This window comes from Intestinirhabdus alba, from assembly GCF_009711095.1.
Lineage (GTDB): Bacteria > Pseudomonadota > Gammaproteobacteria > Enterobacterales > Enterobacteriaceae > Intestinirhabdus > Intestinirhabdus alba.
The window spans coordinates 1-56,354 of record NZ_WMJZ01000008.1 but is presented as its reverse complement, the minus strand read 5'-3'; the positions used below and the strand labels follow the sequence as shown (position 1 = coordinate 56,354).

Here is a 56,354-nt window from a genome sequence, read left to right as displayed (position 1 = left end):
GGAGATGCGACGAATGCTGTCAACCTGAACCCCGCTGCCGGGGCTCATTCCCGCGCCCATCGGGCCGATGGCGCTCTGGACGATCCCCTGGCGGCTGTAGCCCTCGGTGTAGATATTGGCCACGTTCATTGAGGTAACGTTCATCCCGAACTGGGCCGCCTGCAGTCCGCTGTAGGCGATATTAATCATACTCATGGCTTACTCCTGCCCGCCCATTACTGGAATCACAGGCGTGTTAAGTTCTTGCGGTTGCTTATGTAAAGCGGCCGTTTCGGCCCCGTTCTTAAGCGGGGCGGCACCCTGCGGCGAAAGCTGATTAACAATCATCCAGGCGATGCCGGTGCTGCGCTGGGACGCCAGCTCGGAGGCCAGCCGATCGTCATAAAAGTCGCGCATCATCCGCTGCTGCTTGCTGTTGAAGGGGTTGTCCTCCCCCAGCACGTCGGCGGCTTTACGCATCTGCGTCAGCATCGAGCGCAGCATCATCGCCTCAAACTGCTCGGCGGCCTGTTCAAGGTTTTGCGGCTTGACCTGCCCGGAGAGATCGCCGGGCAGAATGGTGGTTTGTCGGTTAACGGCGTTCAACATAGGATCTCCTTAAATCACCACCAGCTCGGCGTCCAGCGCGCCGGCCTCGTGCAGCGCCTGCAGGATGGCCATCGTGTCGTCCGGGGCCGCGCCAAGGCTGTTAATGGTGTTGACGATGCTGCGCAGGCTGGTGCCCGCCGCGATGGTCACCATCTGGCCGCGGCCGCGGTTGACATTAACATCGCTCTCCGGGGTGACCGCCGTCCGGCCCCGGCTGAAGGCCCCCGGCTGGCTGACGTTCGCCGATTCGCGAATGGTGACGGTCAGATTGCCATGGGAGACTGCCGCCGCGTGTACCACCACGCCGTCGCCAATCACCACCGTGCCGGTGCGGGCGTTGAACACCACCCGGGGCGGCTGTCGGCCGGCGTTAATCTGTACGTCCTCCAGGGTGGACATAAAAGCCACCCGGTCCCCCGCCCCCATCGGCGCGCGCACCGCGACGTTGGTGGCGCTTTGCGCGGTGGCCGTACCGCTGCCAAAGGCGGCGTTCAGCGCCACCGCGACGCTGTTGGCGGTTTTAAAGCTGGGCCGCTTCAGGTTGAGCATTACCACCGGCTCCTGCTGGAAGTCGCTGGGCACTTCGCGCTCCACCGAGCCGCCGTTCGGCACCCGGCCGACGGTGGCGGTATTGACGGTGACGCTGGAGCCGCTGTTGCCCTCGGCCTTCACCCCGCCGACCACCACGTTCCCCTGCGCCAGGGCGTACACTTCGCCGTCCGCGCCGCGCAGCTGGGTCAGCAGCAGCGTGCCGCCGCGCAGGCTCTTCGCGTCGCCAATGGACGAGACGGTGACGTCAATGTTCTGCCCGCGGGCGTAGCCCGGCGGCAGGGTGGCGCTCACCGCCACCGCCGCCACGTTCTTGACCTTCGGGTCAATCTTCGCCGGCAGCTGGACGCCGAACTGCCGCAGCATGTTGGTAATGGACTGGTTGGTGAACTTGACCTGGTTTTTATCGCCGGTGCCGTCAAGCCCCACCACCAGGCTGTAGCCCACCAGCTGGTTGCCGCGCACGCCCTGAATATCGACCACATCGCCAAGGCGCTGGGCCGCCGCGCTCATGCTGGCGATCAGCAGGAAAAAAAGTGCCAGTTTACGCATCACGGTCTCCATCAGATCGGGAACAGCGGATGGTTAAAGAAGCGGGTCAGCCAGCCGGCCGCATTCGCATCGCTGAGAGCACCGCGCCCGGCGTAGGAGATGCGGGCGTTGGCGATGCGCTGGGAAGAGATGGAGTTGTCGCGCTCAATGTCCTCCGCCCGCACCAGCCCCGTCACCCGCATATATTCGTCCCCCTGGTTGAGGGTCAGCCATTTCTCGCCGCGGATCGCCAGCACGCCGTTGGGCAACACCTTGTAAACCGCAACGGAGATGGCCCCGCGCAGGCTGTTCTGCTGCTGCGAGGTGGCGTTGCCGTTGAAGTTGCGGCTGCCGTCGATGGAGCCGGAGAGCTTGTCGATGGTGTGGCCAAAGGCTTGCGGAACGCCCAGCGAGACATCGTTTTTCTTACCAAAGTTGGTGCGCGCCTGCTTGCTGGCCTGGGTCGATTCATCCAGCTTGACGGTCAGGATATCGCCCACACGGTAGGCCCGACGGTCCTGGGTTAATGACCAGTTGTAGTTGCCGTTATAAAGCCCGCCGCCGCGCACGTTGCTTTCCGGCAGCACCACCACCTCCGGCGGCGCAAAGGCCGCATCGTCTTTCTTTACCAGCAGCGTCGGGCTTTCGCAGCCCGACAAAAACAGCGCCAGCAGACTGATAACTAACTGCTTTTTCATTTCTCGTTCACTTTAAAGCCGCGCTTTACATCGACTGGGTGACAAACTTCAGCATGTCATCGGCGGCAGAGACCATTTTGGCGTTCATCTCGTAGGCGCGCTGAACGGTGATCATATCCACCATCTCTTCAACCACCTGGACGTTGGAACCTTCGAGGGAGCCTTGCTCCAGCTGGCCGAACGCCTCTTCGCCGGGCACCCCCTCCACCGCTTCGCCGCTGGCCGCCGTTTCGCGGTACAGGTTGCCCCCCAGCGCCTCCAGGCCGGCCGGATTGACGAAATTCACCAGCGTCAGCTGCCCCAGCTCCACCGGATCGGCCTCGCCCGCCACCGTGGCGGTGATGGTGCCGTCCTTGCCAATCTTCAGATCCTTCACGTTGTCCGGCAGTTCAATCTGCGGAACCAGCGGCAGGCCCTGGGCGTTGGTCAGCACGCCGTCCGGGGTCCTCTGGAAGTTGCCGGCGCGGGTATAGGCGATGTCGCCGTCGGCGGTCTCCACCTGGAAGAAGCCCTGGCCGGTAATCGCCACGTCAAAAGATTGCCCGGTGTTCTGGATGTTGCCGACGGTGAACTCTTTCTGGGTGCCCACCACCTTCACCCCGGTGCCGTACTGGATGCCGGTCGGGGCGATGTTGTTCTGGTCGAGCTGGCCGCCCGGCGCGCGCTGATTCTGATAGAACAGATCGGCGAACATCGCGCGGTCGCGCTTAAACCCGGTGGTGTTAACGTTGGCCAGGTTGTTGGAGATGGCGGTCATTTTGGCGTCCTGCGCCGCCAGGCCGGTTTTACTGATCCATAATGCGGGATTCATGGTTATTCCTTCTTATTACTGTCAGGTGCCGCGAATCAGGCGGTTGCCTGCGTTAGCGAGATCTTCGGCGGCCTTCATCATCTTGATCTGCGCCTCAAACTGGCGGTTCAGGGCGATACTGGACACCATTTCAGAGATGGCCGAGACGTTGGCGGACTCCAGATGGCCGGAGGCCACCAGCACCTCTTCGTCGCGCGGGTTTATCGCCGCGTTGCTCACCAGAAAGCCGTTCTCATTTTTACGCAGCTCTCCCGGCGGCACGTTCACCAGCTTGATGCGGTCAACGTCGATGGGCGCGGCGATGTCGCCGTCGTCCGGGACGATGGTGATCACCCCGTCCTCACTGATGCTGACGGAGGAGAACGGCGGCAGGACGATCGGACCGTTGTCGCCGGAGACCGGCAGGCCGTCGATGGATAAGTCGCCCTCCGGCCCCACTTCGATCTGCCCGTTGCGGGTGTAAACCTCGCGGTTGCCCTGCACCAACGCAATCAGCCCGTCGCCCTTTACGGCGATATCGAGGTTACGCCCCGTCTCACGCACCGCCCCGGGGGTCATATCGACCCCGCCCTGGGTGGGCTGGGCCATAAAGCGCGAGGCGTACCCTTCGCCGCTAACCTGCTGCGAGAGGGCGTTATCCAGATCGCTGCGAAAGCCCTGGGTATTGACGTTCGCCAGGTTGTTGGCGTGGATCTGCTGCTGCGACAAACTGCGCGATGCGCCGCTCACGGCGGTAAATATCAACCGATCCATTACACCGCCTGGAAGAGCGCGCTCATCATGTTGTCGTTAGTGCTGATGACCTTGGTGTTGGCCTGGTAGTTGCGCTGGGCGGTCATCAGGCCAACCAGCTCGGAGGTCAGATCGACGTTGGAAGACTCCAGCGCGCCGGACTTCACGGAGCCAAGCAGGCCGGAGCCGGGGGTGCCGGTCAGCGGCGCGCCGGAGCTGGCGGTCTGCGCCCAGGTGGTGCCGTCCTGAGAGGCCAGGCCGTTGGGGTTGGCGAAGCTCGCCAGCACCAGCTGCCCCTGCAGCATCCGCTCGCCGTTAGAGAAGGTGGCGTAAACGCTGCCGTCTTCATCAATAGCCTGCCCGGTGCGCTCGCCGGAGGCGTAGCCGCTGCTTTTGTTTTTGCTGACGGAGAAGTCAGAGCCGTACTGGCTGGTGCCGTTGTAGCTCAGATCGATCGTCAGATCCGCCGCGCCGGAGACCGGCATCTGCAGCTCAGTCGCGCCGGTGGGGCTTTTCAGCACCCCCTGCTCGGTAAACTCGATGGTCTGGCTGCTGCCGGGGATCTCCGCGTCGTCCAGGTAGTAGTGCACTTCCCAGCTGTTTTCATCGGTTTTGACAAAATACTGGTTCAGCGAGTGCTCGCGGCCCAGCGAGTCATAGATCTGGGTGGTGTAGGAGTTGTTATAAGAGGTGCTGTCCTTCGGAGTAAAAGGGCTGGTTTCCGGCTTTTTGGCGCGGGCGTCCAGGTTGGCGGTAAAGTCGAGGCTGTCGCTCGCCTTCGCCGGAATCGATCCGCTGCTGATGGTCAGGTTGCCGATGGTGCCCACCTGCAGCTCGCCGTTGGCGTTCACCGGATAGCCCTGCAGATACATCCCCAGGTTGTTGACCAGGTTGCCGCTGCTGTCGGTATCAAAATAGCCCGCGCGCGTATAGGCGGTGGTGCCCGCGCTGTCGCGGACGACGAAAAAGCCGTTAGCGCCGTTAATGGCCAGGTCTAAGGCCCGGTCGGCGGAAGTAATACTTCCCCTTTTGCTAATGCTCTGGGTAATGCCGGAAACGCCGACGCCCAGCGGCTGGCTTTCGGCATACAGGGCGGAAAACTCCGCGCGGCCGGATTTAAACCCTACGGTGCCGGAGTTGGCAATGTTGTTGGAAATCGCGTTCAACTGCTCGGTAATCGCATTCAGACCTGAGGTCGCAATACTAAAACTCATGTTAAATTCCTGTTAACTTAAATGCTTAACCCGGCTTATGCGCGCTTCTGCGAGCCGCTGCCAAACTGGGTAATAGTGGTATAAGCCATTTCACCGATCCCGGTGATATTCAGTTGGGTGGGGCTGCCGTCGAGCGGAATACGCACGTTGTTGACGACGCCGCCCACCTCGATGGGGATATTCTCTTCCCCGGTGTCGGTGACCACGCTAAGGGTGTATTTGCCTTCGCTGAGGCCCAGCTCCTCCGGATCGATGGTAAAGTCCACCTGCCCGGCCTCCTGCTTGCCAAGCTCGATCTTGTGTTCAACGCCGGCCGCATCCTTGACGATGACCGTCGTGACGCCGGAGGCGTGCTCCTGGGTCAGCCGCCCGGTAATCGCCGTTTCCCCGTCGGAGTTGATGGTGCTGGTTTGCACCATCACGTTCTGCCCGACCAGGTTGCCGGTGGACAGCGTCTGCAGGTTGTCCATCAGCACGGAGTTGTTGGCCATCAGCTGCGACATGGTCTCCATCGACTGCACCTGCGTCAGCTGCGCCAGCTGGCTGACGTACTCGGTGCCGTCGGTGGGGTTCAGCGGGTCCTGGTTCTGGATCTGCGCCACCAGCAGCTGCATGAACAGGGTATTCATCCCGGCGGCGCTGTCGGTGTTAGCGGCTATGCTGCCGTCAGACGCCGCGCTCTGGCTTCTGCTGGACGTACCGTCTACATTCATTCTTATACCTCTCCAAGCCGCAGCAGGCTTTGCTGCATACTTTTCACGCTGTTCAGGACGTCGACGTTGGTTTCAAAACCGCGCGACGCCGACATCATGTCCGCCATCTCCTCCACCACGTTTACGTCCGGGTAGTAGACGTAGCCCTCGGCGTTGGCCAGCGGGCTGTGCGGCTCATAGCGCTGGATGGCGCTGCCGGTTTCCACGACGTCCATCACCTGGACCCGGGCACCGGTCAGCGCCCGGCGGTTCATGAGTTCGTCATTTTGATAAACCGCGGCAAACACCGGACGGCGCGCCTTATAGACGCCCTCTTCGGTGGCCGCGGCGGTTTCCGCATTGGCGAGGTTACTGGCGATGGTATTCAGACGAACGGTCTGCGCCGTCATTGCCGACCCCGAAACGCGATAAATATCGGTAAAAGCCATATTCCGTTATCACCTGCGTAGGATTACTTACCTTCAATGGCCTTTTTCAGGCCCGTGAACTTCATGTTTAAAAATGCCAGGCTCATCTGAAAATCCTGGGTATTTTTCGCAAACTCAGCCTGCTCAACGTTCAGCGCGACGGTGTTGCCGTCGGAGGAGGGCTGATAAGGCACGCGGTACATCACCTGCGGTGCCGACGGCTGCGAAAAACTCCGCGATGAACGTTGCATCTCAGCGGCAAAATCAATATCTTTAGCCTGGAAATTGGGGGTATCGACGTTTGCCAGATTGGCCGACAGCAGCTCTGCTCGGGAAAGTCGAAGCGCTACGGCCTGCGGATGAACGCCCAATGCTTTATCAAAAGTAATACTCACAATTCATACCTCGTGATGCTAAACCTGCAACGATCTGCCCTCTTGTAAAGCAATATTCGTGCCAAGGTTTTAAGTCCATGATTTATAATATTTTCACTCCTTCATTCGCGCGCCGGGTGAAGCAGAACTTCCGCCCCGGAAGGTCGTTTTTCCTGCTGCTGCTTTTTACGGCGCTGCCGCTGTTCGCCGCGACGGGGAAAGGCCAGAGCGCCCGTAAGCAGGTCACCGCCGCCGTTCAGGAGCACGCCGCCCAGGCCATTCGCCAGCAGGCAAAGCGCCTCCGGTGGGTAGACTATCAGGCGAAAATGAACCTGTTCGTACCGTCGGACGTCTCCCGCTACGCCCCCTGCCCAACGCCGCTGAGCGTGTCGCTGCCCGGCGGCGAACGCCTCGATCTCAACCGCCTGCGCTTCGACGTCCGCTGCGAAGGACCGCAGGGCTGGGACGTGGCGGTGGTGGTCAAACCGGATATTTATCTGCCGGTGACCATCGCCAAAAACACGCTGGATCGCGGCCAGGTCATTACCGCCAGCGACGTGTCGCTTAAAAAGCTCAACGTCAGCAGCCTGCGCGGCAACTTCCTGACCAACCCGGACGAGGCCATCGGCCTGACCGTGAAGCGCCGCATTCGCGAGCTGCAGCCCATCGCCCTGAGCCAGCTGGAGTCCCCGGTGCTGGTGGAGCGCGGCCAGCGCGTGCTGATGATCGCCGAACAGGGCGGCGTCGAGGCCCGCACCACCGGCGAGGCCATGAAAAAGGGGCGCAAGGGGGAGATCGTGAAGGTTAAAAACGAGAGCAGCGAACGGGTGGTCAGCGCGGTGGTCGCGGAGCCAGGCGTGGTGAGGATGATCTACGCTGGCGGCCGCTAAGGGTCGGGTGAACCAGGCCCTTAGCGCCGGGGCTAAAAATATTCGCCGGCGGCTTAAGTTTATCCGGCGGCGCGCCGCTTTTTAGCTGTGAGGGCAACGGAAGTCCTCCTTCCGCAGGGCAGGATTCATCCGCAACCATAACGAGATAAAGAGAACGAAGCGATGAAAGTAACAGCGACCCCATTTAACCTGGCCGCCGCGATCGGCAAGAGCAGCGCAGCGGAACAGACCCGCGCCGTCGCCCGGGAAGGCAGCAAAGTAGAGCGCAGCGCCGCCGTCGATCCGGTGCTCGGCGATGCGCAAACGCAGCTGTCCGCGCTGCCGGAAGTGGATATGGCGCGGGTAGCCGAAATGAAAGAGGCCATCAGCAGCGGAAAAATCGCGGTTAACCTCGACTCGCTGACCAACGCGATGCAGAAGTATTTCCAGAGGTAATAATGACTCACGCCGCCCAGCGCGTTAAGACCCTGATTCAGGATATGGCCGAAGATCGCCGCCACTACCTGGCCCTCAATGAGCTACTGCTCCGCCAGCGCGAGTACATTATCGCCCGCCGCACCGCGGAGCTTACCGCGCTCAACGAGCAGATCATGGGGTGTTACCAGACGCTGTCGCAGCACAGCCAGCGCCGCTATCGCCTGCTCAACCAGCTGGGCATCAGCGCCAGCGCCGAAGGAATACAAAGGCTCATCGCCCGCCTGCCCGCCAGCCACCAAAAGACCGTTGCCGCGCTCTGGCAAAGCCTGCAGCAGCAGGCCGAACGGTGCCACGCCGCCAATGAGCGCAACGCCGTGCTGATGAATATGCAGCAGGAGATCCTGACCAACCTGCTGAACGCCAGCGAACCGGAAAACTGGCTCTATCAGCAGGGGTAGGAACCGGTCGCTATTTTCCCTGTCGCCCGCCAGGTTTGAACTGTAGTGACGATACCCCGCGCCCTGACGACAGATTTCTGGCCCGACGCCGCGCCCGCCCGAACCGCGATTTCTCCGGGGCGGAAGCGCGCGCTCAGGGCCGCTTTTTTATCCGGAGAAGAGACATGACAGATATCGACTGGCGCATCTTCGATAAGGTTATCTGCATCCAGAGGCCCGAGCGCCGGGGCGACAGAAGCCGTAGCGAAGAGACACTGCAGCGCCTTGGGGTTCCCGCGCAAAACATTTACCGGCTTGACGCCGTACACCATCTGCTTGCGCACATTGGCGAGGCCCAAACCCATCTGGCCGCCCTCGAAACGGCTATCGCCCAGGGCTGGGGCACGGTGCTGATCCTGGATGAGGGGATGGTGTTCAACAGCGAACCGGGCGCGACAGAACGCCTGGGCCACTTTATCGAAGTGCTGAAAAGCATCAGCTGGGGCGGCGCGCTGCTGAGCGCGCAGTATCGCTCGGTCGCCCAGCTCAGCGCCGCTGACGCGATCGTCAGGCCGCTGGATGCCCGCCGCCCCTGCGCCTACGCCGTACACGCCGACTACCTGGCCATGCTCCATCAGTGCTTCAAAAACGCCGTGGACAATCTGCGTAAAGGGGGAGACGGCGACGAATACGCCATAGATATGGCCTGGCTGCCGCTGATGCAGCAACACACCTGGCTCGGCCTCTATCCCGTGGCCGGCCACCCGGCGGCGGGAGAGCCTCACGACTTCTATCCGGATCTGGCGGAGATAGCGCTATGAGAATCCCGAAAACGATCCACATCGTCTGGATTGGCGACGAGACCAAAACGCCCCATCAAATGATTGACACCTGGAAGCAGCAGAACCCCTCCTGGAAGGTAGTGGTGTGGGGTAACGCCGAGCTGCAAAAAACCGCGTGGATTAACCAGCGGCATATTGACGCGATGATAAGCGCGGGCAGGATGTGCGGGGCGGCGGACATTATGCGCTATGAGATCCTGTTTCATCACGGCGGCTTCGCGGTTGACGCGGACAGCGTCTGTATCCGCCCCCTTGAGGAGTGGCTTTTCGACAGCCAGGTGTGCGCCAGTATGGAAAGCGAGATCGCGCGTCCCGGACTTATCGCCAACTGTTATGTGGCGTCGGAGCCGCGGTCGGCGCTGATGGCCGAGCTGATTCTGGGGCTGACGAAAAAAGAGAGCGTGCTCGACGATCTGCCCTGGATCGTCACCGGTCCCAAATACCTGACCGAAACCGTACACAGGCTGAAATACGCCAACCTCACCTGCTGGCCAAGCCATTACTTTTTACCGACGCATTTTACCGGCCAGAATTACCTCGGCCGCGGCCACCGCTTTGCGTATCAAATGTGGGGAACCACCCGCAATATCAACGATAAGCTTGCGGACATCGCGCTGTAGCGAGGCGAATCGGGTGTTACCGCTCCGCCCCCTTGCGTTAAGCAAAGCCGCCTTTACCGGGCGGCGTTCTCCACAGACCTGACCCTCGTTCCGCACCCTGAGGACGCGGTTTGACTGAAGGGCGTCCGTCCGGCGTCAGGCTACAGCAGCGACAGGCCACACAGCAGGCTGTGATCGGGCGTATGCTCCGCCCTGCCGACAAACGGATTCTGCTGCTGCCAGCCCGCCAGGGCGGAGAGCAGCAGCACCACGTCGTCCGCCGTCAGCGCGCCCTGCTCGCTGCGGATCGCGCACAGCATGTTGATACGGAAGAAGCGCTCGGCCAGGGCCAGCAGCGCCTCGCCGTAGTTGGCGCAGCGGATGCCGGGGAAGACGTCGTTGTAAAGCTGATAGATCAGCGCATTGCGCAGGATATGCGGCTGTTCAGCAAACAGGGGAAGGTTGGCCGCGATGGCCTCCAGCTCCGTCAGCCGCTCCGCCAGCCGCGTCGGCTGCACAATCGCCAGCTCGCTCAGCTTCAGCGCGATGCCCATTTTTTCCGCCAGCGGCAGGTTCAGATTCAGGCGCATCTGCCCCATCGCTTTCAGCGCGGCAAGGCGGTTCTCCACCACCGGCGGCAGCAGCGTAAACTGCTCCGCCAGAACCCCCTGCTCCGCCAGCGTCGCCAGCTGTTCGCCCATCGCGGCGATGAGCGCCGGATCGCACTCGCCGCCGTCCTGATACTGCTGCGCCTTGCTGAGCAGCACGCCGATGGCGTACAGGCTGAGCTGCGGGGTCAGCGCCGGGTGGATCGCCAGGTTAATACAGTGCTGGCTCAGGGTTTCGCTCCATTCAGACAGCATCTCTTCGCTCTGGGCCTCTCCCTCGGTGGTGTGCAGGATAAAGGCCTGGGGATTCAGCAGCATCTCCCTGGCCGCCGTTTCGCAGCGCATATCCAGGCTTTCGCGCTGCTGGTTTTTCATCTTCACGCTGATGCGCGGCCAGCCCTGCTCGCCGTTCTGACAGGCCGGGCACTGGCACGGCGCGGCAAGCGCAGCAAAACGTACGACAAATTCAGGTTGGTAGTGTTCTATCAGTTCCATTTTTACTCTCTTCAGACGTTTTCTGGCCGATGTTTGCGGAAGAACCAGTGCGTGCAGTCAATGATTTCACCGCTTTCCGGGTCCGGGTGGTGTTGCAGGAAGGCAAAGCTGGGGCTGAAGCCCAGCCACAGATGGCCTCTATTCATCAGTGCCGCCCAGCAGCGGTCGAGGCTGACCTGGCATTCGATGGCCTGACGGTAGGCGTCCAGCAGGAGGTCGTAGTAGCCGGCGTTAACCGCGTAGGCGCAGCCGCAGCCCGCGTTAAAGATCCGCGCCACCCCCTTCAGCGAGCGGGTCAAGGTAAAATTCTCATAGCGCCCGCCGAGCAGCAGCATCTGCCACTCCAGCCGATCCAGGCCCCCCAGCAGCTTGTTAATGTCGTTAACCGTGTTCTCTTTTTTCACAAAACGCACGTCGGCATCCAGCAGCAGCACGTTTTTCCAGCCCGCGCCGATCGCCTGCTCCAGCACCCTGGCGTGGGTTTCCAGCTCGGCCCGCGCCGCCGACTCGCCGGAAACTTTCGCCACCGGCCAGAGCTGGTCGGCAGCGATGCCAAAGTCCAGCAGCGCCTGGCGGCGGTCGGCCAGCCCCGCCTCGTCCGCCGGATCGTAGAGCAGCGCCACCTTGCCAAAGGCCTGCCAGTTCACCTGTACGTTCAACGGCGCGCGGCAAAGCCGCCGGTAGTGCGCCAGCAGGTTGGCATCCTTAACAAAATCCTCCAGCGTCAGATCCACCGGCGTACTGCTGCCCATCACAAAATCTTTGTCGTAAGTGTTGCTGCTGTGGGAAATGCACAGGATGGCGCGCCGCGGATCGATCTGCTGCACCGGGGTGGTGAAGCCGTTAAGGAACGCCGTCTCCTCCCCCTGCGTCGCCGCGTCGTCATAGCGGTGCTTTTTCAGCAGATTGCGGTGATAGCCAAAGGTGCCGTTCAGGGCGTGCCGCGGCCCGAAGGGGTGGGTGATATAGATCTTATCCAGATGGCTGTACCAGATATAAATCTGGTCGCTGCCGGAAAACAGCGCCCTGTTGTCCTGCATCTGCGCCACCTGCCAGGAGATTTTATCCGGCGGATAGTAGTCATCATCGTCGAAACAGAGGATATACTCCCCCTGCGCCATGGCGTTGAGCATATTGCGTTTTTTGCCGAGGGCCAGCCGGGTTTCGCTGTGGACGTAGCGCACGTTGGGCTGCGCCGGGTCCGTCATCATGGCGATCAGATCGGCGCTGCTGCTGGCGGAGTCGTCCAGAATAATCAGCTCGCGCCTGTCGGCCGGGTAGTCCTGATACTGCCAGATATAGAGCAGATAGGGCAGAAACTCCCGGCGGTTCCAGGTGGGGCAGATCACGCTGACAAACGGCACGGGCCGGGGCCGTGCTCCCTGCTGACGCTGGAGCAGCGTCTCCATCAGAGAGCCTTTGGAGGAGGTTGTTTTCTTCTTCATAGCCTTTATCGTTGACGGGCCTGACGTTGTTGCCGCAGCCAGCACTGGGCGGAAACGGCATCGGTGAGCTTCTGTTCCCGGCGGCTAAGGTCCGCCTGCCGGTCGGCGCGTCTGGCGTCGAGCACCAGCTCAAGGCTTTTTTCCCGCTTTGCCTCGGCCAGCAGGTTCCCCTGCAGCTTCTGCGCCTCCAGGTTGGCCAGCGCCTGCTCCTGCTTCTGCCAGTCGATGATGCGCTGGATGTTATGTTTATATTTCGACTGGTTGATCATCATCGCCGCGCTGCTGCCGCTCTGGGAGCCCAGGCCTGCGGCAAGGGCCGACAGCGCGTCGATATTCTTTTCAAAGCGCTGGCACCGCTGGTTTTGCGAGGCCAGCTGGCTGCTCAGATCGTCTACCGCGCGGGCGCGCAGCAGGTGCAGTTGCTCAAGGGTGGAGATTAATTTGCTCATCGTGCGTTACCCTGCCTGCGCCAGCACGCACAAATCGCCGATGGTTGGCTCCAGCGGCGCGGCGTCCTGGACTTCCTGTTGTAAGAACTGGTTGATGGCCGGCGAGAGGCGCACCGCTTTATCCGCCAGCGGATCGGCACCGGCGACGTAGCCTCCCAGCGGGATCAGCGGCTTAATGCTCTGGTATTCGGCGTAGAGCTGCTTCAGGGCGCGGGCGGCCAGCTGATGCTCGCGGCCGGTCACCTGGCTCATACAGCGGCTGATGGACTGGCCGATATCAATGGCCGGGTAGTGCCCGGCTTCGGCCAGCTGGCGCGAGAGCACGATATGGCCGTCGAGCACCGCGCGGGCGCAGTCGACGATCGGGTCCTGCTGATCGTCCCCTTCCGCCAGCACCGTATAAATGGCGGTCATCGATCCTTCGCTTTCGCTGTTGCCGGCGCTCTCCACCAGCCGCGGGATCATGCCAAAGGCCGAGGGCGGGTAGCCCTTGGTGGCCGGCGGCTCGCCCAGAGACAGCGCGATCTCGCGCTGCGCCATGGCATAGCGCGTCAGGGAGTCCACCAGCAGCAGCACGTCTTTGCCCTTGTCACGATAGTAGCTGGCGATGGAGTGGCACAGCTCGGTGGCTTTAATGCGCATCAGCGGCGACTCATCGGCCGGCGCGGCGACGATAACCGACTTGGCCAGCCCTTCGGCCTGCAGGGCATTATCAATAAACTCTTTTACTTCCCGGCCGCGCTCGCCAATCAGCCCCACCACCACCACTTCCGCCTGGGTGTAGCGGGTGATCATGCCGAGCAGCACGCTTTTGCCGACGCCGCTGCCCGCCATCAGCCCGACGCGCTGCCCCTTGCCGATGGTCAGCAGGCCGTTGATGGCGCGGACGCCAACGTCCAGCGGCGCGTGAACCGGCCGCCGCTTCAGCGGATGTACCTGCGGCAGCTGCGGCGACAGCAGGGTCTCGCCCCCGAGCTTGCCCTTATCGTCAAGGGGTTCGCCGAGGCCGTTCACCACCCGCCCCAGCCAGCGATCGCCGATGGCGATGCCTTCGGCTTTGCCGGCGGGAAATACCCGCGCCCCGGCAATCAGCCCGGAGGGGTGCTTAAAGGGCATCAGCCAGGTGACGTCGCGATCGAAGCCGACCACCTGCGCGTCCATCAGCGCCCCGTCGGCGTTCTCGATATGGCACATCTGCCCCACCGCCAGCCGACAGCCGACGCACTCCAGCAGAATGCCGTTGACCCTGACCAGACGTCCGGCGACCCGCGCCAGATCGATCTGCTCAATGGAGCGCAGCGCCTCCTCAAAATCAAGGCTGCTCATGGGTCGCTTCCGGCAGCAGGCTGTTTTTCAGTACCTCCACGCACTGGTCGAGGCGGTGCTGACAGCCGACGTCCATTTCGGCGGTGTCGGTAACCACCCGGCACTCTCCCGGCTCCAGGGCGGGATCGGCCACCAGCCCCCACTCGCGCGCTTTCTCCGGCTCCGCCTCGCTGATGCGCATAAACTCTTCGCCGTTAAGGTGCACCCGCACCTGCTCCGGCGGGTGCGGCAGGCTGGTCAGCGCCTCTTCGACCAGCGCCAGCAGCTGCGTCGGATGCAGCGCCAGCTCGCAGCGGATCACCTGGCGGGTCACTTTTTCCACCAGCTGCAGCAGCTCCTCGCGGCGGCGCTGCTCGTAGCTCTCCAGGTAGCGCTGCACCTCTGCGGTCAGACGCTCAAACGGGGCGGCGGCGTCGAGAAACTGCTGGCGGGCCTGCTGTTTGCCCTCGGCCAGCCCTTTGCGCACGCCCTCATCAAACCCGAGCCGGACGCCCTCCTGATAGCCCTCTTCCCGGCCGTCCTCCATGCCCTGGGCGAACCCGCGGTTCATCCCCTCCTGAAAGCCCTCTTTGACCTGCAGCTGGTAGTCGGCAGGCTCCAGGGCGGCGGGCGCGGCCTCGCCGTCGGCCTGCGCGCCGCCGGCCTGCCGGTTGCGCAACGGCGGGAAGCGGTACAGGCGCGGCCTGACCACCGCCTGACGACTGCTGGTCAGCGCCTCCAGCGGGACGCTGCGTTTTTTGAACATGCTTTACTCCACCGTCTGCTCGGCAAACAGCTGCACCTGGATCTCGCCCTCTTCGGCCAGCTGGCGCACCACCTGCATAATCTCTTTCCGCACCTGCTCAATGCGCCGGAGCGGCACCGGTCCCAGGCGGTTGGTGGTACTTTGCAGCAGCGTGACCTGACGCTTGGGCATCACGTTAAAGATGGCCTGGCGCAGCACCGGCTCCGTCCCCTTCAGGGCCACCGCCCACTCTTCGATCGGGATCTCCTCCATCAGGCGCTGCAGCGTCGCCGGGGTCTGGCGGCTGAGAATGAAGAATTCGTACATCTCATCCTTCAGATCCTCAACCACCTTCGCATCGCGCTCGCGCAGCTGATCCAGCAGCTGCTGCTGGTTGCCGGGAATGCGGTTGACGATGTTGGCCGCGTGCTTCAGGCCGACCACCTTCGAGCCGTGTTCAGAGAGCACCGCCACGCCGCGATCGATCAGCCGGTCCAGCTCGTCGATCACGTCGCGGTTGATATCGTCCAACCGCGCCACGCGATAGATAATTTCATCCTGCCGCTCCTGGGGCAGAACGCTGAGCACGCTGGCGGCGATATCCGGCGGCAGGAAGGCGAGAAACACCGCCTGCAGCTGAAGGTGTTCCTGCTCGATCAGCGCCGCCAGCTGCGGGGTATCCACCCACTGCAGGCGCGCCATGCGGTAGCGGATCTCCTCACCGTAGATCCCGTTGATCACGCTGCGGGCGATCTCGCTGCCCAGCGCCTTTTCCAGGATGCTGCGCAGGTAGGTGCGCGAGGCCCCGTTGATCCCGCTCTGCTCGCGGTAATCGGAGAAAAAATTATTCATCGCCTGGCGCGCCTGATGCACCTTCACATCGTGAAGCCGCGCCATCGTCTCACTCAACAACACCACCTCTTCGCGGTTCAGCTTCTGCATCACCTGCGCGGCGGCCTCCTCGCCAACGCTCATCAACAGGATCGCCGCCTGTTCCAGACGGCTGCGCCCGGAGGAGGATTGTTGTTGATCATTCCTGTTTGCTGTTGCTTCGGTCATTGCTGTTGATCCATTGTTTCAGTACCTCTGCCACACGTTCGGTTTCGCTTTTGGCCAGCAGCTGGAGAAACTCGACTTTGGTCTCCAGGCCGGAGCTTTGCGGCGGCAGCAGCTCTTCATTATTGTTGAACGCCGCTTTCGACAGCCCGACAAACTCTTCATCGCTCACCTTCTGGTCGTTGTCCGGTTCCTCCAGCGCTTTCTTCGCGGTTTCGCCGTCGGGGGTGACCGGCTCCCGGCGACTAAAGCGCTGCGCCAGCGGACGCAGGCCGAACAGCAGCGCCAGCAGGGCCAGCAGCCCGATGCCGCCGTTCTGTCCCCAGTACTGGATGGCGGGGTCCTGCCACCACTTCAGCTCCGGTATCACCTCGCTTTCCGGGGCGGTGAAGGTCAGCACGTCCAGGGTCAGGGCGTCGCCGCGGTTTTTCTCAATGCCCGCCGCGCTCTCCACCAGCCGGGTGATGGTGGCCAGCTGTTCCGGCGTAACCTTTTCCAGCGCCGGAGCGGCCTGGTTGAGCACCACCGCCACGCTCATTTTTTCCAGCTTATAGCCCGGATGGCGGATATGGCGGATATCGCGATCGAACGCATATTTGCGCTGCTGCTGGCTGCGGCTGGAGAGCGAGCGCGGGTTGGTGTCGTTGGCGGCGTTTGCCGCGGGCGGGTTGCCCGCCGCCTGGTCCGCCGCGGCCTGCGGGGCCTGGTTGACCGGGCGGTTGCTCAGGGAGCCGGGAATGCCGAACGCCATCTCGTTGGTGGTGTTCTCTTCGCTCAACTGCTCGTCGCTGACCCGCGGCTCTTTGCCCAGCCGCTCCTGAGTCTCCTCCACGCGGCTGAGATCCACGGTCGGGGCGACGCTGATACGAAAGTTGCCCGCCCCGACCAGCGAGGTCAGCAGGGTGGCGATATTCTGCCGGGTGTCTTCGCGAATGCGCTGCATGACCTCTTCGCCCATGCGCTTGCCCGCCGTGCCGCCGTCAGGGCCGGTGACGCCTTCCGACAGCAGGTTGCCGCTCTGATCGACCACCCGCACCGACTCAGGCTGCATCCCCGGCACGCTTCCCGCCACCAGCTGTACGATGGAGGCCACCTGCTGCTCGTCCAGCTTTTTGCCGTAGCGCAGCTGCACCATCACCGACGCGCTGCTGGAGGGTTTGTTGGTCAGCACAAAGGAGCTGGACTCATTTAGCCCCAGGTGCACGCGCGCGTTTTCCACCGGGTCCAGCGCCATAATGCTTTTCGCCAGCTCCCCTTCCATGCTGCGCTTATAGCGGACATTCTGGATAAACTGGCTGCTGCCCAGCAGCTCGTCTTTATCCATCAGCTCGTAGCCGTCCGGCGTGAGGGCGCTGATACCTTTCGCCGCCAGCGCCATTCGCGCCCTGGGCAGCGTGGTTTCGCTCACCAGAATCTGCCCGTTCTCCGGGTTAATGCGGTAGGCGATATTTTCCGCCCCCAGCACCTCGACCACCTGGGCGACCGGCAGATGCTCCCGGGAGCCGTAGAGCGCGACATAGCCCTGGTTGCGATACCACAGCGACAGAACGATCGCCGCCGCCAGCGCGACGCCGCCCGCGATAACCAGGATTTTAGGCTTGTTCAGGGCAGACGGTACTGACAGGGAGGGGAAACGACTTTTAATCTTAGTTAGCACAGAAAAAACCTTAGAGCGGAATATTCATGACTTCGTCCAGCGCCGTGGTGAGCTTGTTGCGCACCTGCATCATGGCCGAAAAAGCCACGCTGGCCTTTTGGCTTTCGATCATCGCACCGGTTAAATCGTCGCTCAGGCCCATATCGATGGCCTGCTGCCGGGCGCTGGCGCTGTGCTGAACGGCGTCGACGTGATTAATGGCCTCGTTCAGCACGCCGGAAAAGGAAACCGGTTCGCTGATGCCGAACAGATCGTTGGCGGGCGCGATGGTGGGGGCGGCCTCAACCGATCCGGCCGAAGCCAGCGCGGCGGTCTGCTGCATTCTTCCCAGCAGCTCGTGGCGCGTAACGTTAATGCCTGCGGCGGTAATTTTATCCATTCTTCACTTCCTCATGGCCTCAGGAATAACATTCAATATCAATGCCTTCGTCGCGCATGGAGGCGAGACGATAGCGCAGGGCGCGCGGCGTGATGCCGAGGAACGCCGCTGTTTTGGACTTATTCCCTTTATGGCGCTTAAGCAGCTCCATGATGTACTGGTACTCCGCCAGGCGGCCGTGCAGCTTGACGTCGCGGATCGAGCGGCTGTCCGCCGCCTGCTCGCGGTAGGCGGGCATCATGTCGATAACCTGTGCCTCCGGCTGGGCCGCGCGCTGGCCAAGGCCAAAGTCGGCGGCGTCAATCACTTCGCCGTTGCATAAAATCATCCCGCGCTGGATCACGTTCTCCAGCTCCCGGACGTTGCCCGGCCAGTCGTATCTGAGCAGCGCCGCGCGCGCGTCGTCGCTCAGGCGCAGCTCGCCCTTGTGAAAGGCGCGGTATTTAGCGATAAAGCGCTGGGCCAGCGGCAGGATATCCTGTCGACGCTCGCGCAGCGGCGTGATATGAATAGGCACCACCGAAATACGGTAGTAGAGATCCTGACGAAAACGCCCTTCGGCAATTTCCTGCTGCAGGTCTTTATTGGTTGAGGCGATCAGGCGAATATCCAGCGGAATACGCTTATGGCTGCCGAGGCGCTCAACTTCCTGCTCCTGTAATACCCGCAGTAGTTTCGCCTGCAGCGCCAGCGGCATATCGCCAATTTCATCCAGCAGCAGCGTTCCGCCGTTGGCCTGTTCAAATTTACCCGCCACGCCCGCTACCGCGCCGGTAAAGGCACCTTTTTCATAGCCGAATAAAATAGCTTCCAGCATACTTTCCGGAATAGCGGCGCAGTTAACCCCAACGTAGGGCGCATCGCTGCCGCTGGCATTCTCATGAATGTATTTAGCAATACATTCTTTACCTGTTCCCGTTTCGCCTGTAATCAGTACCGATACATTATACTTAGCAACGCGACGCGCCAGCGACATGACGCTAACGCTGGCTGGAGAAACGGCGACAAAGCCGTTCTCATTACGATCTTCGCATTCAATGATAATACTCATTTAGGTATACCAACAGAAAAAGACAAATTAAGAAATATGCTTTTCAATAATTATCAAGAGCACCCTTAAGAAAGTACGCAAATCCTTTTTGTTAATAAATACCCGGCAGATGTTAATAAAAACGGGGAGTTTTTTTAACTTTTGACTAAGGTAAATTCCCTGAAGTTCGGGCAGTATACGCAGGGATTAAGAATTGTCTTGTTTTTAATGGGTATTAAAATATTAATCCATATAAATCAATGAATTAACAAACACAGGAATAAGAAAAATCCTGGATAAATAATGGATTAATAACCCATCAATACTTGCAATAGCATACTTAAGATTGTCTAATCTACCCCCTGATGGAACCGGTGGGAAGTTCGCCAGTGAAACCTCTCCCATGACAGGTAAGAGCGACACAACGTTTTTAAAACTCAAATACCTCCAGGGATTTTTTTACGGTTCAATCTGCACACCACCAGAAAGTGGCGTTATTTTTCACCTGATCTTTTGGTAACCCGGAATAATCATGAACCCTGCATCACAGCGAGCAAGAATTCATCAGCGAAAGGATTTATCTTCTCTGGTAAAGCTCGACACCCGTAAACTCGGTCGTCCGTGGCACAAGTTACCAAAGTTGATGAATGACAGTTTTGACATTCTTGATGCGCGTCTGAGCATTTATTTTCTGAAAAAACTTCGCGTTAACGCCGCGCTGAAGTCGATGACCTTCGCCATCGACCAACAATATAAGAATGCGCAGGTGTTTTCGACGCCCTATGGTAATGTCGCGTTTGTTATCGACCGTATTTTATTACTCAACATCCTCCATGATTTTTACGGCTTAAGTAAAGACAGCAACCACGTTGCGCCGGATGAATCTCTGCGCGTGACCAAAACAGAAGAGCGTCTGAAGAGTAAACTGGGGCAGGAGCTGACCCAGCTGGTGATTTGCAAAGAAACCTTTGGCGAGAACCTGGAAATTAAGGTCGACTACTCTGCGGTAATTAGCCACTGGTCCTGGTGCATTACCTTTACCCTCGCCGGGTACGACCACGGCTCCTTTACGATTCTGCTTGACCATCATCACGTCGATCGGATGCTGGCGATTCTCCGCTCGCCGGACGGCTCCGGCAACCGCGTCGCCAAAAGCGCGCAGCTAAGCCCTGTGCAGATAGAACGACTGTTTGAAAGTCTGCCGCTAAAGCTGACCGGGCGTCTGGCCAGCCTGAACCTGACCGTCGCCCAGATCGCCGACATTAAGCCTGGCGATATTATCCCTATCGGAATTAACGAACCTTTACCGGTATTTATCGGCAAAGAACAGATTTTTGAGGCTGCTATCGTCGAAGATCGTAGCAAACTGTTTTTGTGCGATATCCATGATAAGACAACCGAGAAGCAATATGAGTGATTTGCAACACGAGCTGAGCCAGACCCTTGACCTTGACGACCTGAACCTGAGCGACATGCCGCAGGAGGAGACCGTTGAAGGCAATATTCGCCTCGATTTACAGCCGGAAACCGCGAACGCCGCGCTGACCGACCTGCGCAAAATGGCGCTGTTCAGCCGCATTCCGGTGACCCTGACCCTTGAGGTCGCCTCGGTGAATATCTCTCTGGCCGAACTGATGTCGGTCAACGGCGATTCGGTGATTGAACTGGACAAGATGGCGGGCGAGCCGCTGGATATTAAGGTCAACGGCATTCAGTTCGGCAAAGCGGAAGTGGTGGTGCTTAACGATAAGTACGGCCTGCGCATCATTGAGTTCAACGCCAAAGAGCTGGGTGAGCTGACGCGATGAAGCGCGGGTTTAATCGGGGCGGCATCGCCCTGCTGCTGCTGGGGCTGGCCCTTGCGTCGCCGGCGCTGGCCGCAGGCGGCGACGTCACGCTGTTCAGCACCGCCGCCAACGGCGCGGGCCAGGACTACAACGTTAAGATTGAAATCCTGATCCTGATGACCCTGCTCGGCCTGCTGCCGATCATGGTGCTGATGATGACCTGCTTCACCCGCTTTATTATCGTGCTGGCTATTCTGCGCCAGGCCCTGGGCCTGCAGCAAAGCCCGCCCAATAAAATCCTCACCGGGATCGCCCTGGCGCTGACGCTGCTGGTGATGCGCCCGGTGTGGACCACCATCTACGCCGACGCCGTCGAGCCGTTTCAGCGGGATGAGATCACCCTGAAGCAGGCGCTGGCGAAGGCGGAAGTGCCGCTGAAAAAATATATGCTGGCCCAGACCAACAATAAGGCGATGGCGCAGATGATGAGCATCGCCGGCATCAAAGGCGACGCGCGCGAGCAGGATCTGACCATTATCACCCCGGCCTATCTGTTGAGCGAGCTGAAAACCGCCTTCCAGATCGGCTTTATGATCTACATTCCCTTCCTGGTCATTGACCTGATCGTCGCCAGTATCCTGATGGCGATGGGGATGATGATGCTGTCGCCGCTGATCGTCTCGCTGCCCTTTAAGCTGATGCTGTTCGTGCTGTGCGACGGCTGGACGCTGATCGTCGGTACGCTCACCTCCAGCGTTCAGGGCCTGTAGCGATGATGAACATGGACACCGCGGGCGACATTATGGCGACCGGCATCCATCTGGTGCTGCTGATCTCCGCCGTTGCCATCGTTCCCAGCCTGATCGTCGGGCTGTGCGTCAGTATTTTTCAGGCCACCACCCAGATTAACGAACAGACGCTGAGCTTTCTGCCGCGCCTGGTGGTCACCCTCGGCGTGCTGATCTTCGCCGGCAAGTGGATGTTGACGCAGCTGGTGGATTTTACCATCCAGATCTTTCACCAGGCGGCGGCGCTGGTAGGGTAAACCACGATGGGAATCGACGTTCAGACGCTGTTCACGCCGCTGCTGGCCCTGATGCTGCCCTTCTTTCGCATCCTCGCCTTTTTGCACTTTGCGCCGGTGCTCGACAACCGGGCCTTTTCCCGGCGCATCAAGGTGGCCGTCGCGCTGGCCCTGGCGGTGATCATTACCCCGATGCTGCCCAACGACGTGACGCCGGAAGGGCTACTTTCCATGCGCACCATTCTGCTGATCGGCGAGCAGCTGCTGTGGGGATTTCTCTTCGGCATGGCGCTGCAGCTGGTGTTCGTGACCCTGCAAACCGCCGGGCACATCCTGTCGATGAACATGGGGCTGGGGATGGCGATGATGAACGATCCGGTTAACGGCAGCTCCACGACGGTGATCGCGCAGATTATCTATGTGTTCTGCGCCCTGCTGTTCTTCATTATGGACGGCCACCTGCTGCTGGTCACCATTCTCTATAAGGGCTTCAGCTACTGGCCCATCGGCCAGGCGATCAACCATCCGACGCTGCTGCTGATCGTGCAGGGGCTGGGCTGGATCATGGCTTCCGCCACGCTTATCGCCCTGCCCACCACCTTTGTGATGCTGATCGTGCAGGGCGGCTTCGGGCTGCTGAACCGCGTATCGCCAACGCTGAACCTGTTTTCGCTGGGCTTTCCCATCAGTATGCTGTTTGGCCTGCTCTGTATCTCGATGATGATGACCAATATTCCGGATCACTATCTCAACCTGACCAATGACGTGCTGGCGAAACTTGACGCCATAAGGGTGCGCTGATGTCCTCCAGCGGCGATAAAAGCGAAAAACCCACCCCCGGCAAACTGCGCAAGGCGCAGGAAAAAGGCGACATCCCGCGCTCGAAGGATCTGACCATGGCGGCGGGGCTGGTGGCCTCCTTTTTCACCCTCGGCACCTTCCTGCCCTATTATCAGCAGCTGATCCGCGAGTCGTTTGCCGCGGTCGGCGAGTTTGCCGGCCGCCCCGACGATCCCACCGCCCTGAGCCAGTTTATGCTGCTGAATCTCTGGGTGCTGCTGCGCTTTATCGCCACCCTGGTGCCGGTACCGCTGTGCTGCGTTGTCGCCAGCCTGGTGCCGGGCGGCTGGATTTTCGCGCCGGTTAAGCTGAAGCCGGATTTTAAAAAACTCAGCCCCATCAGCGGCGTCAAGCGGATGTTCTCCGCCAGCCACTATACGGAGGTGGGCAAGATGCTGCTCAAGTGCGGCATTATTCTCGCCGCGCTGTATATGCTGGTACAGGATGCGATGCACGACCTGCTGCACCTGCAGCAGATGCATCTGCGCCAGGCCATCGTCCAGGGGTTCGCCATTTTTCGCCACGTCTTCATCTACTTTATCAGCGTGATCGTGATTTTCGCCCTGCTGGACGTGCCCCTGAGCAAGTTCCTGTTTACCAAAAAGATGCGCATGACCAAACAGGAGGTCAAAGAGGAGCATAAGAACAACGATGGCAACCCGCAGATTAAGGGGCGCATCCGCCAGCTGCAGCGGCAGATGGCTATGGGGCAGATCGCCCGCACCGTGCCGACGGCGGACGTGATCATCACTAACCCGACCCACTACGCCGTGGCGCTGAAATACGATCCCCAGCGCGCCGAAGCGCCTTATATCGTGGCCAAAGGGGTCGACGACGTGGCGCTCTGGATCCGCGAAGTGGGTGCCAGACACAGCGTTGAAGTGGTGGAGTTTCCGCCCCTGGCGCGGGCGGTCTACTACACCACCCGCGTCAATCAGCAGATCCCGGCAAAGCTTTTTCGCGCTATCGCCCACGTGCTGACCTACGTCGTGCAGCTCAAATCCTGGCGCGAAGGCAATGTCCAACACCAACCCCGCCTGAACAGGCAGATCAACATTCCTCAAGAGGTACTGAAGGCCAATGGCGAACAGTAAATTACGCAACGCGCTGGCCGTGCTCCGACAGGGGCAGATCGGCGTGCCTATTCTGCTTCTCTGCGTGCTGGCAATGGTTATTCTGCCGCTGTCGCCGCTGATGCTGGATATTCTGTTTACCTTTAACATCGTGCTGGCGGTCATCGTACTGCTGGTCTCGGTCAATATGCAGCGTCCGCTGGACTTTGCCATTTTCCCGACCCTGCTGTTGATCACCACGCTGATGCGTCTGACGCTGAACGTCGCCTCCACCCGCGTGGTGCTGCTGAACGGCCATGAGGGCGAAGGCGCGGCGGGTAAGGTTATTGAAGCCTTTGGCCAGGTGGTGATTGGCGGCGACTTCGTCGTCGGCTTCGTGGTGTTTGTGATCCTGATGATCATTAACTTCGTGGTGGTCACCAAGGGGGCGGAGCGTATTTCGGAGGTCTCCGCGCGCTTTACCCTGGACGCCCTGCCGGGTAAGCAGATGGCCATCGACGCGGACCTGAACGCCGGGCTGATTAACCAGCAGCAGGCGCGCAGGCGTCGTCAGGAGGTGTCAAAGGAGGCGGACTTCTACGGCGCGATGGACGGGGCCTCGAAGTTTGTCCGCGGCGACGCCATCGCCGGGATCATGGTGCTGATCATCAACGTGATCGGCGGTATCTGTATCGGTATCTTTAAGTACGATCTCGACGCCGGCCACGCCTTCCGCCAGTACGTGCTGCTGACCATCGGCGACGGCCTGGTCGCCCAGATCCCTTCGCTGCTGCTGGCCACCGCCGCGGCGATCATCGTCACCCGCGTCAGCGAAGGCAACGACGTCAGCGATGAGATTAAGACCCAGCTGCTCTCCCGGCCGAAGGTGCTCTATACCGCCGCCTTCGTGATGTTTATTCTCGCCGTCGTGCCGGGAATGCCGCACATCGCCTTTCTCAGCTTCACCGCCCTGCTGCTGTTCGCGGCCTGGCGTCAGAGCAAGGCGGTGCAGCCGGCCAAGGACGAGACGGATATGGAGGCCCTCAGCGAGGCCCTGACCCCGGAAGCGACGCCCGCCATCTCCTGGGACAGCATTCCGCTGGTGGAGCCTATCGGCCTGAACCTCGGCTATAAGCTGGTCACCCTGGTGGATGAGGCGAAGGGCAGCCCGCTGTCGCAGCGTATTCGCGGCGTCCGGCAGGTGATCTCCGAGCTGTGCGGGGTGCTGCTACCGGAGATCCGCATCCGGGAGAACTTCCGCCTGAAGCCGGCGCAATACGCGATTCATATCAACGGGATCCGTACCGCGCTCGGCGAGGTGCAGGCCGATAAGCTGATGGCGATCCCCGGCACCGAGCTGTACGGCGAAATCAACGGCATTCTGGATACGGACCCCGCCTACGGCATGGCCATCGTCTGGATCGATCCGGAGCAGAAGGCGAAGGCGCTGAATCTCGGCTATCAGGTGGTGGACTGCGCCAGCGTGGTGGCGACCCACGTCAATAAGGTCGCCCGCGCCTGCCTGCCGGAGCTGTTCAATTACGACGATATCACCCATCTGCACGCCCGGCTGGCGCAGCAGGCTCCAAAGCTGGCGGAGGATCTCAACGCCGCCTTTAGCTATACCCTGCTGCTGCGCGTGTACCGCCAGCTGCTGCTGGAGCAGGTTTCGCTGAAGGATATCGTGACCATCGCCTCGACCCTGCTGGAGAGCGTCGCGGTGACGAAAGATCCCATCCTGCTGGCCTCCGACGTGCGCTATGCCCTGCGCCGCGCCATCGTCCACGCCATCAACGGCGATCGTAAACAGCTGGCGGCTTACACCATCGACAGCCAGCTGGAGAATATGCTGCTGGGGGCGCTCAACCAGGCGCAGCAGGCCGGAAAGGTGGCGCTGGACAGCTTCCCCGTCGACCCGAATATTTTGACCCAGCTGCAGACCACCATGCCGGTGATCTACGAGCAGATGAAGGCGAAGGGGCTGCCGCCGCTGCTGCTGGTCACCCCGCAGCTGCGTCCGGTGATTGCCCGCTATGGCCGACTGTTCGCCAGCGGGCTGCATATTCTCTCTTATAACGAAGTGCCGGACGACGCGGACCTGAACATTGTCGGGACGCTGGCCTGATGAGGGAAAGGCGCGGCGGGTTATTTATCCAGATAAGAGAGCTTCCAGCTGGCAAGCGTTCGCGGCATTTTCCTGACGTCGTTGCCGCGCGTGCTGAAGTAGTACAAATGCGGCTTTCCGGCGACGTCGGTCTCTACCCTCGCCGCCCAGATATCGCTGGGGGTATACATAATAATCGCCGTGTGGCGGTTGGCAGCGCCGCGCACCCACATCGAGACCACCGTCGCGCCGATATTGTCGAGGTCGTCCCGATAGATGTAAACATTAGCGGTATCGACAAACTTCTGGTAGTCCCCCCCTACCAGCGCGCGAAAACGCGCGTCCATGCCGGGATCGGCGAAGATCCCCAGCGAGTGCAGCGTCGGCTTCGGGCGGGGATCGTGTTCAGAACGGACGTAGCGCCCGTCGATAAACGCCCCGGTGGGCATGGAGAGGCGACACCCCCAGTCGGCGTTGCTGTAAACCTGAATCGCCCCGTCTTTACGCGGGATGAATAACAGCTTGCAGTTGCTGGTATCGACAATGCGTTCGACCAGCGCCATGCCGTACAGCTTGCGCGCCTCGGCGGTAAATTCATCTCTGTTCAGCCCCGACCAGATACGCATATCCGTGGTCACCGACCACTCCGCGCTGCGGCTAAACTGGATGGTTCCGCCGCTGAGGTTGGCCACGCTGGTGTTCCACCACAGCCCCTCCCAGTCAAAGTCGGGCGCGACGTCGGAAATGGCGCTGATGCCCTGGTAATAGGCCAGCTCGATACAGCTGTCGGAGGTACAGCGCCGCAGGGATTGTTCCCATTCGTGATATTTTTTGGCGAGCTGGGGGGTGGGATTGTCGGTCAGCATGGCGTGATAGATCACCGTCATGGTGCTGTCCAGCCAGTGGAGATTGTCATTATTGCAGATGGTATTCTCTAAAGGCATAGAGGCGCGCTGGCAGTTAACCGCCCAGGCGCTGGTAGCGAACAGTGATACAAGTAGTATCAGACAGTTAATCAGGCGACCCATCATGATGAATAATCATTAACCAATACAGGGGCTTATTTTGTCTAAATTCTGATTTTTTTGCAATGGAACATAAGAATTTACTTATTTTATAAACAGTGGCACACGGCGACCGGAGCGTAAACGAGGTTGTCCTGACGGACGTTCAAAACCCGATGCGGCCGCAGGAGCGGGACAGCCGCCTGAAGTCGACGCGCCGGAGAGAGATTTTCCCGGAGGGGATTAGCCCGGCGGGAGCGGCCTGAGGCTTATCCCGGCCCCGACATGGCCACCTTACGCCAGCGGATAAAATTTTATTTAAGTTATTCTCTCGCGGTGTCGCTTTAGCCGTCAGGAACCCTGTCCCTACCATGCCGGCCCGCAAGACCGACTATTTCAGAGAAAAAAGATGACCGATACCGCCAACACCCATGCCCTGCAATCCGACCTCGAAATTGTACGCAATCTTACCTGGGCCAACGCCCAGTCCCTAAGCGAAGCTCACGATCTGTTGCTTGAACAGGCCGCCATTAGCCGACGCAAAGCGTCCGCCAATCCGCTGGCCCGCTACGGCCAGAAGGCGTTCTCACAAAACGACGAGGATGGCATTACCCTTGAGATCCTCCGTCGCCTGGGCCTGACGCAGGGCACTTACGCAGAGTATGGCGTGGGCAACGGGCTGGAAAATAACACCCTTATCTTAGCCAGCCTGGGCTGGAAAGGGTTCTGGGTCGGCGGCGAAAGCTTAGCGTTTGACGTGAGTCAGGCCCGGAGACTGCGCTACCTTCGCGACTGGATCACCCTCGAAAACCTCTATCATCTGACGCTTCAGGGCCTGCAGTACCTTCAGGTCGCCACCCCGGACGTTGTCTCGCTCGACCTCGACGGCAATGACTACCACTTCGTTGAGGCGCTGCTGCGGGAGTCCGTGCTGCCCTCGCTCTTTATCGTGGAGTACAACGCGAAATTTATTCCTCCGACCCGCTTTGTCATGCCCTATAACGCCACGCATCAGTGGGACGGCAGCGATTATTACGGGGCCTCGTTAACCGCCTTTGTCGAGCTTTTCAAGGAATTCGGCTACCGGCTGGTGTGCTGCAACGCCCAGACCGGCTCCAACGCCTTCTTTGTTAAAGAGGAGGCCGCCGGGCTGTTCGCGGACGTGCCGCAGAACATTATGGATATCTACGTTGAACCCCGTTTTTATCTATACAGAAAGTATGGCCACCCGGTTTCCCCACAGACGGTAGCGGCGCTGGTGCAGTAACCCGCACCGCTATTCTGCAAGCGCCGACGGCCCGTCGGCGCATTTCTGACGTTTTGTTGGCCTGGCCGGCTGAAATTATTCAGTACGCTAAAATGCAATTATACCCGTCATACTTCAAGTTGCATGTGCGTTGGCTTTATTCGGCCCTGGGGCCTCACCCTGAAGGGCCGCCGCCAGCGGCGTTCAAATCGGCTAAGCCGATTTGTCCTCGCTCACCCCAGTCACTTACTCCAGTAAGCTCCTGGGGATTAATGAGAGACATCCCTGTCTCTCACCAGAGGCAGCCTGCGGCTGTTCAAATTCGTTCCTGACGAATTTGTCACTGCGTCGCCGCGTGATTCGGCCTGATGGCCTCACCCCTTCGGGGCCAGCCCCGGGGCTGTTCAAAACGCGCTGCGTTTTGTCCTGCAACTCGAATTATTTAGGGTATATAAAAAAATAAAAAGCGACATCTTAGCCGCCAAACTTAAACGCCGGGGATAAAAAAATTATTTTTTATTCGCCTCGCACACTCCTTACCAACAATGATTGACGCTGGCCCGCCGCCGTTAATATTATTATTGCAAAAAGCTAACAAAGGCTGTTATTTAAATATTATTAATTCACACAACGCTGGGTCCTTAAAAATAAAAGCTATGTTTTTCAAAAGCTTAAGTCATTAACAATTGAGCACTTTGCGCAAAATCATTCTGCGCCGTCGTCGTCTGGAAACTTATAGCTACCGCTTTACAGCTGTGATAACATTAATTTTAACGCAGTATTAAATATCGAAGGAAATATAAATGGGGAATGTGGTACGCTTTCCGATAAATGTATTAGTCAGTGATTATGGCGTGACGCATTTTATCGAAACCGGTTACGGTAAAGGGGTCTCCTGTAAGGCCGCTGTCGCTTATGGTTTTACCAAAGCACTGTCGTGTGAAATATATCCTGCCCTGCATCAGAAGGCGTTGCAAAACGATAAAATCAGCGTCGCGTTATCCGACAGCATTGATTTCCTCAATTCCGCCGAGATTACCTCTACCCTGGCGGAGAAACGCTGCCTGATTTTCCTCGATGCGCACTATCCAGGTGCCGATTTTCACTATGAAGACTATAAAAGCAGCAAATGGGATAAAGAGATAAAGCTACCGCTTCTTGAAGAGCTGGCCCTGCTGCAGGGGAGATGCGATAACAGCGTCGTCATTATTGACGATTGCCGTATCTATCTTGATGAACTGGAGGTCTATGACGGGCCGATGGGCGAGATCGCGGAAAACGATTTTGCCAACAAGCAGAAATTTATCGAACTTCTGCAGGGTTTTAACGCCACGCACGATGTCTATCTGCTGCCTCACGATACCGGCTACGCGGTTCTCTGGCCAAAGCGCTGGGGAGATAACGTTCTGGTGCCGTACATTCTGCCCGGCGATCCGACGGCCAAATTCAAACTTAGCGCCGGCGTAACGGGCACAACCTCCATGTCCATCAATCGCCGCCTGCAGGACGCCCGCTTCACCAGCCGCTGGTTAACCGGATACGGCCTTGATATTGGCGGTGGCAATGACAGCATCGGTATTTATCAGTCTCTCTTCCCGCTGATCAAAGCCGTTACGCTTTACGATCTGCCCCAGGGCGACGCGCAGTATCTGTATAACGTCCCCGATAACGCCTTTGATTTTGTCTATTCCGCGCACTGCCTTGAGCATATGGTGGATCCTGAGGTGGCGCTGAACAGCTGGTTCCGGGTGCTGAAAAAGAATGGCTATATGATCCTGACGATCCCGGATGAAGATATGTACGAGCAGGGCGTCTGGCCATCCACCTTCAATTATGACCATAAGCACACCTTCACTATTTTCAAAAGAGAGAGCTGGTCTCCGGTATCCATCAACGTTCTTGAGCTGCTCCGGAAGATCGACGGTGCCTTTGAAATACAGAAGATTGAGCTGTTGAACCAGAGCTATTTAACCAACGTCTCTCGCGTTGACCAGACGAGAACGCCCTATGCCGAAAGCGGCATTGAGATCGTGATTAAAAAGGTCGGCTAACCACGTCAACGAGCACTCCCTGCACGATTCGGGCCGCATAACGGATTTCGCTTCAACGATGCGCCACCGCCCCGGTGGCGTTTCAGCGCGGAAAGCCGCCGTTTCCCGCCCGGCAAGCAGAGTAAAGAAGCAGCTAACAAAGGCATTTCATGTATAACTTAACTATCTATATCAACGGAGAAAGTTCTTACAATATTTACCATTTCGCGGATGCCCTGATAAACCGCAGGGAAAATGACGTGTCGCTCTTTTTTATAAAAAATAAGCAGCTCAACCTGCCGCACCGTGAAAACGTGATGATTTTCGACTTCCCTGAAACTATTACGGCGGAGTGGCTTGCTACCGTTTATCATTTTGCGCGAAAAATAAATGCCGCTTCCGTGCGGATATTTTCCGCCGTCCAGTATGGGGAAACCATTAACTTCCCGCTGATCGCCGCTTTCCGCCAGGACAGGCTCAACGGCCTGTCGCTGTCGCTCTGCCTGTTTGAAAGCAGCTTCAACGATATTATTAGCCGCCAGCAGTATAACGCCCTGCTTAATGAGGGTCTGCCGTGGCGGGCGTATGGCAAAAATTTTCAGCAAAAGCTGCTTACCGACAGCGGCGAGTGGGATGAGGTCTATAATTACCTGTTTAACCAGCTGGTTCCCACCCAGTACTATTTTTATGACTTTTATAAAAACGATAATCCTGAATTCTCCTCAGCGTCGCATTATCGCTATCTGAGCGACTTTCACCATACGCTCGACCGGGAAGCGGTGAACCGTCTTCTCTCTCTGCTGGGGGCGGGCGTCAGCATGATTGACACCCTCCGGGAGGTTTGTGAACAGAAAAAAACGCTGTTTTTTGTCGATGACGGCACCGATCATCCGTTAGGAGAGTCCGGTAAAGACGCCTGTCTGGCCAGGGAGATTCAGAATAAGGGCTTTGAGTTCGTCTTTTTACTGAACTATAAAGGCGCGGTGGAAAACCTGTGCCCCAGCGGCGTTAATATTCTTCGCCTGCCCGAAGCCATGACCCTGGAAGTATTAACCCTTGCCGGAATAACGCCCGGAGAGGTGTATGGCCTGTGCTCGCAGGCGATCTTCGCGGCGAAAAAAGAGAATATTAAGGCGCTCTTTTTTCATGAGGATTGCGGGCAGGAGAGCAACAAAAAGCTCTGCCAGTATCTTGACGCAAACCGCTATGGCGATATTCCGCGCCTGTTTATTAATGAAACCCAGCGGCGGTTAGAGCAGGGCTATACTCCCGGCCAAATCTTTTTGCTCGCCGATTCGATGGGAGACGTCCTTTTTGCCGCGGGCGCGCTGAACGCGCTGAGAGAGACGCTTCCCGGCCCGTTTATCTGTATTGTTCCGCAAATTTATCATGGGTTGCTCTCTTTATGCCCGTGGGTTGATGAGATCTGGCCGTCTGAGAGCGTCAGCAAAGAGCAGCATGAGGAAATTTATATTGCCCGACAGCTGGGAAATTTCCACCTGCCGAGCGCCGTCAGACATATCGTTGACGAAAAACACCAGATTGACTCTTTCGTCGAGTTTACGGGCCAGCGGAAAGCCAGCCCTGCCCGTAAAGAGATCGTGCTCTCTCTGGACCAGGTGGATAAGACAAAAGTCGATGCCTTTCTTAAAGAGAATAACCTGACCGGCAGGGTGGTGCTTATCCATCCCAATAGCGGCGTTGCCAACCGCACCTGGCCCGCGGCGGCGTGGGAAGCGCTGATTGAGCGATTCCTGGACGACGGCTGGTCGGTGGTGCTGATTGGCAGCAACAACAACTTTTATTCGCATAAAAAAACCGTCGAAATTAACAATAGCCGGGTGTTTAACGCCATCGATAAATTCACCATGAGCGAAACGGTGTATCTGATGACCAGGACAACCCTGCTGGTGGCCAGCGATTCCGGCCCCGTCGCGCTGGCGGCGGCGACCGATATCGCGATTTGCGCGCTCTATTCGGTGGTGCCCGGAGAGTACCGCCTGCCCTACCGGCACGGGGTTCCCGGCTGGAACGCTCTGGCGGTGAATCAAACCTGCCAGTACCGCCACTGCGCCAAAAGCTTCACCCTCGGCTCAGGGATGAATTTTGACGTCTGGTGTCCCAACAATAAAACGTACGCCTGCGTCAGAAACTATCAACCCGATGATTTTTATCGCGAGATAACCCAGTTCCTGGCCTCGAGTCGCTTTATTAACCCGTCGGCGTCCGGGGCTGCCTGAACGGCCGCGCCAGATCAACGCCGCGCTCCCCGGCAGACGCGCTCCCTGTCGCTGAACAGCGCATCCATAGCGACCATCGCAGCGGGATAAAGCGAACAGGGCGGCCACCCGCAGGGGGCAGGATAGTTAACGACCGCCCCCGTTAACCTCATGTTAATTAATAAATTAATTCATTTTTATAGCGCGTCTTTTTATAATATCCGCAAAAAAGGACGCCCTATGAAAATTTTTAAGCATGTTTATACCTCTGCGTTGGGTAAAAGCCGCGACTGTGCGACTGAAATCATCACCCTGAATGAGCATCTTGACGGAATACCCGTCGTTATCGCCCCGGGTTTTCTCACCGAAAGACAGGATGACTGGCTTAATTACATTGCGGAACGCATTAATGCTCCCTTAATTTATGTCAAGTGGCGTTCTTCTTCTGTTTTAAAGCTCTCCGTAAGCGCGCTGTCAACGCTGCTGACCCCTTCCTCTCTCCCCCGCGCCGCAATGCTGTCGACCGCGCTGCTGCCGGGCCTTAACGCATTACGCATGGCATACTTTGGGGCCGCTATGTTTTCAGCCTGGAGCAGCGCGGCTAAAGAGGCGACGCTGGCCGGTAAAGACCTGGCAAAAGTGCTTAATGACATCTGGGATGATGACGACAAGGCTATTTTTATCGGCCACTCTCTCGGCGTAAGGGTGATAACAGAAGCGATGCGCACGCTCAATTCTGATAATGTGCTCACCTCTATTTCCATTGCCGGAGCCATTAATAAAGAACAGTACGATGAGCGAATTTCACAAATAAAATCCGCCCGCGACATTATCCATACCAACATTTTTAGCGATAATGACAGGATCCTAAAGTGGCTTTACCGAATTGGGGAACTTAACGTCAAAAAGCTTCCCGTCGGGCTGGTCGATTCAGATTTAGCCAACGTTAAAAACATCAAAACCCATATCGGCCATACGGAGTACCACGCCGATGAATCTTTCGGCAAATTAATCGTGAGATTACATAATAGTGCCCTGGAACTGGCGACGGCATAATCAGTCTGCCGGCCCCCGGGGCATTGCCGCCTTGCTCCGCTCACCGTTGCATAACCGTGAACGGGGCAAGGGGGCCGGGAGCGGCGATAACGTTTTCCCCGGCAGGAATGAAAACAGGCGGCGACCGCCTTTTTGGCACTCTGCTACCTTATCAGAATGGTCAGCAGAATCACGATCGTCACGATTATCACCGCCTGTAAAAAGACCTTATCCAGTCCTGGTCTTCGCATACGTCACCTCATCAGATAATGGTTGGTTGGCCGGCAGGTCGATCGGCGCGATAACGCGCCCGAATGCGCGCTTCATCCCGACCTTCTCCGCGCCTTATCAGAACCACTGACCAAAGCGCCTGATGTAGAAGCGCTTCATTCCCTGCGCCACCAGGCAGTAGCTCAGTAATATCGCCGCCAGCCAGGGGAAGTAGCTTATCGGCAGCGGTTCCAGATTGACCATCGCGCCGAGCGGCGAGAACGGAATCGCGATGCCGATCGCCGTAACCAGCGCCGTGCTCAACAGCACGGGCAGCGAGGCGCGGCTCTGGATAAAGGGGATCTTCTGCGTTCTCAGCATATGCACCACCAGCGTCTGCGACAGCAGCCCTTCAATAAACCAGCCCGACTGGAACAGCGCCTGCGCTTCAACATGATTCGCCGCGAAGACGTACCACATCAGGGCAAACGTCGTGATGTCGAAAAGGGAAGAGGTTGGCCCAATCCACAGCATAAAACGCCCGATGTTTTTCGCGTCCCATTTGCGCGGCTGGCGCAAAAACGCGCGGTCCATTTTGTCCCAGGGCAGGGAGAGCTGGGCAAAGTCGTACAGCAGATTCTGGATCAGCAGGTGAATCGCCAGCATCGGCAGAAACGGGAGGAACGCGCTCGCCACCAGAACCGACAGGACGTTGCCAAAGTTCGAGCTGGCGGTCATATTCAGGTATTTGATGATATTACCAAAGGTCTCGCGCCCCTTAATCACCCCCTCTTCGAGCACCATCAAATCTTTTTCCAGCAGGATAATATCGGAGGAGGCTTTGGCGATATCCGCCGCGCCGTCGACCGAAATACCCACGTCCGCATCGCGCAGGGCGGGCGCATCGTTGATGCCGTCCCCCAGAAAGCCAACGGTATGACCATTTTTCTGCAGCATCTTTAAGATCCGGGACTTGTGCTGGGGCGTCAGCCTGGCGAAGGCGGTGCATGTTTCCACTTCGCGCGCCAGCTCGCTGTCCGACATCGCCTCAATCTGCGCCCCCGTCAGGATCTCCCGGGCATCAATCCCTACCTCCAGACAGATACGCCCGGTCACCGCCGGGTTATCCCCGGTGAGCACCTTTATCGCCACGCCGTAATCACGCAGGGCCGCTATCGCCCTGCCGGCGCTCGCTTTCGGCGGATCGAGGAACGTCAGCATACCTTCAACCGTCAGCCCCTGCTCATCGGCAGCCCTTAGCGGCCTCGTCAGGGCCGAATCATCCAGCCTGCGGGTCGCCACCAGCAGCACCCGGAAGCCCTGGGCGTTGTAGGCTTCCGTTCTTGCCAGCAGCCGCTTACGACGGTCGCCATCCAGGGCAACCGTCCCGTCGCCTTCACGCAGATGGGTCGCCGCCGTTAGCATCTCCTCCACCGCGCCTTTGCAGATCAGGAGCCTGTCGCCATGTTGCTCATCCGCCACTGAGACCGACACGCGGCGGCGCACAAAGTCGAAGGGTAGCTCATCGAGCTGCACGAAGCGCGCTTTCGCCGCAGACGCAACGGTGCCTTCACCGAAACGCAGTACCGCCTGGTCTATCGGGTTACGCGCCCCGCTCTGGCTACGGCTGTTTAACCAGGCGAGCGTCAGCACCCGCTCGCTCTGCGCGCCGTTCACGTCAAGATGTTGTTCAAGGATGATGTTGTCCTCGGTCAGCGTGCCGGTTTTATCCGTGCACAGCACATCCATCGCGCCAAGGTTCTGAATGGCGTTCAGCCGCTTGACGATAACGTTGCGCCGCGACATGGCAATGGCACCTTTCGCCAGGTTGGAGCTGACGATCATCGGCAGCATCTCCGGCGTCAGCCCTACCGCGACGGCCAGCGCAAACAGCATGGCCTGCACCCAGTCGCCTTTGCTGAAACCGTTGATAAGCAGTACAACGGGCACCATCACCAGCATAAAGCGGATCAGCAGCCAGCTGACGCTGTTCACGCCGCGATCGAAGGCGGTCCGGGGGCGGGCACCCACGAGGGATTTCGCCAGCGAGCCAAACCAGGTGCGGCGACCCGTGGCAACGACCACCGCCTGCGCCCTGCCGCTGGTCACGTTGGTTCCCATCAGGCAGATGTTTCCCATCTCCAGCAGGCTGTTACCCTGGTTCGGCGCTGGCAACCGCTCGCTGCCTTTACCGGATACGCTGGCCATCACGTCGTATTTCTCAACCGGCAGCGATTCCCCGCTCAGAATAGACTGACTGACGAACAGATCGCGGGAGGCCAGCAGGCGGACGTCCGCCGGAACCCGATCGCCCGCGGCCAGAAGGATGATGTCGCCCGGGACTAACTCCGCAACCGGAATCACTTTCTGGACCGGCTCCTCCCCGTCCGCTCCGCGACGCAGCACCGTCGCCGTGCTGCTCACCATTGATCTGAGGGCATGTGCCGCTTTGTTAGTGCGAAACTCCTGCCAGAAACGCAGCAGCCCGCTCAGAGCGATCATCGTCAGAATGATGATAATTCCGGTCAGATCGCCCTCTTCGCCGTTACGCAGCGGGAGCCAGTAGTCGGTGAAAAAACTGACCGCGGCCAGCGCTATCAGGACAAAAATAAACGGGTTATTGAAGGCCTGCAGGAGCTGAATCAGCGCCGCCGGAGCCTGATCATGCGCCACCTCGTTGCGGCCATACCCGGCCAGCCGTTCAAGGGCCTCCTCTGCTGTTAACCCCTGACGGCTGCTGTTCAGGCGCGCCAGGGTCTGCTCCGGGCTGTGGAAAGCCTCTGTTTCTATCGGAAAGGTTTTTTTATGCTGCCGATCATTTTCTGACGTAAACCGGTTGGCTTTCCGGTTTTCTATTTTCATGTCAGTCATGATTAATCCTCACTATTAAGACGTCGTTACCCCTGCACAGAAATATCTATGCATAATTTATTTTTCGCTCTGCTGAGTCGTTATGATCTTATGCGTATGGGAATATCCATCATTCCCTCCTTATACTCGTCATACTTCAAGTTGCATGTGCGTTGGCTTCCTGCAACTCGAATTATTTAGGGTAGATGCGACGTTTCGCAGCCTGTTGACATCGATAAAGGTTAACTCGCCGGTGCGATTATTATTTTACCGCCAGCTCAGGACAAAATAAGGCCCGGCGCTTTTGGCACCGTTGGGCGCTCCCCAAAAATGGCTTTGAGAGATAAGGAAATACCCACATACGCACCTCCGCCATTGCCGGAAGAATTACGCACAGGCCTTATTTTGCGCACGAAGAAGATTCGCCCAAAGGGGCGTTCATTAGCGTACTGAAGGTGGAGGGAATAAAGAATTTTTAAACATAAACATAATAACTGCCTTTGCGACACCGCGCGGTTATAACATCAAGGGAAGGCAATCATCTGGAGAGGAGATTGCTGCCCGCCGTTCCGGCAAGCAGCGCAGGAATAAATGCGTCAGCTTGCCTTGTTCGTTAAATAAGGGTGACTGTCCAACCTATTACTCCTGTATGAATTTACGCTCATTATAGTCAGCCGATGAATGGCGTAAAGGTTAAAAAAGCGTTGGATGAGGGTTTGTTTAGGTTTCGTTGACGGATTCTGTTTACCCACAAAATTTTTTTGTTCGTCGGCAGGAGCGCGTATTGATGCGGGCTGGCCTGGCAATTGAAAAGGCAGCCCATCGAGAACCAACGATTTATTGACCAATGCAGCGACCGCCTGCCCGGCCACTGTAAATGAGTCGTGATACCGGGGTGGGGCGTCGCTTTTATGGGTGTGTTCATGTTTTCCCGGCCCGTGGTTCATACGGAGCAACGGGGAATTCCCGGTAAATCGTCAGATGTAGCGCCGCTCTTCCCGGCACCACGGGCCGTCTAAGGCGACAGCTCTTCTAAGGATTTACCTTTGGTTTCAATGGCGAAAAGCCAGGTAATTAAGCAGCCAATCAGCGCGATAACCGCAAAAGTGACAAACACAAAGCGGATCCCGAAGCCGCTTACAATAAAACCAACCATCAAAGGACCAATGGATGAACCCACGCGCAGCCATGCGCTGGACCAGGCGGTGCCAATGGCGCGCAGACGGGTGGGATACAGCTCAGCCGCATACAGATAAAGCGAGAAGGCGATGGTCTGGAGAGTGGCGTAGGTCAGACTTCCCAGAACCAGAATTTCAACGGCGGATGTCGCACCCAGAACAGAAAGCGTAATCAGCGGCACGATGGCCAGTGAAAAAGCCCATGTGTACCAGCGCTTGCGCCCGATACGGTCGATCGTTAAGGCACAGATTACCGATGCCACAACGCCGCAGGAAGAGGTGATCCAGCCATAGGCCAGGCTGGTATCGAGAGAGAGATTAAACCAGGTTTTGTAAAGGGTCGGGAACCAGGTAATCATTCCGTTGTTGACGCTATAAACCGTCAGCCACAGTCCCCACAGCATAAAAGTTCGGGACCTGTAGATACCACCGAAGAGGGCTTTTGCCCCTTCCGGAGCCGATTTCAGAATCACGGGGGCTTTAATTTCAGGTTCGGGTAACGTCATCCCACGGCTGATAGCCTCAGCTTCCAGCGTTGATACGACGCTTTCCGCCTCCTTCAGTCTGCCTTTTGAAGCCAGCCAGCGCGGTGATTCTGGCATGATCCAACGCAGGGGGACGGTCAGCGCGGAGGGAACCAGGCCAATTAAAAACATGACCTTCCATCCATAGACAGGCACAAGAAAATACCCCACCAGGCCTGCAAACATCATTCCGATTGGGAAAATCACCTCATACAACAAAAAGAAACGCCCGCGCTTTTTGGCTCCCACAAATTCATTGATATAGGCGCTGGCCACCGGAACCTCTGCACCGATCCCCACGCCCTGCAAAAAACGAATAATAAGAATTGACCAGCCGCTCCATGCAAAAAGGCAGGCGGCATCCATCAGGACAAACAGAACGATGGTGATACGCAATACGCCGATACGGCCTATTTTTTCCGCCAGAGAGCCAAAAAATAGCGCGCCGCACAGCTGCCCGACATAGCTGGCTGCGATGATAAGACCGACAAATGTCGGCGTAAGCCCCCACTCCTGGGTGAGCTGAGGGAGAGCAAATGCGATAGCAATAATGGTATAAGCATCGAAGAAAGTCGATAAGCCGACGATAACGCGGATCGCCTTTAGCCGTCGGGTTATGGGAAGACGTTCCAGCCTTGCCAGCAGCGCGTCTGGCGTTGACACCGCTCCTCCGGCGGCGGCGTAATCTGAAGCAATAACCTGTGTTGACATAGTATTACCCTGTTAAATGTTGTCTGGGGCATACACGTAATCTACTGAATAACAAAAGGAAACAAGCCCTTATTCAAAGACGTGCTGCATAGAATGCTGTCTGAATCTGCTTGTGATAACGTTACTGCAATCGATTTCACTTCCGGTTCATCCTTTGCCGGATTTGTGGTTAAGTCAATTACGCCAGTTGTATAATTGTCGGGCAGTTCACACTCTGAAAAAACGACCCGGTAAAAAGCTATGCTATGAACGCGGGGCAAAGTGAAGCACCTCTTCTTTTGTCCAGGTGAGGTTTAACGTAAGATCCTCTCACTCCCGGTTCGTACGATGGTATCCGCTACACGGGCAACACGGATTTTTACCCGCTTTAATGGGTTGGAGCAGCAGATGGATCAAGAAAGTGAATTGAACGGTTTTCCGGAAAAAAAACTGGCGACAATGCGGGACGTCGCTCGCGCTGCGGGCGTTAGCGTCTCGACTGTTTCGCGGGTGCTCGACGAAAGATTACCCACCTCGCGCAGCGCCTCGGCAGATAAAATTCGCCAGGTTGCCAGAGAGCTGGGCTACCGTCGGGACTATGTTGCTTCCAGCCTGCGGCGTGGCGATACCGGGACGCTTGGCGTATTAGTGCCGAGACTGACCGATGCCGTTACCGCTATGCTTTTTGAAGAGATAGCCAGAGCTGCGGCCAGGAGAGGGTATTTCGCGATTGTGGCGACCTGCGGCGATAGCCAGGAGCAGGAGAAAAAGTCCGTTGAATCGCTGCTGGATCGCCGGGTGGACGGGGTGATTATGTCCACCTGCCGACTGGACGATCCTTTGCCGCAAACCCTGCGCGAACGGGATGTTCCCCATGTGCTGGCGCTGCGTACCGATGGTTTTAGCCCCTCATCGGTCGGGGACGACGAGCTTGGCGGCTATCTGGCAACCCGCCACCTGATTGATTTAGGCCACCGTGATATTGGCCTGATTGGCGGTCCTGATTTTGCCTCTAACTCGCGCAACCGGCGTAAGGGCTTTGAGCGGGCAATGCAGGAAGCCGGACTCAGGATCGAAACGGAATGGTGCTGTCATTCTGATTTTAATATCGCATCGGGAGAGCAGCAGGGAATGAAAATTCTCAGCCAGGGTCATCGCCCCAGCGCGCTGTTTGCCGTCAATGACGAGCTGGCGATTGGCGTTCTGGCGGCGGCCCACCAGCAGGGCCTGGTGATTGGAGAAGATCTCTCCCTGGTGGGATATAATGACATTCCACTGGTCAGCAGACTGCCCGTGGCGCTGACCTCAGTCAGAACGCCGCTGGAGCATATCGCCAGCAACGCAGTTGATATGTTATTGAATCCTGAGATAAATAATAATATGCGGATTACCACACCTTCCCTTATTCCTCGTAAGTCTACCTCCTCCCCGCGCAAATAACCCAATCTGCCCCCTCGCTGGCTTTCTCCCAGGCTGCGAGTGAGGGCTGAATTTTGATTAACAGATCTCATCCCGGACAGAGATTGCGGTTTAGTTTGTGAACCGCGTTACATTTTTAACCAAAGCGGCGTTGACGGTTTATTTTTTGAGGTTCATTGTCAACCAAGTGAAAACGATTGCAGAAACGATTTCACTCACGTTTCAAACGATCGCCTAACCGCAAACTTATTCTTATTCATCAAGGGGATACTTATGATTAACATCGATCTGAGAGGTTTAACTCCGGCTCCGGTTACACCCTTCACTCGCGATGGTCGCGTAGACTATGAAGCCATTCAGCGCCTCGGCAGCTGGCTGGGCAGCATTGACGGTGTAAAAGGCCTGGTGGTTCTGGGACACGCAGGTGAAGGGACGTTTCTTACCCAGGAAGAGCAGGCGAATGTGATCCGCGCATTTGTTAAGTCCGTTGATGGTAAGCTTCCAGTTATTGCCGGTATTACCGGTGAAGGGACGGAAGTGGCCGCGCTGGAGGCTAAGCGCGCCGTTGCCGCCGGCGCATCCGCAGGATTGCTCTACCCTTCTCACGGCTGGCTGCGTTTTGGCTATCAGGATGGGGCACCTCAGGATCGCTACCGCACTGTTTATGAAGAGAGCGGTTTACCGCTGATTCTCTTCCAGTATCCGGACGTCACTAAAGCCACCTACAATCTGAAAACGCTGCTGGAAATCTCCGCTCAGCCAGGCGTATTCGCCATGAAGAATGGCGTGCGTAATATGCGCCGCTGGGATACTGAAATTCCGGTTATTCGTCGCGAGCGTCCGGATCTGCAAATCTTAAGCTGCCACGATGAATATCTGCTGCATACCGCCTTTGACGTTGATGGCTTCCTGGTTGGCTACGGTACTATCGCGCCTGAACCGCTAATTGAAATGATTAAAGCGGGTAAAGCTGGCGATTACGTTAAAGCTCGTCAACTGCACGATCGCCTGCTGCCGGTCACCAAAAGCGTGTATCATCGCGGATCTCACATGGAAGGCACCGTTGCCCTTAAACATGCGCTGGTTGCGCGAGGCATCCTTGAACACGCCACCGTTCGCTCTCCTCTGCTGCCGCTGGAGAATGGCGCGGAAAAAGAGATCCATGACGCAATGCGCGCCGCTGAGTTAGGCCCCGTCCGTTAATTTATTCTGATTCAGCCGTTAGTCCGCAATGCAGAAACAGGCCTTACTGTATTGCGGATAGTCTATTATTTCGCCCCGGTATGTTTTCAGGACTCTACATTATAATATCGGGGCTTTCACCTATGTATATTTCCAGGGTGATTTATGAAACTCTTAAGTTTTACTGTTAATGATCAAAATAAATATGGTCTGGTGACCACCGGCGGCATCATTGACCTGCAGGCGCTATTCCCACAATATGGTAGCCTGCTTGATTTTATTCCCTGTATTCATCTTCTTGATAAGCTGCCGCCGTCCGCTAAAAAAGCGAATTATACTTTTGAAGAGATCGTCTTTCTGCCGGTTATTACCAATCCGAAAAAAATTATCTGCGCTGGCATCAATTATGGCGATAAAAAGATTACGTGTTACGAGAAGCCCTCCGCTCCAGTGCTATTTATCCGTTTTGCTGATTCACAGACCGGGCATCTGACTCCGTTACTCAAGCCGGAACGCAGCAATGAGTTCGACTATGAAGGTGAAATGGCGCTGGTGATTGGCCGTGGGGGGCGCAATATACCTCAGCAGGAAGCGTTGAGTCATATTGCTGGCTATAGCTGCTACATGGATAGCTCCGTACGCGACTGGCAGCATAGCTGGTTTACGGCCGGGAAAAACTGGCCAGCGACCGGTGGCTTTGGCCCCTGGCTGGTAACTGCGGATGAAATATCCGATCCGCAAAAGCTAAATATTACTACCCGGCTCAACGGCCAAACGGTACAGCAGGATAATACGAGCAGTATGGTGTACTCCGTCGCAGAATTAATTGCCTATATCAGCACGTTTACTGCGCTCTCTCCAGGGGATGTCATCCTGACCGGCACGCCCGGCGGTATCGGAAAAAAACGCACACCGCCGCTTTTTATGCGCCCTGGCGATATTGTTGAAGTAGAGATTGAGCGAATCGGATGCCTGGTTAACCCCGTATGTAGCGATGCCATTGGAAAATAACAGGTTGTTATTCAGTCAATTAACATTAAGAGAGTGTGCCCGGCGGCCAGGACTTACAGGCCATTTAATCATCTAATGGGTTAATACCGGACAGAGAGCCGTGGAGGCGATTATGGTATTGGTTCAGTTTCTTGTGGTACTGCTGTTTCTTTATATCGGCATGCGGGTGGGCGGCATCGGCGTTGGTTTTGCCGGTGGAGCCGGCGTGATCGTCCTCAGCGCCCTCGGCGCTACGCCAGGCGACATGCCAATGCTGGTTATCGTATTTATTATGGTAGTGATAGTGGCGATATCGGCAATGCAGGAGGCCGGTGGTATTGAATATCTCGTTAATCTTACAGAACGCCTGCTGCGCCGCTATCCGCGATTATTAGTGATAACCGCGCCGCTTTCCACATGGTTATTAACCATGATGGCCAGTACCGGGCAAGTCTCATTTGCCTGTATGCCGGTGATTATCGGCGTTGCGAAAGAGAATAATATAAAACCGGGCCGCTCTCTTGCTATTTCCGTTAGCGCGTCTTTATTGGGGATCGTTGCTTCGCCCATTTCCGCGGCGGTGATTTTCTTCTCGGGCATTCTGGAAAAGGGACATCATGGCTGGGGTTATATTGAACTCATTGCGATATCGATACCGTCCACCTTTCTTGCGCTACTCGTTACGTCTCTTTTTTATCTGTTCTGGGACAGAATCCGGCAGCAGGATCGTTTATATGACTATCTGGTTCAGGTCAGGGCTGAGACGGTCCGAACGATCCCTCCCTATGCCGGGCGTTCGGTGCTGATCTTTATTGTTGGGCTGGTTGCGGTTCTTGCATATGCGATTGTTACCAGCCCCAAATTAGGGCTGATTGCCCACCCCATCATGAACAGCGGACAGGCCCGGGTGGGAGTTATGATGAGCGTTGCGCTGCTGATTCTGATTTGCTGCCGGGTTAATGTCCAAAAGATCCCAACTGGCTCGGTGTTTAAAACCGGAATGACCTCCTGTATTTGTATTCTCGGCGTCGCCTGGCTGGGCTCAACTTTTATGGACAGCAATCAACAATGGCTGCAAAGCACAGTCTCTTCGCACTTACTGGATTCGCCTGTTGTATTAGCCTTTATTATTATGATGGCATCATGTTTCTTGTATTCTCAGGCAGCGTCAACGAAAATACTGTTCCCTGCCGCACTGAGCATGGGCGTTGCCCCCGGTATTTTAGTGGCCTGCTTCCCGGCAACGGCTTCTCTGTTTATTTTGCCAAACTATCCGACGCTGCTGGCAGCGGTAGAATTGGATGATACAGGCTCCACCAAACTGGGCAGACATATTGTCGATCATCCTTTTCTACTGCCGGGCCTGGTATCGGTACTACTTTCTATTCTCTTTGCCGCGGGGCTGGCTTTGTTGGTTCACTGAATCACGTTAAGGTATTACTTTGTAGTCAGAAGAGCGTTGCTCTTTCTCGCGCAGAGGCAAAAATAAGCAAAGATCACGTCCCGGCTTCAAATTATTGTTACACAGATTTTTAATGTTAGTAGACAAGGAAAAACGTTAAGGTGGTGCCGATAATAGGAGTCGAACCTACGACCTTCGCATTACGAATGCGCTGCTCTACCAACTGAGCTATATCGGCCCTGAAAGGACGTGTTCACCTGAGCGAACACGGGGGGAAGGTTAAAACTAACCGGGCGATGCGTCAATAGACTTGTGAATCAACTGCCTGTTTTTGCATCACCCGTGGCGCTTATGCCCGTATGGTGTTGTCGCCAAAGCCGATCCACTTGTAGGTGGTCAGCGCCTCCAGCCCCATTGGGCCACGGGCGTGCAGCTTCTGCGTGCTTACCGCCACCTCCGCGCCGAGGCCAAACTGCCCGCCGTCGGTAAAGCGGGTGGAGGCGTTCACGTACACGGCGGAGGCGTCCACCTCGTTAACGAAACGGTCGGCATTGCGCATTTCGCGAGTCAGGATCGCATCTGAGTGCCGGGTGCCGTGTTCGCGAATGTGCGCGATGGCTTCGTCCAGATCGGCGACCATTTTCACGTTCAGATCCAATGACAAAAACTCGTCGTCATACTCCTCCGCTTTTACCGCCACCGCCTTTGCCGGCCCCGCCTGCAGCAGTTCCAGCGCCACCTCGTCGGCGTGCAGCGTCACCCCACTCTGCGCCATCTGCTGGCTCAGCGCCGGCAGGAAACGCCCGGCAATCCCCTGATGCACCAGCAGTGTCTCAACGGTGTTGCAGGTGCTCGGACGCTGGGTTTTGGCGTTCACAATCACCTCCAGCGCCGGGATGATATCCGCGCTCTCATCTACAAAAATATGACACACGCCGATGCCGCCGGTAATCACCGGGATCGTGGACTGCTCGCGGCACAGCTTGTGCAGGCCTGCGCCGCCGCGCGGGATCAGCATGTCGATATATTTATCCATTCGCAGCATCTCGCTCACCAGCGCGCGATCCGGGTTCTCAATGGCCTGAACCGCGGCTGCCGGCAGGCCGCCGTCCGCCAGCGCCTGTTGAATAACACGCACAATGGCGGCGTTGGTACGATGCGTCTCTTTACCGCCGCGCAGAATCGCCGCGTTGCCCGTCTTCAGACACAGGGCGGCGACGTCCACGGTCACGTTGGGCCGCGCCTCATAAATCACGCCAATCACCCCCAGCGGCACGCGGCGACGCTCCAGACGCAGACCGCTGTCCAGCAGGCCGCCGTCAATCACCTGCCCTACCGGATCGGCCAGACCGCAGACCTGGCGCACGTCGTCGGCGATAGCCTTCAGGCGCGCCGGCGTTAACGCCAGGCGGTCCAGCATCGCCTCGCTCAGCCCGGCGGCGCGGGCGTCGGCCAAATCATCAGCGTTAGCGCGGAGGATGGCTTCATGTTGCGCCTCCAGCGCGTCGGCAATGCTCTCCAGCACGCGGTTTTTCTCGCGGCTGGAGAGCAGCGCCAGCCTGTAGGATGCCGCTCTGGCGGCTATGCCCATTTGTTCCAGCACAGGAAGCTCCTTAACGGGTAATCATGTCATCACGATGGACGGCGACCGGGCCATATTCATAGCCGAGAATCGCGTCAATCTGCTGCGAGTGGTGGCCGGCAATACGCCGCAGCGCGTCGCTGTTATAGCGGCTGACGCCGTGAGCGATATCGCGCCCCTGCAGATCGCATATCCGGATCACCTCGCCACGGGAGAAGTCGCCCATCACGCTCTTAATGCCCTTCGGCAGCAGCGAGCTGCCGCGCTCCAGCATGGCGGCGGTAGCCCCCGCATCAACGGTAATTTCTCCGGCGGGCGGCGCGCCAAAGATCCAGCGCTTGCGGTTCTCCAGCGGCGAGGCCTGGGCGTGGAAGCGGGTACCGACGGAGATGCCCTCTACGACGTCACCAATCACGCCCGGCCTGCTGCCTGCGGCGATGATGGTGTCGATACCGGCGCGGCAGGCGACGTCGGCGGCCTGCAGCTTAGTGCCCATGCCGCCCGTCCCCAGCCCGGAAACGCTGTCCCCGGCGATAGCGCGCAGGGCGTCGTCAATCCCGCGGACGTCCGCGATCAGCTCCGCCTGCGGGTTGGTACGCGGGTCGGCGGTAAACAGCCCCTGCTGGTCGGTGAGCAGCAGCAGCTTATCGGCACCGGCAAGGATCGCCGCCAGCGCCGAGAGGTTATCGTTATCGCCCACTTTAATTTCGGCGGTGGCGACGGCGTCGTTCTCATTAATCACCGGCACAATGTTGTTGTCCAGCAGCGCGCGCAGGGTATCCCGGGCGTTAAGAAAGCGTTCCCGATCCTCCATATCCGCGCGGGTCAGCAGCATCTGGCCGATGTGAATACCGTAAATCGAGAACAGCTGTTCCCACAGTTGAATCAGACGGCTCTGCCCTACCGCCGCCAGCAGCTGCTTCGTGGCAATGGTCGCCGGAAGCTCCGGATAGCCAAGGTGCTCACGCCCGGCGGCAATAGCGCCCGACGTCACGATAACAATACGGTGCCCGGCGGCGTGTAGCTGCGCGCACTGGCGCACCAGCTCTACGATATGGGCACGGTTCAGGCGGCGCGATCCGCCCGTTAGCACGCTGGTGCCGAGTTTTACCACCAGCGTCTGGCTGTCACTCATGATTCTCTGCCGTTTAGAAAAGGGGAAAGGATAGTAAACAATACGTTTTAACAGGAGTGGCTCCGGTTGCCAACCGCCAGCGCATAAAGCAGGGCATTTTGTTGCACGGGATTGGCGAACGTAGCGGCAATTTTTGACGTTTTGATTATCGTGATTAACCTTATTGTTTTTTAAAAAGATATTCACTTTGTCATATATTTTTCGTCGCGAAACGCGAAAAATCATGCTGTTTTTCGCCGGGCCAGTTTCGGCAACGATCTGGCACGTAATTTAACAGAATGGGAATTGACGGATCCCCGCCCTGAAGGACGAGGTTGCCAGGGGAGAGGTATCCGGCCCGGCGCTGCGGGCCGGATGGATCAGGCCGTGAGCTTAACCGGCTCGTCGGGGAAATTATCGGCCGGCTCCAGCGCTAAATTGAGCGAACTGAGCAATTCCCGCAGCCGCTCGTGAAATCCGCGCAGGGTCTGCTCCAGCCGCTCCATCACTTCAGCATCCTTAATCGGCACCTCGTTCCAGTCGCCCGCCTTATCAAACAGGCCAAACTTATAGCTGTAGGTAAACCGTTTTTCTTCCGCTTCCAGCTCCATCCACCAGCCCCAGAATTCGCGCATCTCAGGCGCGGGCTTCACGTTTACGCAAACGGCCAGGCAATCAAAAAAGAAGCGATTATCCTCGCACTTGCCTTCGCGGATGTAGGGACCCAGCGCGGTAAATTTTTTGATTAACCTGCTTTTCGGATGTCCACTCGGTAACGTCATTACGATCTCCTGTTGTGAAGCCACTGTTTTGCTAAATATTAATATTTAGCAAAATATTAACACAATCTCCTGTTGAGCCAGTCGCTAATTTCCTGCAATCCCTGATTAAAACTGCGGTACACGGGATTAAGAGGGATGTTCAGCAGCTTACCGTCGGCAGATGACGAGACGATTAAACGCGACTCCTCCTCCGGGCTGAAGGGATCGTTGTTCCAGAAGCCCGACAGCATTGGCGTCGGGCTGCGCCTGCCGAGCAGCCCTTGCACCTTCAGTGAATAGCGGTTCAGCTCCACCCGCAGCGCTTCATCCGAGGCGTCATGCATTCCCAGCCGGCTCGCCAGCACGTCGAGATACATTTCCGGCACCGCGCCCTGGCGCTGCGGATCGCTTAACAGCGCGTGCACCACCGGGCCAAGACAGGCCACCGCCTTCAGCCGCGACGCCTCCAGATACGCCAGGCGCACCGCGACGTTAGCACCGAAGCGAAAGCCAAACGCCGCCACCCTGGTGTGGTCCACCCACGGCACGTCGGGCAGCGCCCTCAGCACGTGCTGATGCAACATGCTGGAGTCCTGGGTCAGCTTCCACTTCGCGGAAAATCCGACCGACGGCATATCCAGCGTTAGCATAGCGATGCCGCGCGGGGCAAAGTAGCGCTCAAAGAGGGTGTAATAGTCGGTCTGCACGGCGTCCAGGCCGCCGCACATCAGCACCGTCGGGAACGGGCCGTTGCCCTTCGGCATATGCAGGAATCCGGTTACCGGCGCGCCGTCGGGGATGGCAAAGGTCATCTCTTTCAGGGAGCCGGGCAGACGCTGCGCCGCCTCTTCATAAGCGCGATTGGCCAGCGCCTGGGCCTGCTCTGCCAGCGCGTCCCCCTTCAGGTGCGGATAGGCGGCAATGTTGTACAGCGTCGAAGCGCGAAGCCAGTAGCGTCCGCTGCGTACGGCATCCTCCTCCTGGCTGGCCTTCTGCTGCCACGCCATCGCCTGCTTCGACCACTCGTAGATCCAGTTGCCGCCACGATAGCCGATCACCGTGTCGTACAGATCGTCATGGGTGCGCTCGGCGTCGCTCATGACGATCCGCGCCTGCACGTCGAGGATTTCACGCGGGTCGACGCCGCGCCAGATCCACATCAGCCGGTTGAGCATACGATACCAGTGGGGCTCGTTCTTCCCGTCCAGGGCAGACTGCACGGGGAACGAGGCCCCAAGGTTGAAACGACGGACCAGCGTGGAGGTTTCGGGATGTTTAAAACGAGGTTTGAACAGGGTCTCGCTGAGGTTAGCCTGGGTCATGCTTGCAGCCTCCATAGGATACTTACCGGAAGCTATTGTATACATAAAACCCTGCGGAAGGCATGGAAAGGGCGACCTTCGGCCGCTTTCATCGGGAAAGCGCGGACTGCGGACGACGGAGGGCGTTAAAAGCGCAACGCCCGACGAAAGCAGGCGCTGCAAATGGCGGAATTAGCGACCGGAGATAGGCGGCACAAACACCACGCCCATATCCCACGGCTGTTCAATCCAGGTATTCTGCGGAATATCAATCACGTAGTCATCCACCAGCGGCCGGCCGGCCGGCTTCGCGAAGATGGTGACAAAATGCGCTTTCGGATACATTTCGCGGATCGCCACCGCGGTGCCGCCGGTGTCCACCAGGTCGTCGATAACAATAAAGCCTTCGCCGTCGCCTTCCGCGCGTTTCAGCACTTTTAGCTCGCGCTGGCTGTTGTGATCGTAACTGGAGATGCAAACGGTATCGACATGACGAATACCCAGCTCACGCGCCAGCAGCGCGCCCGGCACCAGGCCGCCGCGGCTGACGGCAATAATGCCTTTCCACTGTTCAGAAGGCATCAGGCGGCTTGCCAGCTTGCGTGCATGGATCTGCAGCATATCCCAGGTGACGACGTATTTTTCGCTCATGTGAAGTGTCCCGGCCTGTTTATCTATGGCTTAAAAAGTGTTCGAGGGGGAAATAGGTTGCGCGAGATTATAGAGATCGAAGGCGGCAAAAACCAGCGTTTAACGGAATTCGCGCCGCTTTTTACGCGCTTTCCACTACCCGAGGCCGGAGAAAGTGGTATTCTCATCCGCATCTCGCAAGAGTTTATTATTCCGCTAACCCCGTGGCCTGCGGCTCGTTTGCAGGATCACGACAAGGAGACTTATGGTGTCTGAACTGTCTCAACTCTCTCCACAGCCGCTGTGGGATATTTTTGCCAAAATCTGTTCTATCCCGCATCCGTCAAAGCATGAGGAGCAGCTCGCTCTGCACATCGTCGGCTGGGCGACGGAGAAAGGTTTTCACGTTGAACGCGACCAGGTGGGGAATATCCTGATTCGTAAACCCGCGACCGCGGGGATGGAAGATCGCCAGCCGGTGGTTCTGCAGGCGCATCTGGACATGGTGCCGCAGAAAAATAACGATACCGTGCACGACTTCACCAAAGATCCTATCCGGCCTTATATCGACGGCGAGTGGGTGAAGGCGCGCGGCACGACCCTGGGGGCCGACAACGGCATCGGCATGGCCTCTGCGCTGGCGGTACTGGTGGATGACGGCGTGGCGCACGGCCCGCTGGAAGTGCTGCTCACCATGACCGAAGAGACGGGTATGGACGGCGCTTTCGGCCTGCAGCCGAACTGGCTGCAGGGGGAAATACTGATCAACACCGACTCTGAGGAAGAGGGTGAGATCTATATGGGCTGCGCCGGGGGCATCGACTTTACCTCTAACCTGGCCCTGACCCGCGAAGCCGTGCCCGCCGGTTTCCAGCGCTTTACGCTGACGCTGAAAGGGCTGAAGGGCGGCCACTCCGGCGGCGATATCCACCTCGGCCTCGGCAATGCCAACAAGCTGCTGGCGCGGCTGTTGGCAGGCCACGCGGAAGCGCTGGATCTGCGCCTGATTGACTTTAACGGCGGCACCCTGCGCAACGCTATTCCGCGCGAAGCCTTCGCCACCGTTGCCGTTGCCGCAGAGAGCGTCGACGCGCTGAAGGCGCAGGTTAGCGCCTGGCAGGCGATGCTGAAAAACGAGCTGGCGGAAAAAGAGAAAAACCTGCGGGTTGAGCTGGAAGCGGCCAGCGATGAACGCCCGGCGCTGACCGCCGGCTCCCGCGACGCCTTTATCCGCCTGCTGAACGCCACGCCGAACGGCGTGATCCGTAACTCCGACGTGGCGAAAGGGGTGGTGGAAACCTCCCTGAACGTCGGCGTGGTGACCATGACCGACGATAACGTGGAAATTCACTGCCTGATCCGCTCGCTGATCGACAGCGGTAAAGAGTACGTGGTTAGTATGCTGGATTCGCTGGGCAAGCTGGCGGGGGCGAAGACCAAAGCGATTGGCGGCTACCCCGGCTGGCAGCCGGACGCCAGCTCGCCGGTGATGCATCTGGTGCGGGAAACCTATCAGCGCCTGTTCAACAAGACGCCGAACATCCAGATTATCCACGCCGGCCTGGAGTGCGGCCTGTTCAGGAAGCCGTACCCGAATATGGATATGGTTTCTATCGGACCAACCATCACCGGCCCACACTCGCCGGATGAGCAGGTTCATATCGAAAGCGTCGGCCATTACTGGACGCTGCTGACCGAGCTGCTGAAGGCCATCCCGGCCCGGTAAGCGCGGCTCTCTCCCCGTGCCGGAGAGCATGATCCGTGCTCTCCGGCCGTTTTTCTCTTAGTCTTTCTCTCCTTCGCGCCGCCTGCTTACCGCGGCCTGAACGCCATGCCCTGAAACGTCCGCTGCGGGTTACCTCGCGCAATCTGATGATGAAACAGCCGCCGCTGCGACTTCAGCGCCGCGCGCTCTTCCTCGCACCGCTGCTCCAGCTGCCAGGCGATCAGCAGCCGCGCCAGCCGCCTGTTGGCGTGCTGGCTGCGCTCCGACTGCACCTTAACGCTAATTCCGCTCGCCAGATGGGTTGCCCGCACAGCCGAATCAGTTTTATTAGGCTGTGTCCCTTAACCGGGCGTGGCGTCGACGCTCACGAACGGTTAAGGGACACAGCCTGGCATGTTGTCCGCCGGGCCCGGAGGCGCGCAGGGTTTCAAAGCGGATCGTATCGGCGTCCTCCCGCGCGTCGGCGACAAAGCGTCCGACGCCCATGTACCAGTTTTTCCGCCGGTGGTTCGGCCGGTACGGGCTTTGACAGATCCAGAGCACGGTGCCGCACCAGCGGTCACTCAGCGCCTGCGCGCCGTCGCCGTCCAGCGAGACCAGTGCCGATCGCAGGGTGCCGGGCCGCCCGCCCGGCTCCGTCTCCACAAGCGTCAGCCTGACCCTTAGCAGGTTGGCTTCAGCTATCAGCCGGTCCAGCGCCTTTTTCACCGCCAGACAGCATTCGTCCGGCCCCTGGGCGGAGGAGAGTTGCAGCAACATCATGCTCCGGACCCTCCGCTGGTTTTCAGAGTCAGCAGCGGTCGCAGACGCGCGACCGGCACGGCCAGGCCGGCCTGGAACAACGAGTCAACCACGCTTGCCACTGATTTATAGGCCTGCGGTGCCTCTTCATAAATAAGCTGCCTGTCGCGGCAGATCACCCGGCTGCCCAGCCCCGTGCGGGCCAGCTGCGCCGGGCTATATTTGCCGGACATTCGCCCCTTGCACTCGCCGCGCATCCATTTGCGGCCGGCACCGTGGGCCAACGAATGTAGCCCCGTTTCGCTCACCACCGGCTGAACCAGCCAGCTGTAGTCGCCGCGGGAGCCGGGAATCACCACCGGCCCGCAGCCGTCCGGCGTGGCCCCCTTGCGGTGCAGCCAGCCCTGTTCGCCGCCAATGGCGCACGCTTCGACGAAGTTATGCGTCACGTCCAGCACCCGCTGCCCCGTGGCCCGCAGTTGCTGCAGGAGGCGGGCTGCGATAAGCTGGCGGTTGAGTCGGGCAAACGCCAGAGCGTCGTTATGTTCGGCAAGATAGCGGCGCGCAGGTTCGCTGCTCTCCTCCAGCCCGTCATGAGAAAAGGTGGCGATATGCTGCCGCAGGATCGCCTGTCCCAGCCCGCGGGAGCCGCTGTGCGTCAGCAGCAGCAGATGCTGAGCATCCAGCCCCGCCGCGCGAAAGCGGACCTCATCGAAAACGCACTCCACCTGCTGCAGCTCGGCGAAATGATTGCCGCCGCCGATGGAGCCAAGCGATCCGCGCCACGGATGCTGCGCCAGGCTCTCCGGCAGATGCGCCTCCAGCCACGGCGGATCGGCAATATTTTCCAGCACCATCAACCGTTTTTCCGCTTTATCCGCGTTGTATTTGCGGCGCACGATATCCGTTTGCCACAGCCCCATGCCGCAGCCAATATCATTACCCACCAGCGCCGGAAACAGACGCCCGACGGAGAAAAAGGCCGCGCCGACCGGGTAGCCGCGGCCGGGATGCAGATCCGGCATCCCCACTACGCGGCGCATGCCGGGCAGGTTTGCCGTAGCGTGTAACTGTTGGATCGCTGAACCTTCGATCCACAGATCGTCCGAGGCGATCCAGGAGATCGACTCAGAGAGATAATGAACGTTATTGCCCATATACCATTCCTGAAAAAGTTAATAAGGAGATGGCAGACGTGACCAGGGCAAATCCATCAGGCGTACCTGGCGCAAAAATACCGGACATGGACAGCGCGCAGAAACCGGACGGCACGTAGCAGATAACAGTTAATTCACTACGCTCACCGTCTCGGCGTGCAAAACATTAACCTGTTTTGTCGATGGCGGTTCAGGTACAAATTAGCCCTGACGGGCAGGCGCTAAGGACGTGTTATTCCTGGAAAGGTCTGCAAAGTAAGTTTTCAGAATATTCCATCATGGTGGGCCTCCTTTGCAGTTAATCGTGGATAAATGGATAAAAAGTGCGCGTAGATTAATAGGCAGCGGCTGGCGGCGCAAGAAAATTTTATTTTGCGCCTGCCCGTCGCAGATGAAAATTAATAAAATGCTGGCCGCGAAGCACCACGCTTTGCTGCTGAACAACCCGGAACCCGCGGCGCTCAAAAAAAGGTTTGGCGGTAATGCTGGCGTCCACCGTCAACGCCCCGCCGCTGTCCAGCTGATTAAGCAACGCCGCCGCCACGCCGCGGCGGCCATATTCCGGGGCGACAAACAGCAGATCGATATATACCCGTCATACTTCAAGTTGCATGTGCGTTGGCTTTATTCGGCCCGGGGGCCTCACCCTGAAGGGCCGCCGCCAGCGGCGTTCAAATCAGCTAAGCTGATTTGTCCTCGCTCACCCCAGTCACTTACTCCAGTAAGCTCCCGGGGACTAATGAGAGACATCCCTGTCTCTCACCAGAGGCAGCCTGCGGCTGTTCAAATTCGTTCCTGACGAATTTGTCACTGCGTCGCCGCGTGATTCGGCCTGTCGGCCTCACCCCTTCGGGGCCAGCCCTGGGGCTGTTCAAAACGCGCTGCGTTTTGTCCTGCAACTCGAATTATTTTGGGTATAGCCGCCATCAATCAGCGTAATAAACCCGACCGGTTGCCCGTTAATAACGGCGACCCATGTCTGAGAATGTGCCAGCTTATTCCGCCAGCGGACGGTATCGATCTGCGCCCAGGCGGCGATCTGCGCCGGGGAATAATCCCGGCTGGCCGTCTCTTTTACCGACCGCAGAAATATGTCGCAGAGGGCAGAAAAATCGCTTTCTTTATATTTTCTGATTTCCATTGGCCCTATAACCCCAGCAGCAGCTGCCGTTCCAGCTGCGGATCGAGCAGCGTAACGTGTAAGCCCACCAGCCGTACGCCCCGCCCTTTTCGGCGCTCGTCCCAGGCGTTGCGCGCCGTAGCGATAAGATCTGCTTTATTCAGCCGTGGCCAGACGTGCTCCTGGGTGGTCAGCTGAAAGTCAGTAAACTTCAGTTTGATGCCCTGACGGGCGATGAGCAGATCCGGCTTGACGCTGGCCAGCCTGCGCTCCAGCTCAGGATAGAGCCGCTCAACGAGCGCCTCACATTCGGACCAGTGGTAAATATCTTCCTCCAGCGTACGTTCCACGCCTACCGATTTACGCAGCCTTTCGCTGTTCACATTACGCTCGTCGATCCCCTGGCTACGCTCCCAGAGCACCCGGCCGAATTTGCCAAAGCGCCTGAGCAGCATCGAAAGGTCGCAGCGCTGAACGTCTCCGCAGGTGCGCAGCCCAAGGGACTCCAGCTTTGCGGCGGAAACCTTTCCGACGCCGGGGATCTTAGCCAGCGGCAAGGTTTGCAGAAAATCGGGGACATCCGCAGGGGCAATCACATACTGGCCGTTCGGCTTGTTCAGATCGGAGGCGATTTTAGCCAGAAACTTAACCGGCGCTACGCCCGCCGAGGCGGTAAGCTGCAGTTCGTTAAAGATGGTCTGGCGAATCTCCCTGGCAATGAGCGTGGCCGAGCCGTGGCAGTGAACGCTGTCGGTGACGTCGAGATAGGCCTCGTCCAGCGACAGCGGTTCAATGAGTGAGGTATAGCGCGAGAAGATCGCCTGAATCTGCCGCGACGCCTCTTTATAGGCCTCGTAGCGACCGGGCAGCAGAGTGAGGTGCGGGCAGAGCTTCAGCGCCATTCCGCCAGGCATTGCGCTGCGCACGCCGAACCTGCGGGCGGGATAGTTGGCTGTGCTGATAACCCCCCGCCGCTCGCGGCCGCCGCCGATGGCGATGGGGATGTCGCGCAGGGCCGGATTATCGCGCATCTCCACCGCCGCGAAAAAGCAGTCCATGTCGACATGTATGATTTTACGCATCGCTCCCCTCCCACAATACTGGCTAAGTATACAGTATAAAAAGAGAATGAAAAGCAAGCGCCCGCGCCGCAGAAAGCGTGGTTGACTCCCCCAGGCGAAATTCTCATTTATTAGAGTGTTACGCCTTCGATTGCAACGGGCTAAAAAAGGAGTGCGAAGATAAGCGACCGTATCGCCAGGGTTATACCTGCCATACTACAGGCCGCATGTGCGTTGGCTTTATGGCTCCCCCTTCGGGGCCAGCGCCGGGGCTGTTCAAAACACGCTGCGTTTCACCCTGCAACCCGAATGATTTAGGGTATAAAATGTAAACGCCGCACGCGGCGCTTGCGAAAAATTGCCGTGGTGATAATGTGAGCGCTCCTTGACCAGATTAATCTGATCGAGGATCTTTTTTCGCCGTTCTGGCGCGTATAACCGTTTTAGCAAGGAACAAGCAGTATGCGTAAAGTCGCATTACTTATTGCGATGCTTTTGATCCCGTGCGTCTCGTTTGCCAATATGCTGAGCAGCATGTTCGCCGAGACGACGGTGAATAAAGAGAATAAGCAGCAGTTTATGGGCTCTCCGGTCTATATCCAGATCTTCAAAGAAGAGCGTATGCTTGATCTCTACGTCAGGATGGGCGAACGCTATGAGCTGCTCGACAGCTACAAAATCTGTAGCTATTCCGGTGGACTGGGGCCGAAACAGCGACAGGGCGACTATAAAAGCCCGGAAGGGTTCTACAGCGTTCAGCGTAACCAGCTCAAGCCGGACAGCCGTTTCTACAAGGCCATTAATATCGGTTTCCCGAACGCCTACGACCAGGCCCATGGCTATAGCGGGAAATACCTGATGATCCACGGTGCCTGTGTCTCCGTCGGCTGCTACGCCATGACCGACAGCGGCATTGACGAGATTTTCCAGTTCGTCACCGCCGCGCTGGTCTTCGGCCAGCCGAGCGTTCAGGTCAGCATCTACCCTTTCCGCATGACCGACGCCAATATGCAGCGCCACAAGAATTCGTACTATAAAGACTTTTGGGCGCAGCTAAAGCCTGGGTACGACTACTTTGAGCAAACCCGCAGGCCGCCGATCGTATCGGTGATCGATGGTCGCTACGTCATCAGCAAGCCGCTGAGTCACGAGGTGGTTCAGCCGCAGCTGGCGTCAAACTATTCGCTCCCAGAGGCAAAATAAGCGCCATTCGCCCGGCATAATTTTTGCCAGCTTTCGTTGCCCGTCAGCGGCTGCGTGGCGATCGTCGTGACCACGTCATTGGGCGTGGTCTGCGAGCTGAAGTCTATCTCCACGTCCCGATCCAGCAGCGCGGCGACGCCAAACGGCGCGCGGCGGGTGCTCCAGTGCAAATGGGTGGAGCAGTAAGCCATCACGTAGCGC

The 56,354-nt window shown here is 58.1% G+C and carries 53 protein-coding genes, 1 tRNA gene and 4 pseudogenes (1 of these 58 running past the window's edge); 23 read left to right on the top strand and 35 right to left on the bottom strand.

All coding sequences use genetic code 11. The features are described 5' to 3' along the window. The 10 genes in view from flgK to flgB are tightly spaced (at most 35 nt apart) and all read right to left on the bottom strand, a layout consistent with a single transcriptional unit that may run on beyond the window. Nucleotides 1–195: the 5' end (the start) of a flagellar hook-associated protein FlgK gene (flgK, locus tag GJV78_RS07865; RefSeq protein WP_155107803.1), read on the bottom strand. The gene continues 1,188 nt to the left of window position 1, outside the view; the window shows 195 of its 1,383 coding nt (coding positions 1–195); the start codon lies at nt 193–195; the stop codon falls past the left edge of the window. A gap of 3 nt (nt 196–198) precedes the next feature. Further along, the gene (locus tag GJV78_RS07860) at nt 199–588 is read right to left on the bottom strand and encodes a rod-binding protein (protein ID WP_155107802.1); all 390 of its coding nucleotides are present in this window, start codon (nt 586–588) and stop codon (nt 199–201) included. Between the two features lie 9 nt (nt 589–597). Next, entirely contained in the window at nt 598–1,689 is a 1,092-nt protein-coding gene (locus GJV78_RS07855; protein WP_155107801.1) for a flagellar basal body P-ring protein FlgI, read from the bottom strand. Nucleotides 1,690–1,700: 11 nt separating this feature from the next. After that, nucleotides 1,701–2,366: a flagellar basal body L-ring protein FlgH gene (flgH, locus tag GJV78_RS07850; RefSeq protein WP_155107800.1), complete on the bottom strand. Its 666-nt coding sequence runs from the start codon at nt 2,364–2,366 to the stop codon at nt 1,701–1,703. Nucleotides 2,367–2,391: 25 nt separating this feature from the next. Then, entirely contained in the window at nt 2,392–3,177 is a 786-nt protein-coding gene (gene flgG, locus GJV78_RS07845; protein WP_155107799.1) for a flagellar basal-body rod protein FlgG, read from the bottom strand. A 21-nt stretch (nt 3,178–3,198) separates the two neighbouring features. After that, nucleotides 3,199–3,930, bottom strand: coding sequence for a flagellar basal body rod protein FlgF (locus GJV78_RS07840; RefSeq protein ID WP_155107798.1), 732 nt, complete (start codon nt 3,928–3,930; stop codon nt 3,199–3,201). Then, nucleotides 3,930–5,123, bottom strand: a complete 1,194-nt coding sequence (gene flgE / locus GJV78_RS07835; RefSeq protein WP_155107797.1) for a flagellar hook protein FlgE — start codon at nt 5,121–5,123, stop codon at nt 3,930–3,932. The genes GJV78_RS07840 and flgE overlap by 1 nt, the downstream gene beginning before the upstream one ends. Before the next feature lie 35 nt (nt 5,124–5,158). Further along, nucleotides 5,159–5,842: a flagellar hook assembly protein FlgD gene (gene flgD / locus GJV78_RS07830; RefSeq protein WP_407929047.1), complete on the bottom strand. Its 684-nt coding sequence runs from the start codon at nt 5,840–5,842 to the stop codon at nt 5,159–5,161. Next, complete coding sequence (gene flgC / locus GJV78_RS07825) at nt 5,839–6,264, bottom strand: flagellar basal body rod protein FlgC (protein ID WP_155107795.1); 426 nt, start codon at nt 6,262–6,264, stop codon at nt 5,839–5,841. Before flgC ends, flgD begins: the two co-directional genes overlap by 4 nt. A gap of 23 nt (nt 6,265–6,287) precedes the next feature. After that, on the bottom strand, nt 6,288–6,638 hold the full coding sequence (gene flgB, locus GJV78_RS07820; RefSeq protein WP_167519440.1) for a flagellar basal body rod protein FlgB: 351 nt from the start codon (nt 6,636–6,638) through the stop codon (nt 6,288–6,290). A 77-nt stretch (nt 6,639–6,715) separates the two neighbouring features. Between flgB and flgA the strand changes: the two genes are divergently transcribed. The 5 genes from flgA to GJV78_RS07795 all read left to right on the top strand — a co-directional run bounded on the left by flgA (nt 6,716) and on the right by GJV78_RS07795 (nt 9,823). Then, nucleotides 6,716–7,507 (top strand): flagellar basal body P-ring formation chaperone FlgA, encoded by a 792-nt coding sequence (gene flgA / locus GJV78_RS07815; RefSeq protein ID WP_155107794.1) that lies wholly within the window; start codon nt 6,716–6,718, stop codon nt 7,505–7,507. 162 nt (nt 7,508–7,669) lie between these two features. Then, a complete protein-coding gene (gene flgM / locus GJV78_RS07810) occupies nt 7,670–7,942 on the top strand; it encodes a flagellar biosynthesis anti-sigma factor FlgM (RefSeq protein ID WP_155107793.1) in 273 nt (90 codons plus the stop codon). Nucleotides 7,943–7,944: 2 nt separating this feature from the next. Beyond that, nucleotides 7,945–8,382 (top strand): flagellar protein FlgN, encoded by a 438-nt coding sequence (locus GJV78_RS07805; protein WP_155107792.1) that lies wholly within the window; start codon nt 7,945–7,947, stop codon nt 8,380–8,382. Between the two features lie 164 nt (nt 8,383–8,546). Next, nucleotides 8,547–9,182, top strand: a complete 636-nt coding sequence (locus tag GJV78_RS07800) for a hypothetical protein (protein ID WP_155107791.1) — start codon at nt 8,547–8,549, stop codon at nt 9,180–9,182. Beyond that, entirely contained in the window at nt 9,179–9,823 is a 645-nt protein-coding gene (locus GJV78_RS07795; RefSeq protein WP_155107790.1) for a glycosyltransferase family 32 protein, read from the top strand. Before GJV78_RS07800 ends, GJV78_RS07795 begins: the two co-directional genes overlap by 4 nt. 140 nt (nt 9,824–9,963) lie before the next feature. Here the strand turns inward: GJV78_RS07795 and GJV78_RS07790 are convergent, their stop codons facing one another. The 9 genes from GJV78_RS07790 to GJV78_RS07750 are packed head-to-tail and all read right to left on the bottom strand — an operon-like array spanning nt 9,964 to nt 18,992. Then, nucleotides 9,964–10,905 (bottom strand): hypothetical protein, encoded by a 942-nt coding sequence (locus tag GJV78_RS07790; protein WP_155107789.1) that lies wholly within the window; start codon nt 10,903–10,905, stop codon nt 9,964–9,966. Nucleotides 10,906–10,916: 11 nt separating this feature from the next. Then, entirely contained in the window at nt 10,917–12,350 is a 1,434-nt protein-coding gene (locus GJV78_RS07785) for a glycosyltransferase family 2 protein (protein WP_230979094.1), read from the bottom strand. 5 nt (nt 12,351–12,355) lie between these two features. Then, the gene (gene fliJ, locus GJV78_RS07780) at nt 12,356–12,799 is read right to left on the bottom strand and encodes a flagellar export protein FliJ (RefSeq protein WP_155107788.1); all 444 of its coding nucleotides are present in this window, start codon (nt 12,797–12,799) and stop codon (nt 12,356–12,358) included. Nucleotides 12,800–12,805: 6 nt separating this feature from the next. After that, nucleotides 12,806–14,125 carry a flagellar protein export ATPase FliI gene (gene fliI, locus GJV78_RS07775; RefSeq protein WP_155107787.1) on the bottom strand — a complete coding sequence of 440 codons (1,320 nt, stop codon included), beginning with the start codon at nt 14,123–14,125 and terminating at the stop codon, nt 12,806–12,808. After that, nucleotides 14,112–14,870 (bottom strand): flagellar assembly protein FliH, encoded by a 759-nt coding sequence (fliH, locus tag GJV78_RS07770; RefSeq protein WP_155107786.1) that lies wholly within the window; start codon nt 14,868–14,870, stop codon nt 14,112–14,114. The genes fliI and fliH overlap by 14 nt, the downstream gene beginning before the upstream one ends. Before the next feature lie 3 nt (nt 14,871–14,873). After that, nucleotides 14,874–15,908 carry a flagellar motor switch protein FliG gene (locus tag GJV78_RS07765; RefSeq protein ID WP_155107785.1) on the bottom strand — a complete coding sequence of 345 codons (1,035 nt, stop codon included), beginning with the start codon at nt 15,906–15,908 and terminating at the stop codon, nt 14,874–14,876. Next, nucleotides 15,880–17,562, bottom strand: a complete 1,683-nt coding sequence (fliF, locus tag GJV78_RS07760) for a flagellar basal-body MS-ring/collar protein FliF (protein WP_167519439.1) — start codon at nt 17,560–17,562, stop codon at nt 15,880–15,882. The genes GJV78_RS07765 and fliF overlap by 29 nt, the downstream gene beginning before the upstream one ends. A 10-nt stretch (nt 17,563–17,572) precedes the next feature. Continuing rightward, nucleotides 17,573–17,941 (bottom strand): flagellar hook-basal body complex protein FliE, encoded by a 369-nt coding sequence (gene fliE / locus GJV78_RS07755; RefSeq protein WP_155107784.1) that lies wholly within the window; start codon nt 17,939–17,941, stop codon nt 17,573–17,575. Between the two features lie 19 nt (nt 17,942–17,960). After that, nucleotides 17,961–18,992, bottom strand: coding sequence for a sigma-54 interaction domain-containing protein (locus GJV78_RS07750; protein ID WP_155107783.1), 1,032 nt, complete (start codon nt 18,990–18,992; stop codon nt 17,961–17,963). Nucleotides 18,993–19,614: 622 nt separating this feature from the next. Between GJV78_RS07750 and GJV78_RS07745 the strand changes: the two genes are divergently transcribed. The 7 genes from GJV78_RS07745 to GJV78_RS07715 are packed head-to-tail and all read left to right on the top strand — an operon-like array spanning nt 19,615 to nt 25,799. Next, a complete protein-coding gene (locus tag GJV78_RS07745; protein ID WP_230979093.1) occupies nt 19,615–20,388 on the top strand; it encodes a FliM/FliN family flagellar motor switch protein in 774 nt (257 codons plus the stop codon). Further along, on the top strand, nt 20,381–20,779 hold the full coding sequence (fliN, locus tag GJV78_RS07740; protein ID WP_155107781.1) for a flagellar motor switch protein FliN: 399 nt from the start codon (nt 20,381–20,383) through the stop codon (nt 20,777–20,779). Before GJV78_RS07745 ends, fliN begins: the two co-directional genes overlap by 8 nt. After that, on the top strand, nt 20,776–21,528 hold the full coding sequence (gene fliP / locus GJV78_RS07735) for a flagellar type III secretion system pore protein FliP (protein ID WP_155107780.1): 753 nt from the start codon (nt 20,776–20,778) through the stop codon (nt 21,526–21,528). The genes fliN and fliP overlap by 4 nt, the downstream gene beginning before the upstream one ends. 2 nt (nt 21,529–21,530) lie before the next feature. Further along, on the top strand, nt 21,531–21,803 hold the full coding sequence (gene fliQ / locus GJV78_RS07730) for a flagellar biosynthesis protein FliQ (RefSeq protein ID WP_167519438.1): 273 nt from the start codon (nt 21,531–21,533) through the stop codon (nt 21,801–21,803). Nucleotides 21,804–21,809: 6 nt separating this feature from the next. Continuing rightward, nucleotides 21,810–22,583, top strand: a complete 774-nt coding sequence (gene fliR, locus GJV78_RS07725) for a flagellar biosynthetic protein FliR (RefSeq protein WP_155107779.1) — start codon at nt 21,810–21,812, stop codon at nt 22,581–22,583. Then, a complete protein-coding gene (gene flhB / locus GJV78_RS07720; RefSeq protein ID WP_167519454.1) occupies nt 22,580–23,716 on the top strand; it encodes a flagellar biosynthesis protein FlhB in 1,137 nt (378 codons plus the stop codon). Before fliR ends, flhB begins: the two co-directional genes overlap by 4 nt. Then, a complete protein-coding gene (locus tag GJV78_RS07715; RefSeq protein ID WP_155107777.1) occupies nt 23,703–25,799 on the top strand; it encodes a flagellar biosynthesis protein FlhA in 2,097 nt (698 codons plus the stop codon). Before flhB ends, GJV78_RS07715 begins: the two co-directional genes overlap by 14 nt. A gap of 20 nt (nt 25,800–25,819) precedes the next feature. On the opposite strand, the gene GJV78_RS07710 is transcribed toward GJV78_RS07715, so the two are convergent. Beyond that, entirely contained in the window at nt 25,820–26,809 is a 990-nt protein-coding gene (locus GJV78_RS07710; RefSeq protein ID WP_155107776.1) for a lysozyme inhibitor LprI family protein, read from the bottom strand. Nucleotides 26,810–27,191: 382 nt separating this feature from the next. Here GJV78_RS07710 and GJV78_RS07705 point away from each other — a divergent pair, with 382 nt between their 5' ends. The 4 genes from GJV78_RS07705 to GJV78_RS07690 all read left to right on the top strand — a co-directional run bounded on the left by GJV78_RS07705 (nt 27,192) and on the right by GJV78_RS07690 (nt 33,333). Continuing rightward, on the top strand, nt 27,192–28,049 hold the full coding sequence (locus GJV78_RS07705) for a hypothetical protein (RefSeq protein WP_209439237.1): 858 nt from the start codon (nt 27,192–27,194) through the stop codon (nt 28,047–28,049). A 782-nt stretch (nt 28,050–28,831) separates the two neighbouring features. Next, entirely contained in the window at nt 28,832–30,079 is a 1,248-nt protein-coding gene (locus GJV78_RS07700; protein ID WP_155107775.1) for a methyltransferase domain-containing protein, read from the top strand. A gap of 239 nt (nt 30,080–30,318) precedes the next feature. Further along, nucleotides 30,319–32,298 (top strand): glycosyltransferase family 9 protein, encoded by a 1,980-nt coding sequence (locus GJV78_RS23560; RefSeq protein ID WP_167519437.1) that lies wholly within the window; start codon nt 30,319–30,321, stop codon nt 32,296–32,298. Nucleotides 32,299–32,517: 219 nt separating this feature from the next. Next, nucleotides 32,518–33,333: a DUF726 domain-containing protein gene (locus GJV78_RS07690; protein ID WP_167519436.1), complete on the top strand. Its 816-nt coding sequence runs from the start codon at nt 32,518–32,520 to the stop codon at nt 33,331–33,333. 143 nt (nt 33,334–33,476) lie between these two features. Here the strand turns inward: GJV78_RS07690 and mgtU are convergent, their stop codons facing one another. The 3 genes from mgtU to GJV78_RS07680 all read right to left on the bottom strand — a co-directional run bounded on the left by mgtU (nt 33,477) and on the right by GJV78_RS07680 (nt 38,785). Then, a complete protein-coding gene (gene mgtU, locus GJV78_RS24115; RefSeq protein ID WP_407929046.1) occupies nt 33,477–33,563 on the bottom strand; it encodes a magnesium transporter protection protein MgtU in 87 nt (28 codons plus the stop codon). 97 nt (nt 33,564–33,660) lie between these two features. Further along, nucleotides 33,661–36,393: a magnesium-translocating P-type ATPase gene (gene mgtA, locus GJV78_RS07685; protein WP_155107772.1), complete on the bottom strand. Its 2,733-nt coding sequence runs from the start codon at nt 36,391–36,393 to the stop codon at nt 33,661–33,663. 994 nt (nt 36,394–37,387) lie between these two features. Then, nucleotides 37,388–38,785, bottom strand: coding sequence for an MFS transporter (locus GJV78_RS07680; protein ID WP_155107771.1), 1,398 nt, complete (start codon nt 38,783–38,785; stop codon nt 37,388–37,390). A 387-nt stretch (nt 38,786–39,172) separates the two neighbouring features. Here GJV78_RS07680 and GJV78_RS07675 point away from each other — a divergent pair, with 387 nt between their 5' ends. From GJV78_RS07675 to GJV78_RS07660, 4 genes are all read left to right on the top strand, one after another. Next, nucleotides 39,173–40,204, top strand: a complete 1,032-nt coding sequence (locus GJV78_RS07675; RefSeq protein WP_155107770.1) for a LacI family DNA-binding transcriptional regulator — start codon at nt 39,173–39,175, stop codon at nt 40,202–40,204. A gap of 252 nt (nt 40,205–40,456) precedes the next feature. Next, nucleotides 40,457–41,386: a dihydrodipicolinate synthase family protein gene (locus GJV78_RS07670; RefSeq protein WP_155107769.1), complete on the top strand. Its 930-nt coding sequence runs from the start codon at nt 40,457–40,459 to the stop codon at nt 41,384–41,386. A 144-nt stretch (nt 41,387–41,530) separates the two neighbouring features. Further along, nucleotides 41,531–42,376, top strand: coding sequence for a fumarylacetoacetate hydrolase family protein (locus GJV78_RS07665; RefSeq protein ID WP_155107768.1), 846 nt, complete (start codon nt 41,531–41,533; stop codon nt 42,374–42,376). 112 nt (nt 42,377–42,488) lie between these two features. Further along, on the top strand, nt 42,489–43,778 hold the full coding sequence (locus GJV78_RS07660; RefSeq protein ID WP_155107767.1) for an anaerobic C4-dicarboxylate transporter family protein: 1,290 nt from the start codon (nt 42,489–42,491) through the stop codon (nt 43,776–43,778). Between the two features lie 141 nt (nt 43,779–43,919). Here GJV78_RS07660 and GJV78_RS07655 read toward each other — a convergent pair. From GJV78_RS07655 to gpt, 6 genes are all read right to left on the bottom strand, one after another. Beyond that, nucleotides 43,920–43,995: transfer RNA gene (locus tag GJV78_RS07655), tRNA-Thr, on the bottom strand. A 111-nt stretch (nt 43,996–44,106) separates the two neighbouring features. Further along, a complete protein-coding gene (proA, locus tag GJV78_RS07650; RefSeq protein WP_167519435.1) occupies nt 44,107–45,360 on the bottom strand; it encodes a glutamate-5-semialdehyde dehydrogenase in 1,254 nt (417 codons plus the stop codon). Nucleotides 45,361–45,370: 10 nt separating this feature from the next. Continuing rightward, nucleotides 45,371–46,474, bottom strand: a complete 1,104-nt coding sequence (proB, locus tag GJV78_RS07645; protein ID WP_155107766.1) for a glutamate 5-kinase — start codon at nt 46,472–46,474, stop codon at nt 45,371–45,373. A gap of 359 nt (nt 46,475–46,833) precedes the next feature. After that, nucleotides 46,834–47,235, bottom strand: a complete 402-nt coding sequence (gene crl, locus GJV78_RS07640) for a sigma factor-binding protein Crl (protein ID WP_155107765.1) — start codon at nt 47,233–47,235, stop codon at nt 46,834–46,836. A 56-nt stretch (nt 47,236–47,291) separates the two neighbouring features. Then, nucleotides 47,292–48,536, bottom strand: a complete 1,245-nt coding sequence (frsA, locus tag GJV78_RS07635) for an esterase FrsA (protein ID WP_155107764.1) — start codon at nt 48,534–48,536, stop codon at nt 47,292–47,294. Nucleotides 48,537–48,707: 171 nt separating this feature from the next. After that, the gene (gpt, locus tag GJV78_RS07630; RefSeq protein WP_155107763.1) at nt 48,708–49,166 is read right to left on the bottom strand and encodes a xanthine phosphoribosyltransferase; all 459 of its coding nucleotides are present in this window, start codon (nt 49,164–49,166) and stop codon (nt 48,708–48,710) included. 57 nt (nt 49,167–49,223) lie between these two features. On the opposite strand from gpt, the gene GJV78_RS07625 reads away from it, so the two are divergent. Both GJV78_RS07625 and pepD read left to right on the top strand, forming a co-directional pair. Then, nucleotides 49,224–49,421: a hypothetical protein gene (locus GJV78_RS07625; protein ID WP_167519433.1), complete on the top strand. Its 198-nt coding sequence runs from the start codon at nt 49,224–49,226 to the stop codon at nt 49,419–49,421. Continuing rightward, entirely contained in the window at nt 49,414–50,871 is a 1,458-nt protein-coding gene (gene pepD / locus GJV78_RS07620) for a cytosol nonspecific dipeptidase (RefSeq protein ID WP_167519434.1), read from the top strand. Before GJV78_RS07625 ends, pepD begins: the two co-directional genes overlap by 8 nt. 86 nt (nt 50,872–50,957) lie before the next feature. Here the strand turns inward: pepD and prfH are convergent. The 5 genes and pseudogenes from prfH to dinB form a co-directional block, all read right to left on the bottom strand. After that, nucleotides 50,958–51,633, bottom strand: a pseudogene (gene prfH / locus GJV78_RS07615) (peptide chain release factor H). Next, nucleotides 51,630–52,769, bottom strand: a complete 1,140-nt coding sequence (locus GJV78_RS07610) for an RNA ligase RtcB family protein (protein WP_155107760.1) — start codon at nt 52,767–52,769, stop codon at nt 51,630–51,632. The pseudogene prfH and the gene GJV78_RS07610 overlap by 4 nt, the downstream one beginning before the upstream one ends. Nucleotides 52,770–53,136: 367 nt before the next feature. Then, nucleotides 53,137–53,358, bottom strand: a pseudogene (locus GJV78_RS07605) (GNAT family N-acetyltransferase); the annotation flags it as partial. A 339-nt stretch (nt 53,359–53,697) separates the two neighbouring features. Then, nucleotides 53,698–53,910: pseudogene (locus GJV78_RS07600) on the bottom strand (GNAT family N-acetyltransferase); the annotation flags it as partial. Nucleotides 53,911–53,915: 5 nt separating this feature from the next. Next, nucleotides 53,916–54,971, bottom strand: coding sequence for a DNA polymerase IV (gene dinB, locus GJV78_RS07595; protein WP_155107759.1), 1,056 nt, complete (start codon nt 54,969–54,971; stop codon nt 53,916–53,918). A gap of 441 nt (nt 54,972–55,412) precedes the next feature. Between dinB and dpaA the strand changes: the two genes are divergently transcribed. Beyond that, on the top strand, nt 55,413–56,153 hold the full coding sequence (gene dpaA / locus GJV78_RS07590; protein WP_155107758.1) for a peptidoglycan meso-diaminopimelic acid protein amidase: 741 nt from the start codon (nt 55,413–55,415) through the stop codon (nt 56,151–56,153). Here dpaA and GJV78_RS07585 read toward each other — a convergent pair. Next, nucleotides 56,124–56,354, bottom strand: a pseudogene (locus GJV78_RS07585) (class II glutamine amidotransferase); the annotation flags it as partial. The gene dpaA and the pseudogene GJV78_RS07585 sit on opposite strands and share 30 nt — an antisense overlap.

Excerpts from the sequence above, each read along its gene's own strand:
- GJV78_RS07860 (WP_155107802.1), bottom strand. The coding sequence starts at position 588 with ATGTTGAACGCCGTTAACCGACAAACCACCATTCTGCCCGGCGATCTC.
- GJV78_RS07855 (WP_155107801.1), bottom strand. The coding sequence starts at position 1,689 with ATGCGTAAACTGGCACTTTTTTTCCTGCTGATCGCCAGCATGAGCGCG.
- flgH (WP_155107800.1), bottom strand. The coding sequence starts at position 2,366 with ATGAAAAAGCAGTTAGTTATCAGTCTGCTGGCGCTGTTTTTGTCGGGC.
- flgG (WP_155107799.1), bottom strand. The coding sequence starts at position 3,177 with ATGAATCCCGCATTATGGATCAGTAAAACCGGCCTGGCGGCGCAGGAC.
- GJV78_RS07840 (WP_155107798.1), bottom strand. The coding sequence starts at position 3,930 with ATGGATCGGTTGATATTTACCGCCGTGAGCGGCGCATCGCGCAGTTTG.
- flgE (WP_155107797.1), bottom strand. The coding sequence starts at position 5,123 with ATGAGTTTTAGTATTGCGACCTCAGGTCTGAATGCGATTACCGAGCAG.
- flgC (WP_155107795.1), bottom strand. The coding sequence starts at position 6,264 with ATGGCTTTTACCGATATTTATCGCGTTTCGGGGTCGGCAATGACGGCG.
- flgA (WP_155107794.1), top strand. The coding sequence starts at position 6,716 with ATGATTTATAATATTTTCACTCCTTCATTCGCGCGCCGGGTGAAGCAG.
- flgM (WP_155107793.1), top strand. The coding sequence starts at position 7,670 with ATGAAAGTAACAGCGACCCCATTTAACCTGGCCGCCGCGATCGGCAAG.
- GJV78_RS07805 (WP_155107792.1), top strand. The coding sequence starts at position 7,945 with ATGACTCACGCCGCCCAGCGCGTTAAGACCCTGATTCAGGATATGGCC.
- GJV78_RS07800 (WP_155107791.1), top strand. The coding sequence starts at position 8,547 with ATGACAGATATCGACTGGCGCATCTTCGATAAGGTTATCTGCATCCAG.
- GJV78_RS07795 (WP_155107790.1), top strand. The coding sequence starts at position 9,179 with ATGAGAATCCCGAAAACGATCCACATCGTCTGGATTGGCGACGAGACC.
- GJV78_RS07790 (WP_155107789.1), bottom strand. The coding sequence starts at position 10,905 with ATGGAACTGATAGAACACTACCAACCTGAATTTGTCGTACGTTTTGCT.
- GJV78_RS07785 (WP_230979094.1), bottom strand. The coding sequence starts at position 12,350 with ATGAAGAAGAAAACAACCTCCTCCAAAGGCTCTCTGATGGAGACGCTG.
- fliJ (WP_155107788.1), bottom strand. The coding sequence starts at position 12,799 with ATGAGCAAATTAATCTCCACCCTTGAGCAACTGCACCTGCTGCGCGCC.
- fliI (WP_155107787.1), bottom strand. The coding sequence starts at position 14,125 with ATGAGCAGCCTTGATTTTGAGGAGGCGCTGCGCTCCATTGAGCAGATC.
- fliH (WP_155107786.1), bottom strand. The coding sequence starts at position 14,870 with ATGTTCAAAAAACGCAGCGTCCCGCTGGAGGCGCTGACCAGCAGTCGT.
- GJV78_RS07765 (WP_155107785.1), bottom strand. The coding sequence starts at position 15,908 with ATGACCGAAGCAACAGCAAACAGGAATGATCAACAACAATCCTCCTCC.
- fliE (WP_155107784.1), bottom strand. The coding sequence starts at position 17,941 with ATGGATAAAATTACCGCCGCAGGCATTAACGTTACGCGCCACGAGCTG.
- GJV78_RS07750 (WP_155107783.1), bottom strand. The coding sequence starts at position 18,992 with ATGAGTATTATCATTGAATGCGAAGATCGTAATGAGAACGGCTTTGTC.
- GJV78_RS07745 (WP_230979093.1), top strand. The coding sequence starts at position 19,615 with ATGAATGACAGTTTTGACATTCTTGATGCGCGTCTGAGCATTTATTTT.
- fliN (WP_155107781.1), top strand. The coding sequence starts at position 20,381 with ATGAGTGATTTGCAACACGAGCTGAGCCAGACCCTTGACCTTGACGAC.
- fliP (WP_155107780.1), top strand. The coding sequence starts at position 20,776 with ATGAAGCGCGGGTTTAATCGGGGCGGCATCGCCCTGCTGCTGCTGGGG.
- fliQ (WP_167519438.1), top strand. The coding sequence starts at position 21,531 with ATGATGAACATGGACACCGCGGGCGACATTATGGCGACCGGCATCCAT.
- fliR (WP_155107779.1), top strand. The coding sequence starts at position 21,810 with ATGGGAATCGACGTTCAGACGCTGTTCACGCCGCTGCTGGCCCTGATG.
- GJV78_RS07715 (WP_155107777.1), top strand. The coding sequence starts at position 23,703 with ATGGCGAACAGTAAATTACGCAACGCGCTGGCCGTGCTCCGACAGGGG.
- GJV78_RS07710 (WP_155107776.1), bottom strand. The coding sequence starts at position 26,809 with ATGATGGGTCGCCTGATTAACTGTCTGATACTACTTGTATCACTGTTC.
- GJV78_RS07705 (WP_209439237.1), top strand. The coding sequence starts at position 27,192 with ATGACCGATACCGCCAACACCCATGCCCTGCAATCCGACCTCGAAATT.
- GJV78_RS07700 (WP_155107775.1), top strand. The coding sequence starts at position 28,832 with ATGGGGAATGTGGTACGCTTTCCGATAAATGTATTAGTCAGTGATTAT.
- GJV78_RS07690 (WP_167519436.1), top strand. The coding sequence starts at position 32,518 with ATGAAAATTTTTAAGCATGTTTATACCTCTGCGTTGGGTAAAAGCCGC.
- mgtU (WP_407929046.1), bottom strand. The coding sequence starts at position 33,563 with ATGCGAAGACCAGGACTGGATAAGGTCTTTTTACAGGCGGTGATAATC.
- mgtA (WP_155107772.1), bottom strand. The coding sequence starts at position 36,393 with ATGACTGACATGAAAATAGAAAACCGGAAAGCCAACCGGTTTACGTCA.
- GJV78_RS07680 (WP_155107771.1), bottom strand. The coding sequence starts at position 38,785 with ATGTCAACACAGGTTATTGCTTCAGATTACGCCGCCGCCGGAGGAGCG.
- GJV78_RS07675 (WP_155107770.1), top strand. The coding sequence starts at position 39,173 with ATGGATCAAGAAAGTGAATTGAACGGTTTTCCGGAAAAAAAACTGGCG.
- GJV78_RS07670 (WP_155107769.1), top strand. The coding sequence starts at position 40,457 with ATGATTAACATCGATCTGAGAGGTTTAACTCCGGCTCCGGTTACACCC.
- GJV78_RS07665 (WP_155107768.1), top strand. The coding sequence starts at position 41,531 with ATGAAACTCTTAAGTTTTACTGTTAATGATCAAAATAAATATGGTCTG.
- GJV78_RS07660 (WP_155107767.1), top strand. The coding sequence starts at position 42,489 with ATGGTATTGGTTCAGTTTCTTGTGGTACTGCTGTTTCTTTATATCGGC.
- proB (WP_155107766.1), bottom strand. The coding sequence starts at position 46,474 with ATGAGTGACAGCCAGACGCTGGTGGTAAAACTCGGCACCAGCGTGCTA.
- crl (WP_155107765.1), bottom strand. The coding sequence starts at position 47,235 with ATGACGTTACCGAGTGGACATCCGAAAAGCAGGTTAATCAAAAAATTT.
- frsA (WP_155107764.1), bottom strand. The coding sequence starts at position 48,536 with ATGACCCAGGCTAACCTCAGCGAGACCCTGTTCAAACCTCGTTTTAAA.
- gpt (WP_155107763.1), bottom strand. The coding sequence starts at position 49,166 with ATGAGCGAAAAATACGTCGTCACCTGGGATATGCTGCAGATCCATGCA.
- GJV78_RS07610 (WP_155107760.1), bottom strand. The coding sequence starts at position 52,769 with ATGGGCAATAACGTTCATTATCTCTCTGAGTCGATCTCCTGGATCGCC.
- dinB (WP_155107759.1), bottom strand. The coding sequence starts at position 54,971 with ATGCGTAAAATCATACATGTCGACATGGACTGCTTTTTCGCGGCGGTG.
- dpaA (WP_155107758.1), top strand. The coding sequence starts at position 55,413 with ATGCGTAAAGTCGCATTACTTATTGCGATGCTTTTGATCCCGTGCGTC.